Genomic DNA, 55883 nt, shown 5'->3' with positions numbered 1-55883 from the left:
TGAAGCCATGACCGACGGCGACGGCAACCCCTGCCGCCCCTTGCTGAATGGCAACGATGCGGGCCACTTGTTGCGCCTGGCGATGGCCGCGACCGACATGCTTGGCAATGACATTTCCCGCTTTCATGACTTCGCGCTGGGCTACACCGAGGCGTTGCAAGCGGGGACCGGGCAATGACGGGCCGCAAGCCTGCCGACCCGTGGGCCTCGATGGTGGGTGGCCTGGCTGGCAAACCGCAAGGCCGGGCCGGTGGCATCCAGTCCGAGGCGGACGCGGCCCAATGGCTGGCCCGCGCCGCCAAGATCATCCAGACCAGTGGAGAGCGGCCCCAGCTCAAGCTGAAGTGCGGGGCCACTTGGCTGATTGCCCACTTCCGCCTGCCTGGTGTGCTGACCCTCACGCCCGAGGGTGAAGCCGAGCCCATCGCCGCATCAAAGCCGGGCGAGCCGTCCACCGTGGCGACCTGGCGCGAGTGCCTGTAATCGGGTGGTGTGCAGGCGTCTGCATGAGCCGCACGCCACCCCATGCGAGATAGACCAATGCCAACAAACAACCGCACCCCTGCGGAGCGCGTCATCACGCCCGAGCTGATCCGCGATGCTCTGAGCTGGATTCCCCCTGACCTCGACCGTGAGGAATGGGTGCGCCTCGGGATGGCCGTTAAGGCTGAGTTGAGTGAAGCCGGGTTTGACCTCTGGGACGAATGGAGCAAAGGGGGCCAGAACTACACCGAGGCTTCAGCCCGTGAGGCCTGGCGCAGCATCAAGGCCGGGGGCCGCGTGAAGGTGGGAACCCTGTTTATGGTGGCAAAGGGCCACGGGTTCACCTTCCCCGCTGATGATGGCGTGCAGGCGTCTGCACCCGACCGGGCTAAGGCTGAAGCCGAACGCCTGCGCCTGGCTGAGAAGCGCAAGCAAGAACAAGCCGCCCAAGAGGCCGAATACAGGCGGCGGGCCGATGCAGCCGCACGCGAGGCCGTGAAGCTGTGGGCCAGCGCCAGCCCCCAAGGCGTGAGCCCCTACCTAGCCCGCAAGGGTGTTCAGGGCCACGGGGTGCGCTACCTGGCGGACGGCACGCTACTGGTGCCCGTGCGCAACGGTGCGGGCGAGCTGCTGAACGTGCAGCGCATCATGCCCAGGCAACCCACCGCCGATGAATACGCCAAGGGTGCCCGAGAAAAGCGCTTCCTGGCCGGTGGCCGAAAGTCTGGGCTGTGGCACACGGTGGGCGATGCGGCGGGCGCTGCGGTGGTGCTGCTGGCCGAAGGCTACGCCACCGCTGCAACGCTGCATGAGGCCACGGGCTACCCGGTGGCCGTGTGCTTTGATGCGGGCAACCTGGCAACCGTGGCCCGTGCGCTGCGTGAGCTGCTGCCCGCTGCCCTGATGCTGGTGTGTGGCGATGATGACCAAGACACCGAGGCCAAGACCGGCAAGAACCCAGGCCGGGAAAAAGCGGCCACGGCTTGCCGTGCGGTGGTGGTGGCCGATGCTGCTTTGTCTGGTGCAGTCTTCCCCGAGGGCTTGCCCGCTGGTGGCTCAGACTTCAACGACCTGGCCGCTCATGCGGGCCTGGATGCCGTGCGCGCCCTTGTGGCCGCTGCGGTGCAAGCCCCGCAAGTGCCAAAGCCCCGGCGAGCCGCAAAGCCGGGCCATGGAGACGATGAAACCGGGCCGGATGAGCCAGCGCATCAAGACGCGGGCCAGCGTGCCCCCAAGGCCCAAAAACCAGCGCCAGCGCCTGGCCGTGATGCTGCACCTGCTGGCGCTGGTGGTGGTGGCCGTGGTGGTGATGGCGATGGCCAAGCGGGCGACGATGACGACGACGACACCAAGCCCCAGGGCCGCAAGCCTGGCCGTGACCCCTTCGAGCTGACCCCCTCGGGCGTGTACTTCATCGCCCGCGATGCGGACGGCAACGAAAAGCCGCCCCTATGGCTGTGCGCTCCCCTGCGTGTCACGGCCCGCACCCGTGGCGACGATGCCAACGGCTGGGGCTGCCTGCTGGAGTTTGAAGACCTGGACGGCAACGCCAAACAGTGGGCCATGCCTTCTAGCCTGCTGAGTGGCGAGGGGGCCGAGTGGGCCGCCCGCCTGCGTGACATGGGCCTACAGATGGCCCCAGGCGTGAAGGCCCGCAATCTGGTAGGCCAGTACATCGACACCCGCAACCCCAAAGAGCGGGCGACCTGCACTGACCGCGTGGGCTGGCATGAAGGCGGGGTGTTTGTGCTGCCCTCGGGCTGCATTGGTGAGGCTGAAGAACGCCGGTATGTCTTCCAAAGCGAAAGCGGCATGGAGAACACGTTTTCAAGCCGGGGCGAGCTGGCCGACTGGCAGCACAAGGTGGGCGCACTGTGCGAGGGCAACACTCGCTTGTTGTTCGCCCTGGGCTGTGCCTTTGCCGGGCCGCTGCTGCGCCTGGCTGGCATGGAAAGCGGGGGCTTTCACTTCCGGGGGGATTCCAGCATGGGCAAGACCACCGCCCTGAAGGTGGCCGCCAGCGTGTGGGGCAAGCCCACCTATATGCAGCGCTGGCGCACCACGGACAACGCCCTAGAAGCGACCGCCGTGCAGCACTGTGACGGGCTGTTGATCCTGGATGAGATCGGGCAGGTTGACGGGCGCGTGGTGGGTGACTGTGCTTACCTGCTGGCGAACGAACAAGAGAAGGGCCGCAACACTCGGGGCGGGGTCAACCGCAAGCGCCGCACGTGGCGTCTGCTGTTCCTGTCCTCGGGCGAGATGAGCATGGCGCAGCACATGGCCGAGGCCGGTAAGCGGGTGATGGCGGGCCAAGAGGTGCGCATGGTTGACATTCCCCTTGACGCTGGCGCTGGCATGGGGGGCCTGGAGGTGCTGCACGGGCATGAAGGGCCGGGCGACTTGGCCGATGCTGTGACCATGGCCGGGGCTCGCCAGTACGGCACAGCGGGCCGCGCCTGGCTAGAGTGGCTGGCCCCAAGGTTTGCGGCCATGCCGGGCCGCATTGCCCCAATGCTGGAGCGGTACAAAGGGGCCATCGTGCCCGAGGCTGCGAGCGAGCAAGTGCGCCGCGTGGGTGCCCGCTTTGCGCTGGTGGCCGTGGCCGGTGAGCTGGCGATAGAGGCGGGCATTGCGCCCTGGCCAGCGGGCCACGCTGCGGACGCTGCCCGCCATTGCTTCAATGCTTGGCTTGGGGCGCGTGGGCACCTGGACAACGGGGAAGATGCGGCCATGTTGCGACAGGTGCGCGCCTGGCTGGAGAAGAACGGCGATGCGCTGTTCACCTGGATGCATAGGGGCATGGATGACCACCGCCCGAATACGGCCCTACGGGTGGGCTTCAAGCGCATGGTGGACAGTGAAGGCGAGCCGCTGAAGTTCGATTCAGCGACCGACTACATGGAGAAGACAGGCGGCGGCGACCGGGAGAAGCTAGAAGGCCTGGTTGAATTCCTGGTGCTGCCCGAGGCCTTCCGGCGTGATGCCTGCAAGGGCTTCGACCCCAAGGCCGTGGCCGAGCTGCTGCGCAAGCGTGGGCACCTCAAGCATGAGCGCGATAGGCTCATGAACAAGGTACGGTTGCCCGGCATGGGCATGACACCCTGTTATCACGTGAAGCCCTCGATCTTCTCTGATGAGCTGTAAGCGCTGGACAGGCATACAGCGCCAGCCCTGAAAGTTGATCCCGTCACCGAGTGGACGGGATCAACCCCCCAGCGTGTGACGGGATCAAGAAAACCTAGCATTCATGCGGGTTTGCGGGGAGTTGATCCCGTGATCCCGTTGATCCCGTCAAAAAAACAGCCGGGCCGAACATTTGCGCCGGGTGGTGGTCTTTTCGGTGTTGCGATTCGCATACGTCTGTGGATAAGTGACCCTGCGTAATGCGTGCAAGTAGAGCGCAAGTGCCCAATAAATGGGCAGATCAACGTAACCCATTGATTAAAGTAGATAAATCACGCTCATTTGTGTGCATAACTTCAGAATCCTACTTGCAACAACGGGCGTTATGTTAAATCGAAGTAGATAAAAAGCCGGTTTTTGATCTACTTTCATTCGTGTGCTACGCTGCGAGCAGCGTAGTGAACAGCCCCAAAGGTGCCCCATGCAAGAACCCCAAGCCATGACCCCCGACCAGCTCGACAGTGCCCTAGCCGCCCTGGAGTGGAAGGGCTCAGACTTTTGCCGCCGTGTCGGCCTGGTGCCTAACACCATCTGGCGCTGGCGTAAGGGGCTGGCCCCCGTGCCCCTGTGGGTTGGGGAGTACCTGCGCGCCATGCTGGCGCTGAAAGAGCTTGCAGACCGCTTCCTCAAGCCGCTGCCGACCTCGGGCGCACCAGTTGACCCGGAAGCGGCGGACTGAGCGCCAAGCCTTGGCCGCTGGCGCTGGTTTCGGGCCTGCTGGCCGGTAGGGCTGTGAGCCCGTCCTGCAAGAACTTTTGCAAGAACTCGACCGCTCAAACATGCGTTTTCATAGGTGAGTTCAAGTGACCCCGGCCCACCACCTGCGCAAACGCCCTGAAGGCTTCCGCCCTCAGGGCGTTTTCTTTATTGCACCCTCAACCCGACAACAGCCTGTGAACCAACTCCGGCGTTGTTGCGGCGCCGACCTTGCGCATCAAGCGCGCACGGTACACATCCACGGTGCGGGGGCTGATTTGCAGCTTTTTGCCGATCTGCTTGCTGGTGTCGCCTTCAATCAGCAGCGCGGCAATCTCGCGCTCGCGGGCGGTGAAGTCCACCTTCAGCACGCGGCGGGCCGAGAGGTCTTCAAAGCTCCAGATGCCGGCAGCGTGGGGGTCTTGGGCGTCGAGCGCGCGGCCCGAGACGTGGCACCAGAAGTGCTCACCGCTGCGGCGCTTCATCACGCGGTCGTCGGCATAGCGGCCGTCGGCGCCTAGGCTGCCGATGATGCGTGCGCCGGTGCGTTGGTACTCGTCAGAGCTTGGATAAAGCACTTCAAAGGACTGGCCAATGTGCTCATCTCGGGTGCCGCCAAACATAGCCAGGAACTGCTGATTGACGTCGACCATGAGCCGGTGACGGGAGAGCACCAGGCCAATGGGCGCCATGTCGAAGGCGGTACGGTAGTCGAGGTCGATCATTCAGGCAGACTCACAGCAGGGCATAAGTGGTGGTGGCTTGCATGGCGAGCTTGCCGTCTGGGAGACGGATATCTATGCTGCCAAACACGATTTGGCGCCCTGGGCGCAACACCGTGGCGATGACGTCCAAGTGCGTGGTTTGCCTAGGCACAGGCCTTAGAAAACTGCTGTTGAGCTGCACGGTCGTCATGGGCTGAAAGGCGCCGAGCTGGGCTGAGATGGCCAGCACCATGGCGGTGTCGGCGGCGGCCATCAAGGTCTGGCCGCAGACCACGCCACCGCCATGCACCATCTCGTGGCCTACAGGCAGGCGCAGGCAAACCTCCGACCCCTCGACGCTGCGAGCTTGCAGGCCCAAGGCCTGCACCCAGGGGGCAAACAGTTGATCCAGCATGCGCTGGGCGTCTTCAACCGTGGTCAAGGGCAAGGTGTCAGGGGGCATGGGTCGGGCCTTAGTCAAATCTACGTAGTGACTACGTAATGTGTTACGTAGTACCCTTCGTGCCCATCCGAACAAGCCCGGAGGCTTTCACCCATGAACAAGATTTACCCAAGCGCAGCGGCCGCGCTGGACGGCATCGTCCACGACGGCCAACTGCTTGCCGTTGGCGGCTTTGGCCTCTGCGGCATCCCTGAGGCCCTGATCGACGCCCTGCAAGCCAGCGGCAAAAAGGACCTGACCGTCATCTCCAACAACGCCGGTGTCGATGGTTTCGGCCTGGGCAAACTTTTGGCCACGCGGCAGATCAAGAAGATGATCTCCAGCTATGTGGGCGAAAACAAAGAGTTCGAGCGCCAATACTTGGCGGGCGAGTTGCAACTGGAGTTCACGCCCCAAGGCACTTTGGCTGAAAAGCTGCGTGCCGGTGGTGCTGGCATTCCGGCCTTCTTCACCAAGACCGGTGTGGGCACCATCGTGGCAGAAGGCAAAGAGTTGCGTGAGTTTGACGGCCACACCTATGTGATGGAGCGTTCATTGACGCCTGAGGTGTCGCTGGTCAAGGCCTTCCGCGCCGACAAGAGCGGCAATCTGCAGTTCCGCCGCACCGCGCGCAATTTCAACCCGAACGTGGCCATGGCCGGCAAGCTGACGGTGGTGGAGGTCGAAGAGATCGTCGAGACCGGCGCGATCGACCCGGATCAGGTCCACCTGCCTGGCATCTTCGTGCATCGGATCGTGCTGAACACCACGCCCGAGAAGCGCATCGAACAACGTACTGTCCGCAAGGCCTGAGGAGAAACACACCATGGCATGGACCCGCGATGAAATGGCCGCCCGCGCTGCAAAAGAGCTGCAGGACGGTTTTTATGTGAACCTGGGCATTGGTTTGCCCACCCTGGTGGCCAACCATGTGCCCGAGGGCATGGAAGTCTGGCTGCAAAGCGAGAACGGCCTGCTGGGCATTGGCCCCTTCCCGACCGAAGACCAAGTCGACCCCGACATGATCAATGCCGGCAAGCAGACGGTCACCACGCTGCCCGGCTCTTCGATCTTCAGCAGTGCAGACAGCTTCGGCATGATCCGTGGCGGCAAGATCAACCTGGCCATCTTGGGGGCCATGCAGGTCTCTGAGAAGGGCGACTTGGCCAATTGGATGATCCCTGGCAAGATGGTCAAGGGCATGGGCGGCGCCATGGACTTGGTGGCCGGCGTCGGCCGCGTCATTGTGCTGATGGAGCACGTGGCAACCAAGAAGGACGGCAGCACCGACATGAAGCTCTTGCCCCAATGCACCCTGCCTTTGACGGGCTTGGGCGTGGTGAACCGCATCATCACGGACCTGGCTGTGCTGGACGTGACCCCTGCAGGCTTGACTGTGGTGGAGCTGGCACCGGGCGTGACCCGGGAAGAGCTGCAAGCCAAGACCGGTGTGCCGCTGCACTGAGCGCTGCTCAGACAAAACAAAGGGAGCCACCGGCTCCCTTTTTTTGTGTGCACTCACCGATCAGTGGTCAGCGCAGCGAGTCGATCAACACCTCGCAGCGCACACCCCGTGGCTCGCGCTCTTGCCAATGCACGCTGCCGCCCAGCATCTTCACCCGCTTGCGAATGCCACCCAAGCCCAAACCGTGCGACCAGCGTTTGGGTTCGCGGCCGACACCGTCGTCGATCATGACGATACTGAAGTGGCCTTGCTCTAAGGTGCATTCAATGCTGACATGCTGAGCCTTGGAGTGGGCAATAGCGTTGCTGACCAGCTCGCGCAAGATGCGCGTTAAGGCCGACCATTGGACGACGCTGAGGGTCAGGTCTTGGTCGTAGCTGGCGCTCCATTCCAGTTCGCACTTCACGGCGGCCAAGCGCTGCGTGATGTCCGACTTCCATTCGGCAGCGGCGTGTGAGAGAGGGTGGCTCTGCGCGGCCAAGCCACGTGTGAGTGTTTTCAAATCCTGCAGGGTGTGGCGGACGTAATCCTCCATCTCCTTGCTGGGAGATTTGTACATCAGGGTCAGCAGGCGCGCACCAATGTCGTCATGCAGGTCTTGCGCAATGCGGGTGCGTTCTTCGCTGCGGCCGCGCTCGACAGCGCGGTCGTGGGCGAGTGCCCGCATCAATTGCTCCAAGATTCGGTCTGCAAGCCGCGCATCTTCAGGGGTGAAGAGCCGCTTGCCGCGCTCAGCAAACCGCAAAGCCACCATGCCGTCAGTGTCTGGGCCTTGCACCAAGTTGGGCATGGGCACCAGCAGCACGGCGCCGTTGCCTGAGATGCGACTGTGCCGGTCTGTGCCATGGGTGAAAACGGTCTCTAAGGGTTCGAACACATGGCGCAACAACTCGGCCATGCGGTCGCCCGCACGTTCGGGCCTCGCTTCAACCTCACGAGCGATGCGGTAGAGGTGCTCAAACATGCGCTCTGTGGTCAGCGTGCGGGCGCCCATCATTTGCTGAACAATCCAATGGCGAATGGCCGCGTAGGCCCCCAGGGCCAAGAACAGCGACAGCGTCAAGGAGGCGAACTGGCTGAACGAAAAAGCCGCCACGAACAGCAGGTCGACCGAGGTCGCCACGGTGCTGACGCCCGCCAGCATGGCGAACTCGCGCATCACGTTTTGCGAGCGGGCGATGAAGGGAATCAGCAAGACGATGGACGCAAAAAACACGCCCCAGATCACCGGTCCCGCCGCCGCGGCAGGTTGCACCTCCTGAGGCAGCATGGGCAGCATGGCCACCGCCAAGGTCAGCAAGGTGAGGGTGATGAGCGTCACGTCGCCAAAGCGCCGCATGACCAAGGCGAAAGGGTGTGGCGATATCTTGTATGACCAGTGCAGCAAGCCGATGGTCAGTGCACCTTCGCACAACAAAATACCTTGGGCCACCCACCAAGACCCCTGCGCTCCAGGTTGGGTAAAGACCAGGGCGTAGGCCACCACCAGCAACCACACTGCGACGGCCATGAAGCCGCCACCCGGTAGTCGACGAGGGTGGATGGTGATGGCATGCACCACGGCTGCGCCGGTGATCAGGTCTAGCAAGATGCGGATGATGGGATCGGCCAGCGTCAGACTGGGGGGCAAGGCCAAACCCTGCACCGAGCCCATGGCCGCCAATAGGAGCTGGGCGGCTTGTGCGTGGGCCATCAGGCCGTAAAGTGCATTCCTGAATTGGGGCTGTACCAGCGGGACAATCCACCCCACCAAATACAAAATCGTGGCGAAAGCACTCAGCAACCAGAACATGGCGCCCAAGCCCAAGTAGCCCCGGGCATGGGTCTTGAGGGTGATTTCGCGGCCTTCGCTGAACACCAAGGTGACTTGACCAGCCTCCAAGGCATAAGCCGCTTGCAAGCGCGCCTCAAGCTGAGCGTTACGCCGATGATCATCGGCAATCCAGCGTGCGGATTCGGAGGTGGCCAGAGATGTAGGGGCCGACAGCTGCCCATTGGGCATCTTGATGCCCTTCAGCTCAGCGCCCAGAAAAGGTGCCAACTGGGGCAGTGATGACGAGGCCAGCTCTAACTGGCCCCGCGCGCCATGTCGCCATTCCGCTGGAATGTGCGGCTGGTTCGCCAACCAGCGCGCCAGCAGGAAGACTGCCATGCAGCCCATGACAGCCACCAAGAGCAGCAAATGCCTGCGCCAGCCAATGCGGGCTGGCCCCAGCACTTTGATCGGCGTGGCGAGCTCGAGTGCCCCACTGTCCAGACTGTCTGGGCGAGAGCTAGGCCCAAAGAATCCGCTGGGTGCGTGTGTATCTGTCGGCTCTGGGCTCATGACTTCAAGCCCAATTCAATCAGACCAGCCCTTGCTTGCTGGCCAGCACGGCCGCCTCGGCACGGCTGGAGACGTTGAGCTTGCGATAGATGGACTTGATGTGGTCGTTGACGGTGAACCACTTGATGCCCATCAGGTTGGCGATTTCTTTGATGGTGAAGCCCTTGCTCAAGTAGGTCAGGACTTCGATCTCACGGGGGGTGAGATGCGGGAGTTCCATGGGCTTTTCGATCGGCACCGGCGGCTTGCTGGAGCCCGGCCCCGAAGACGCTGGTGCGCTGAAACTTGACGAGACCATCGGAGGCGTGCCTTCGGCGGCACCGCCGAGTCGAAAGTGGGTCAAGAGCCTCCGTGCAATGGCGGGTGACAGCGGCGGCTGCCCCAGCACAATCTTGCGCAGCTCTTCCACCAGCACTTCGAACCGGTCTTCCTTCAGCAGGTAACCATCAGCACCACACTGCAGGGCAGGGAAGAGGTGCTCGTCGTCCGAGTACAAGGTGGTGATCACCTTGGTGGCGGGGTACTGGCCCAACTCGGCCAATAGCTCCAGGCCATTGCCGTCCGGCAATTCCAGGTCGAGCAGCATCAGCTTGAACGGGTCGGCACCATGCAGGCCTTGGGGACCGGTCAGAGAAATCTGCTGACGAGCAGTTTCAATGTCTCCAGCTTCAGTGATGGAGATGGGGTCACTGAAGGCTTCACGCAGCACCCGCGACAAAAAGTCCCGGGCTACCGGGTTGTCTTCGAGGATCAGAACTTTGACGGTCATGCGGGTACCTCTCTACACAGCTTGTCGCCTCGGGGGCCGTGGCTGATGCGACGGCCTCAAAGGGGCTCGGTGAGCGCGGATCACGTCGCAGCCCACCCCTTCAGAGGCGGCATGCTAGCAGGCCTGAGCGGTGGATCGAGATTTTCAGGGTAGGGGGCGGCCGCCTTATTCAAGGGTCATGACCACCTTGCCTTTAACCTGCCGTCCGCCCAGGCGCGAATAGCCCGTGGCCAGCTCACTGATGGGCAGCAGAGCGTCAATCACCGGCTTGACCTGCCCTTCGCTGTACCAGCGCATCAACTGCGCCATGCTGGCCGCAAAAGCAGCGGGCTCGCGCTTGACGAATTCACCCCAGAAAACACCCACAATCGACGCGCCCTTGAGCAGTGCCAAGTTGAAGGGCAGGGCGGGAATGTCCCCGGCCGCAAAACCCACGACCAAATAGCGCCCGCGCCAAGCGATGGAGCGAAAGGCCGGTTCCGCCAAGGCGCCACCCACAGCGTCATAGACCACACCTGGGCCGTGGCCTCCGGTCAGCGCCTTCAGCGCGTCACGCAAGGACTCGGTGCTGGTATTGATGGTCGCGTCGGCGCCCATGGCTTTGCAGGCCGCGCACTTTTCATCGGTGGAGGCCGCGGCGATCACCTGGGCACCAGCCGCTTTGGCAATCTGGACAGCTGCGCTGCCCACACCGCCCGCAGCGCCGAGCACCAGCACGGTTTCGCCTGGCTGCAGCGCCGCGCGGTCCATCAGCGCATGGTGTGAGGTGCCATAGGTGAATGCAAAGGCTGCGGCATCGGTGAGCGGAAATCCCGGCGGCAGGGGTATGACCTGAGCGGCTGGCAGGCAGGCATGGGTGCCAAAGCCACCTGTGCCCGCAATCGCCGTCACAGCGTCACCGACTTTGAGGTGCTTGACCTCGCTCCCCACGGCATCAATGTGGCCAGAAAACTCCGCCCCTGGAACGAAGGGCAAGGGCGGGCGGAACTGGTACTTGCCATGCACGATCAGCAGGTCAGGGAAGTTCAGGCTGGCGGCGGCCACCTTGATACGGACCTCTTTAGGCCCGGGTTCAGGGGTCGGCGCTTCGCGCCAGACCAGGGCATCAGGGCCGTCGAGGCTGTCACAAAACCAAGCGTGCATGGTTGGGGCTCCGGGTAAGTCGAGCGAAAGAGTCCTGATGATAGACAGACCGCGTGCGGCGACCCGTCACCGAGGTGACGGCTGCCTACAATGCAGCATGCGCATCCTTATCGCCAACGACGACGGTTATCTCGCTCCCGGCATCGCCGCTCTGGTTCAAGCCTGTCAGGGTTTGGGCGAGATTGACGTGATTGCCCCAGAGCAGAACGCCAGCGGCACGTCCAACGCGCTCACCTTGAACCGGGCTTTGTCGGTGTTTCAGGCCAAGGGCGGACCAGTGGACGGCTTTCGATTCGTGAATGGCACGCCTTCCGACAGCGTGCATGTGGCCTTGACGGGCTTGTTGACCCATAAGCCCGATTTAGTGCTCACGGGCATCAACCAAGGGGCCAATATGGGGGACGACACGCTCTATTCCGGCACCGTGGCAGCGGCGATGGAGGGCTATTTGTTTGGTGTGCCGGCGATCGCGTTCTCGCAAGTGGAGAAGGGCTGGGTTGAATTGGACGCTGCCGCGCGCACCGTACGCCGCGTGGTGCAGTGGGCGCTTTCGCGTTGGCCTCAAGATGGCTCTCGCCCGGCGCCTTATCTGCTGAATGTCAACATTCCTAATCGCAGTGATGCCGACCAATTACCTTGGGCGGTGACACGTCTGGGCCGCCGCCATGCCAGCGAGCCTGTGGTGCGCCAGACCAGCCCGCGTGGCGAACCCGTTTACTGGATTGGACCGGCGGGCGACGCCCGTGAGGCAGGCGAAGGTACCGACTTCTATGCTGTGGCAAACGGCCAAGTCTCCATCACGCCGCTGCAAGTGGATTTGACCGATCATGCGGCGCTCGGTACCTGGCGCAACGCCTGCCCGTCTCAGCAGCCATGAGTGACACCCCGCGCAAGCCGCGTTTCCCGGCCAGTTTATCCACGCTGAGCCCGTCTGCCGCGAGCAGCAAGCCTCAAGTGACGCTGCGCCCACAGCGCCACTTGGCCGAGGCCGCTGCCGATGCCCGACGCCAGGTGCAGCCCTCCGGCATCGGCTTGGATGGTGCGGGCGTGCGCCAGCGCATGGTGGCCCGCCTGCGCTTGGAAGGCATCAATTGCGAGCCGGTGCTCAAGGCCATGGCCGAGGTGCCTCGTCACCGCTTTGTGGATTCGGCCCTGGCCATTCAAGCTTACGAAGACACCAGTTTGCCCATTGGCCTGGGCCAAACCATTTCCAAGCCCTCTGTCGTGGCACGCATGTTGGAATGGTTGTTCTTGGGCGAGCGCGCCAAGGCTGCTGGGCACCTGGGCCATGTGCTGGAGATTGGCACGGGCTGTGGTTACCAGACAGCGGTCTTGGCCACGATGTCACGGAAAATCGTTTCGATTGAACGGCTCCAAGCCCTGCACCAGCAGGCCCAACAGCACCTGGATCAACAGCAGATACGCGGCGTTCATCTCTTATGGGGGGATGGCATGCAGGGCCACGCTGCTTTGGGGCCCTATGACAGCATCATCTCCGCCGCCGGCGGCGAAGACATTCCTCAGGCTTGGCTGCAACAGTTGGCCGTCGGTGGGCGCTTGGTGGCGCCGGCACGAGCCAGCGACGGCCGTGGGCAGGTACTTGTGGTTGTCGATAGACTGGCCGACGGTTGGAGACGAATCAGCGGCGAGGCCGTGCAGTTCGTTCCCTTAAAATCCGGTACTGACTGAATCCCATGAAAAGACGGGTCAGGCTTGTCAACTGAACGAGCTTGAGGCCCGCTGACAGTGCAGAAGATTCGCCGGTCTGCGCGCCACCGGGTGCAGCACGCGTCTTCCACCCGCACCCCATCCAGCCTTTTTCTCAATCGATCGCTCACCATGATGGCTTTCTCTCCTCGTCGATGGCTTGCGCCTGTCAGTCTTGTTGCGATGGTGGTGTTGGCAGGGTGTCAAAGTACCAAGCCGCCCGCACCCGTCGAAGACCGCAAGCCCGTCACCACCCGGCCCTCGGTGACCCGCGTTACACCGCCCCCGGCGTCCAGCAATGCGCCGGCCACGCCCAAAGCAGAGCCCGGCACCTACATCGTGAAGCCCGGTGACACCCTGACGCGTATATCCCTTGAAACGGGCCAGGGCTGGCGCGATTTGGCGCGCTGGAACAACATCGAGAACCCGAACCTGATTGAGGTGGGGCAGGTCTTGCGCACAGGCCCGGCGCCCAGCGATACCGTGGCCACAGCACGCCCTGTTCCCGGCACCGTGGTGGAGCCCAAGCCCTTAGACACCAAGCCTGCGGCTACGGCCGCCAGTGCCACGGCACCAGCGGCGTCGGCCGCAACAGCACCGGCGGCTCGCGAGGCGTCCGAAGACGATATTCAGTGGGCATGGCCCGCCACCAATACGGTGATCGCCAACTTCGACGAGCCCAAGACCAAGGGCATGATTTTTGGCGGTAAGGCTGGCGACGCCGTTTTGGCGGCGGCAGACGGCCGGGTGATCTATGCCAATGCGGGCCTGCGGGGCTACGGCAACCTCATCATCATCAAACACAGCGCCAACTACTTGACGGCCTACGCCCACAATCAATCCCTGCTGGTCAAAGAAGATCAAGCGGTGCGGCGCGGGCAAAAGATTGCGGAGATGGGCTCGTCGGACGCCGAGCGAGTCCAATTGCACTTTGAAGTTCGCCGCCAAGGCAAACCCATTGACCCTGCTAAGGTCCTACCAGGCCGTTGACCCGATGACTGCACGTGACGAATGGTTGAGCGTCGAATCGCTCGACATGGATGCCCAAGGCGTGGCGCATAACGCTGAAGGCAAGGTGGTGTTCATCGAGGGGGCCTTGCCCGGCGAGCAAGTCTTGGTCGAGGTGGGTAAGCGCAAGAACCAGTGGGAGCAGGCCACCATGGTGGACATGCGCCAGGAAAGCCCCTTGCGCGTTCGCCCTCGCTGCCCCAACTTCGGCTTGCATGCTGGAGCCTGTGGCGGCTGCAAGATGCAGCATCTGGATGCATCCGCCCAGGTGGCGGTCAAGCAACGCGTCTTGGAAGACAACCTCGCCCACCTGGGCAAGGTGAAGCCTGAACGCATGCTGCGGCCCATTGAAGGCCCGACCTGGGGTTATCGGCTGCGGGCGCGCTTGTCGGTGCGTTACGTGCCGCGCAAAGAAAAGGTGCTGGTCGGCTTCCACGAGCGCAAGTCGCGCTATGTGGCGGACATGGAGCAATGCGAAGTGTTGCCGCGCACCGTCAGCGACATGTTGATGCCGCTGCGTGACTTGATCGGCAGCATGGAGGCGCGCGACCGCCTGCCGCAGATTGAGCTGGCTGCCAGTGAAGAAGTCACTGCCTTGGTGCTGCGGCATCTGGAGCCGCTTTCGGCGGCAGATGCCCAGCGCCTGCGCGAGTTCGCGAGCCAGCACGGCGTGCAATGGTGGCTGCAGCCCAAAGGCCCCGACACGGTGCACTTGCTCGACGACAACGGCCCCGAGTTGGCTTACCGCCTGCCTGAATTCGGCGTGCTCATGCCCTTCAAGCCCACTGACTTCACCCAGGTGAATCACCAGATCAACACCGTGCTGGTGGGTCGTGCGGTGCGCATGTTGGACCCACAGACTGATGAACGCGTCATTGACTGGTTTTGCGGCCTGGGCAACTTCACCTTGCCCCTGGCCACCAAAGCCCGCGAGGTGCTGGGCATTGAAGGCAGTGAGGCTTTGGTCGAACGCTCGCGCCAAAACGCGCTTCGCAATGGCCTGCAAGGCAAAACCAGTTTTGAGGCCCGCAATCTGTTTGAGCTGACGCCCGACGACTTGGTGGCGTTTGGCCAGGCCGACAAATGGCTGGTGGACCCACCTCGCGAGGGCGCTTTTGCCCTGGCCAAAGCCCTGGCTGACTTACACACCGAGCCGCGTGCAGGCTGGACACCGCCGAGCCGCATCGTCTACGTCAGCTGCAACCCGGCCACGCTGGCCCGTGATGCTGGCCTGCTGGTGAACGTGGCCGGCTACCGCTGCGTGTCAGCCGGTGCCGTCAACATGTTCCCGCACACCGCACACGTCGAAAGCATGGCGGTCTTTGAGCGCGGGTCAGCCAGCGCCTAGCCCAGCACCAAACGCTTTAATCCGCGCCACGAAAGCAGTGACCCTGGTGCGCGGCGCTCCGCCAGGATGTCAGCCAAGCGGCTGATGATGCGCGGGCTCTGCTGGGCGCGCCAGATCAAGAGATTCAGCAGCCAGGGGTGCTGATTGACGCTGGCCGCCTTTCGGTAAAGATTGAATTGAGGGCGCAGCGCGTCCAGGCTGGCTTGGTAGCGCGCTTGAACTTCTGCGTCGCGGCCTTCAGGGGTGCTTGCGCTGAGAATGGCCTCAGCCGCCGCCATGCCCGTTTCCATGGCCTTGCCAATGCCTTCGCCACTGAAGCCGTAGGTCGCGCCAATCGCATCGCCCACGGCCACAAGGCCAGGCGCACTCCATTGGGCACCATTGAGGTCACAACGCAAGGGTGCTCCTTTGAGGTCGCCCAGCATTTCACCTTCGCGCACCAGCTTGGCTGCCACAGGGTCGGCGGCCGCAAAGTCGGCGAACATAGCGCGCAAGTTCCTGGGCTTTGGGGAGGGGCCGACGGGGTCGGCGTCCAAAGACTTGAGCACACCAGTGCCGATGTTGTAGGTGTGGTCGGGCCCGGGGAAGATCCAGCCGTAGCCTTCTTTGAGCGTGGGGTGCCAGAAGAAGCGCAGGCCAGGGATCTCTTGGGCCATGCCTGGGTGTCGCACATAGCCTCGGATCGCCATGCCTGTGGGGGTGCGTCGCTGGCACAGGCCGGAGGCCTCCAAGGGTTTGAGCGATGCGCCGGTGGCCAAGACGACCCACCCGGCGTGGACTTCATGCAAGCCGTCTGCGCTGCTGAGTTGTGCGCCGATGACCCGGCCGTGCGCGTCATGCAGGGGCGCTTCAAAGCGCGCTGGGGCGACCATGTGAGCACCAGCTTTGATGGCGGCCTGACACAGCAGCGCGTCCAATTGGCGTCTCGGTAAAGCGGCCAATTCACCCGGCACATCGATGAAGCGTCCGCTGGGTGCCACGCAGCGCGCCGCGGGTGAGGGACGGGCCTGTGCCAACACTGCATCGAGAACACATAAGCGACGCAATGCCGCGTGGGTGTCGGGCACCAGGCCGTCGCCACAGGTTTTGTCGCGGGGGAAGCGCTGCGTGTCCACCAGCACCACCTGCCGACCCGCCTCTGCCAGCAGCTTGGCGCAAGCAGAGCCCGCTGGGCCCGCGCCAAGCACCAGCACGTCACAGCGGGGAGGAAGGGTGTTCGGGGCTTGGTTCACAGACACGCTCAAAGAATGAAGTGGACGTGGTGTAGAAACGATAACGCCCCCATGAAGGGGGCGTTTGGGGCATCAGGCGCGAGGCCTGAATCACGTTCAGTCGTCGCTGCCGCCGAAGATGCCCAACAGGCTCAGCAGGCTTTGGAAGACGTTGTAGATATCGAGGTAAAGGGCCAAGGTGGCGCTGATGTAGTTGGTTTCACCGCCGTCGATGATGCGCTTGATGTCATAGACCATGAAGGCCGAGAACAAGCCGATGCACATGACTGACAGGGTCAACATCAAGGCGCTGGATTGCACAAACACATTGATGATGCCAGCGGCAAAAATGACCAGCGCGCCGATCATGAGAGTCTTGCCCATGCCCGACAGGTCACGCTTGATCACGCTGGCCAAGGTGGCCATGGCAGCGAAGACCAGGGCGGTGCCGCCAAACGCCGTCATGATCAGCGAGGCGCCATTGCCCTTGGTCAGCACAAAGGCCAACAGGCGCGACAGCATGACGCCCATGAAGAAGGTGAAGGCCAAGAGGACTGGCACGCCGGCGCCAGAATTTTTAGTGCGCTCAATGGCGAACATGAAGCCAAAGGCACCGCCTAAGAACACCAACATGCTGACGATGGGGCTCAGGCCGGTGACGATGCCGGTGCTGACGCCCACCCAAGCGCCCAAAACGGTGGGCACCATGGACAAGGCCAGCAGCCAATAGGTGTTGCGCAGCACGCGGTTGCGTTGCTGAGTCATGGAGCCCGACAGGCCAAAGGTTTGCAGGCTTTCGTTCATAGAGATGGTTCTCCAGTGGTTGTTCAAATCATGCTGAGGTGAGCCGGGTTCGGCCATCGCCAGCAAGACGGCCGCATTCTAGAGTGACATGCTCGGCCGCTGGATGACAAGTTGGGGACACATTAGGGTTTTGCAAGAGCCTAGGACTTCACCGAGTGCTCGGCACAGGCTATAATCAGCGGGTTTACCCCAAATCAAAAGCCGCCCAGCGAAACTTCGTTTCCAAACCACCTGCCGACCTTATCGCTGACGCTTTTTTGAAGCGGTGGCACGGGGTTAAAACGGCATAAGGGCTGGGCGTGCGAACACCGGAGTTCCCCCTTGCTGCCCGTCCTGCCCCCCGCAATCCTTGCACTCGCAGACGGCACGGTCTTTTTGGGCACCTCGATCGGCGCAGCCGGTCACACCGTCGGCGAAGTGGTATTCAACACCGCACTCACCGGCTACCAAGAAATCCTCACCGACCCGAGCTACTGCCAGCAGATCGTCACCCTGACGTACCCGCACATTGGCAACTACGGTGTCAACCCCGAGGATGTCGAGGCGCGTAAAGTCCATGCCGCAGGCCTGATCATCAAAGATCTGCCCGTTCGAGTCTCGAACTTCCGCCAAACCCAGACCCTGTCTGAGTACCTCGTGGCCGAAGGCACGGTGGCGATTGCCGACATCGACACCCGTCGCCTGACTCGCGTTTTGCGCACCAGTGGCGCCCAGAACGGCTGCATCGTTTCGTTTGCTGCGGGGCATCAGGTGACTGAGGCCGACAAGGCCGACGCTGTGGCCAAAGCCAAAGCGGCTCCCAATATGGCGGGGCAAGATTTGGCTCAGGTGGTCACCTCAAGCCAGTCTTACGAATGGACTGAAACCGAGTGGAAGCTGGCCCACGAAGACGGCACCCCCGGCTTTGGCACCCAGAGCGCACCGCTGTACCACGTGGTGGCCTATGACTTTGGCGTCAAGCGCAACATCCTTCGCATGTTGGCCGAGCGCGGCTGCCGTGTGACGGTGGTGCCAGCCAAGACCCCGGCGGCCGAGGTGCTCAAGCACCAGCCTGATGGCATTTTCCTGTCCAACGGCCCGGGCGATCCCCAGCCCTGTGACTACGCCATCGAAGCCGCCAAGACCCTGATCGAGACCGGCATCCCCACCTTCGGCATCTGCCTGGGGCACCAGATCATGGCCTTGGCCAGCGGAGCGCAGACCTTCAAGATGAAGTTCGGTCACCACGGCGCCAACCACCCTGTCAAAGACCTGGACTCTGGTCGTGTCTCCATCACCAGCCAGAACCACGGTTTTGCGGTCGATGAGAAGACCCTGCCCGCCAACCTGCGCGCCACCCACATCAGCTTGTTTGATGGCACGATGAAAGGCTTGGCCCGCACCGACAAGCCGGCTTTCTGCTTCCAGGGACACCCGGAAGCCTCACCCGGCCCGCACGATATCGCCTACCTGTTTGACCGCTTCACCGCCCTGATGGCGGCGGCCAAGCGATAGGCCGAGCCGCACCATGTTCGGCATCACCGACCTGTCCACCTACGTCCTGGGCACGATTGCCATCGTGCTCTTGCCGGGTCCCAACTCCATGTTTGTGCTGTCTGTGGCGGCACGGCGGGGTGTGAAGGCCGGCTATGCCGGAGCGTGTGGAGTGTTTGTCGGCGATGCCGTGCTGATGCTGCTGGCCGCCTTGGGGGCGGCATCGGTGCTGAAGGCGCTGCCGGCGCTCTTTATCGTCATCAAGATGGTGGGCGCGGCCTACCTGACCTGGATCGGCCTGCAGTTGCTCATCGGTGCCGTGCGCCGCTGGCGGGGTGAGGTGAGCGCTGAGCCTACGGAGTCGGCTGACTTGAGCCAGCCCTTTCGCAAGGCCTTGGTGATTAGTCTGCTGAACCCCAAGGCCATTCTGTTCTTCGTGTCCTTCTTCATTCAGTTTGTCGACCCCACCTATGCCTGGCCGGGCCTGACCTTTCTGGCCTTGGGGGCCATCGCCCAAGTTTGCAGCGCGGTTTACCTCTCGGTGCTGATTTTTGCGGGCGCGCGTCTGGCCCAAGCCTTTGCGGCGCGGCGCCGTGCGGCCAGCGTGGCGGCCTCCGGTGTGGGTGCACTCTTTCTCGGTTTTGGTGCCAAGCTGGCCACTGCCAGCTTGGGCTAAGTCCGCATCAGCCTTGGCCTACAACAATATTCACAAGACTCTCGATCATGCCTAAGCGTTCAGACCTTCAAAGCATTCTCATCATCGGCGCTGGCCCGATCATCATTGGCCAGGCCTGTGAGTTCGATTACTCTGGCGCCCAGGCCTGCAAGGCCTTGCGTGAAGAGGGCTATCGCGTGGTGTTGGTGAACTCCAACCCGGCGACGATCATGACCGACCCCAACACGGCCGATGCGACCTACATCGAGCCCATCACCTGGCAGGTGGTCGAGCGCATCATCGCCAAAGAGCGCGCTGCGCACCCCGACGAGAAAATGGCCGTGCTGCCCACCATGGGTGGCCAGACCGCGCTGAACTGCGCCCTCGACCTACACCGCCATGGTGTGCTGGCCAAGTATGGCGTCGAGATGATCGGTGCCAACGAGCACGCGATTGAGAAGGCCGAAGACCGCCTGAAGTTCAAAGATGCGATGACCAAGATTGGTCTGGGCTCGGCCAAGTCGGGCATTGCACATTCGATGGAGGATGCTTGGGCGGTGCAAAAAAGCATCTTGGCCGAGATCGGTGGTGCGGGCTTCCCCATGGTCATCCGCCCCAGCTTCACGCTAGGTGGCACGGGCGGCGGCATTGCCTACAACCCTGAAGAGTTTGAAGAGATTTGCAAGCGAGGACTGGACCTCTCCCCCACCAAAGAGCTGCTGATTGAAGAGTCGCTGATTGGCTGGAAAGAGTACGAGATGGAGGTCGTGCGCGACAAGGCCGACAACTGCATCATCGTTTGCTCCATCGAGAACTTGGACCCCATGGGCATCCACACCGGTGACTCCATCACCGTGGCCCCAGCCCAAACGCTGACCGATCGCGAATACCAACTGCTGCGCAACGCCTCCATCGCCATCTTGCGCGAGATCGGTGTGGACACCGGTGGCTCCAACGTGCAGTTCTCGATCAACCCACGTGATGGCCGGATGGTGGTGATCGAGATGAACCCGCGCGTCTCGCGCTCCTCGGCGCTGGCCTCCAAGGCCACCGGCTTCCCCATCGCCAAGATCGCCGCCAAGCTGGCCGTGGGCTACACGCTGGACGAGCTGAAGAATGACATCACTGGTGGCATCACCCCGGCTTCTTTCGAGCCCAGCATCGACTACGTGGTCACCAAGATCCCACGTTTCGCCTTTGAAAAATTCCCGGCCGCCGATGCCCACTTGACCACTCAGATGAAGTCCGTGGGTGAGGTGATGGCCATGGGCCGCACCTTCCAAGAGTCTTTCCAGAAGGCCTTGCGTGGGCTGGAGACGGGCATTGATGGTCTGACCGAGCGCAGCACAGACCGCGAAGAAATCATCGAAGAAATCGGCGAAGCTGGCCCCGAGCGCATCCTCTTTGTGGGCGACGCCTTCCGCATTGGCATGAGCCTCGAAGAGATCTTCGAAGAGACCGCCATCGACCCCTGGTTCTTGGCCCAGATCGAGCAGATCATCCAAGCCGAGCAGGCTTTGTCTGGCCGCACGCTGGAGAGCCTGAGCCGCGACGAGATCTACTTCCTGAAGCGCAAGGGCTTCTCCGACCGCCGCTTGGCCAAGTTGCTGGGCACCAACCAGCACGAAGTGCGCGCGAAGCGCCACGCGCTGAATGTGCGTCCGGTCTACAAGCGCGTGGACACCTGTGCGGCTGAGTTCGCCACACAAACGGCCTACCTCTACTCGACCTACGATGAAGAGTGCGAAGCCGAGCCCACCAACAAGAAGAAGATCATGGTGCTGGGCGGTGGCCCCAACCGCATCGGCCAAGGCATCGAGTTTGATTACTGCTGCGTCCATGCCGCACTCGCCATGCGCGAAGACGGCTACGAGACCATCATGGTCAACTGCAACCCAGAGACCGTCTCCACCGATTACGACACCTCGGATCGTCTCTACTTCGAGCCGGTGACCCTGGAAGACGTGTTGGAGATCGTCGCCAAGGAGCAGCCCGTCGGCGTGATCGTGCAGTACGGCGGCCAGACCCCGCTGAAGCTGGCGCTGGACCTGGAGCGCGCTGGTGTGCCCATCATCGGCACCACACCCGACAGCATTGACGTGGCCGAAGACCGCGAGCGCTTCCAGCAACTGCTGCACACCCTGGGCCTGAAGCAGCCGCCCAATCGCACGGCCCGCACCGAAGAAGCCGCACTCAAGCTGGCGCAAGAGATTGGCTACCCGCTGGTGGTTCGCCCCTCCTATGTGCTGGGCGGCCGCGCGATGGAAATCGTGCATGGCGACAAGGACCTGGAGCGCTATATGCGCGAAGCGGTGCGTGTCTCTGAGAAGTCACCCGTCCTGCTGGACCGCTTCTTGGACGACGCCATTGAAGTCGACGTGGACTGCATTGCCGACGCCTCGGGCGCGGTGATGATTGGCGGCATCATGGAGCACATCGAGCAAGCCGGGGTGCACTCCGGCGACTCGGCCTGCTCGCTGCCACCGTACTCGCTGCCCGCCGCCTTGCAAGACGAATTGCGTCGCCAAACCGCCGAGATGGCCAAGGCCCTGAAGGTCGTCGGACTGATGAACGTGCAGTTCGCCATCCAAGGCGAGGGCGCCGACGCTATCGTCTATGTGCTGGAAGTGAACCCCCGCGCTTCGCGCACCGTGCCCTTTGTCTCCAAGGCCACTGGCCAGCCCCTGGCCAAGATTGCCGCACGCTGCATGGCCGGCCAATTGCTGAAAGACCAAGTTGGCATGGGCGGCAAGGCGCCGCACGAGGTGATCCCGCCCTACTACAGCGTGAAGGAGGCCGTGTTCCCCTTCAACAAGTTCCCGGGCGTGGACCCGATCCTGGGCCCTGAGATGCGCTCCACCGGCGAAGTCATGGGTGTGGCCATGACCTTTGGTGAGGCCATGCTCAAGAGCCAGTTGGGGGCCGGCAGCCGCCTGCCCACCAAGGGCACCGTGGTCATCACCGTCAAGAACAACGACAAGGACCGCGCTGTCAAGATCGCTTCCGAGTTGGTGGACTTGGGCTTCGATGTGGTGGCCACCAAGGGCACGGCAGCGGCCATCGCAGCGGCCGGTGTGCCGGTCAAGGTGGTCAACAAGGTCAAGGACGGTCGTCCTCACATTGCCGACCTGATCAAGGCCGGTGAGATCCAGTTGGTGTTCACCACCGTGGACGAAACCCGCACGGCCATTGCCGACAGCCGCTACATCCGTACGGCCGCCCTGGCCAACCGCGTGACCTACTACACCACCATGGCCGGCTGCGAAGCTGCCACCGAGGCGCTGAAGCATCAAGACGACCTGAACGTGGTGTCTCTGCAAGAGTTGCACCTGTCCCTGGTTTAAGTGGGGCGGGCGCAAGCCCGATCTGCCGTACACTGCGCGCCATTGCCGCCGCCCTCACACCCTTTAGGGATTCAGAGGCGGCGGTTTTCATTCACATAAGACTTTTGCTGACATGAGCACCATCCCCCTGACCAAACGCGGCGCTGAGAAGATCAAGGCCGAGTTGCATCAACTCAAGTCTGTGGAGCGCCACGCGGTCATCCAGGCCATTGCCGAGGCGCGTGCCCAGGGTGACCTGTCTGAAAACGCTGAGTACGACGCCGCCAAGGACAAGCAGGGCTTCATCGAAGGCCGCATCCTGGAGATCGAAGGCAAGCTGGCGGCGGCACAGATCATCGACCCCGCCACACTTGATGCCGGCGGTCGCATTGTGTTTGGCACCACGGTCGACCTGGAAGACGAAGAGAGCGGCGACGCTGTCACCTACCAAATCGTCGGCGACGACGAAGCCGACCTGAAGCAGGGCATGATCTCCATCAGCTCCCCGATCGCCCGTGCTTTGATCGGCAAGGAAGTGGGCGATGTGGCCGAGGTCAGGGCTCCGGGCGGCGTGCGCAGCTACGAAGTCATCGCCGTTCGCTACATCTAAGCCTCATGCGTCTGGACGCCTGGGCTGAACTGTTGAGGCGCTTGCTGCCCGGTTTATGGGCCGGGTTGTTGCTGTGTGTGGCGCTGCTGGCCACGCCCGCACCGTTTGCCGTGCTCAGTGCCGCCGAGGCCGGCCGAGTGGTCGGGCACATTTTTGCCCGGGAGGCCGCCGTGGCGGTGCTCTTGGGGGCCGTGCTGCTGGTCTTGGAGCGCCGCAGGGCCGCACAAATCAAGCCCGAAGGCAGCCAGTTCAGCGTGGAGATGGGCTTGGCCTTGCTGGCCATATTCTGCACGGTGCTGGGCTATTACGCCCTGCAGCCCGAAATGGCGGCCGCCAAAGCCGGGCAAGGGCGTTTGAGCTTTGGCCAACTCCACGCCATCAGCTTGGGGCTGTTTGGCGTGAAGATTTTGGCGGTGCTGGCGCTGGCTTGGCGTGCTGCCCAAACGCCCCAGCGTTGAGCAGTCTCGCTCTGCAGCTTACTTGCTGTTGAGCGCCTTTTTCTTGGCGCTGATGACGCGAGCCTTGGCGCGCTTGATCTGGCCGCCTGCGGTGATCCGCTCGTTGCCCAAGACCTGGACTTTCTTGATCTCTGGCCGCGAATGGCCTGACTTGGAATACGTCACCAAGCGTACGGTGCGCGGTGCAGCACCACCTCTGGTACCGCCATCATGGGCCGGCTCTGCGGCGCTGTCCGGCAGCGGGCGCCACAGCACCAGCAACTTGCCGATGTGTTGAACCGGGGCTGCACTGAGCTTGTCGGCCAGCTCGTCGAGCATGGCGCCTCGTGCTTCGCGGTCGTCAGAGAACACGCGCACCTTGATCAGGCCGTGGGCCTTCAGGGCAGCGTCGCATTCTTTGACGATGGCAGGTGTCAGGCCATCATTGCCGATCATGACGACCGGGTTGAGATGGTGGGCTTGGCCGCGCTTGTCCTTGCGGTCGGCGGGCGTGAGTTGAATCGCAGGCATTCCCGTATTATCCCTTCCTTCATGAAAACCCAAACCAAAAGCAAAAAGCTCAACAAGGCCTGGTTGCACGACCATGTCACCGACACCTATGTGAGGCTGGCCCAAAAAGAGGGCTATCGGGCCCGCGCTGCCTACAAACTGAAGGAAATTGACGAGACCTTCCACCTCTTCAGGCCTGGTCAAGTGGTGGTGGATCTGGGCTCCGCCCCCGGCGCTTGGAGCCAATACCTGCGGCGGCGCTTTGCCCCCAAAACCGCGGGCGTGGGCGGGGCGGCCACCGGGGAGCTGGATGGCACCATCATTGCGCTGGACTTGCTGGAAATGGAGCCCATCGACGGCGTGCAGTTCATTCAAGGTGACTTTTGCGAAGAGGCCGTGCTGGGCCAATTGGAGGCGTTGTTGGCGGGCCGCCCGGTGGATGTGGTGGTGTCTGACATGGCGCCCAACCTCTCCGGTGTGGCGGTGACGGATGGGGCACGGGTCGCCAATTTGATTGAATTGGCCATCGATTTCTCGCAAAACCACCTCAAACCCCAAGGTGCGCTGGTGGCCAAGGTGTTTCACGGCAGCGGCTACACCCAGCTCGTGGATTTGTTCAAGGCGCACTTCAAGGTGGTCAAGCCGCTGAAGCCCAAGTCCTCCAGAGACAAGTCCGCCGAAACCTTTCTGATCGGTATCGGCCTCAAGAAGGCTTGAAACTGGCGCTAACAGCCCAAAATAGCGAACTCATCTCCCCTGAAAAGGGTGAGGTTGCTCTGATTTACTTCAGGGCTAGCGGGGATTGACTCGTCTAGAATCACCCCCACTTGGTGTGCTGCGAGCCGTCTTTGCCTGAAGATTGGACGCATCCCACGCTTTCGATGAAGGAACCTCGGTGAACAATCAGTGGCTCTCAAAGGTCGCACTCTCGCTGGTCATAGCATTCGTGCTTTTCACTGTCTTCAAACAGTTCGAGAAGCCGCGTGTCAACGAGCAGGTGACCTACACCCAGTTCCTTGAAGACGCTCGACAGGGCAAGATCAAGCGGGTTGAAGTTCAAGGGCGTACCCTCAAAGTAACCCCTGCGGACGGTGGCCAGAACTTCACGCTGACCAGCCCAGGCGATCTGTGGATGGTTAACGACCTGATGAAGTACGGTGTTCAAGTCACCGCCAAGCCTGAAGAAGAGCAATCCCTGCTCACCAGCCTGCTGCTCTCTTGGGGCCCCATGCTGCTGTTGATCGGCGTTTGGGTCTACTTCATGCGCCAAATGCAAGGCGGCGGCAAAGGCGGTGCCTTCAGCTTTGGCAAGTCCAAAGCCCGCATGCTGGACGAGGCCAACAATGCCACCACGTTCGCCGATGTGGCAGGCTGCGATGAGGCCAAGGAAGAGGTCAAAGAGCTGGTCGACTTCCTGAAAGACCCGCAAAAGTTCCAAAAGCTGGGTGGTCGCATCCCGCGCGGCGTGTTGCTGGTCGGCCCTCCCGGCACCGGCAAGACCCTGTTGGCCAAGGCCATTGCGGGCGAGGCCAAAGTGCCTTTCTTCACCATCTCCGGCTCTGACTTCGTTGAAATGTTCGTCGGCGTGGGCGCTGCCCGCGTGCGCGACATGTTCGAGCAGGCCAAGAAGAGCGCACCTTGCATCATCTTCATCGACGAAATCGACGCTGTGGGTCGCCACCGTGGCGCGGGTCTTGGGGGCGGTAATGACGAGCGCGAGCAGACCCTCAACCAGATGCTGGTTGAGATGGACGGCTTCGAAACCAACCTCGGCGTGATTGTGATGGCGGCCACCAACCGCCCGGACATCCTGGACCCCGCCTTGCTGCGCCCAGGCCGATTCGACCGTCAGGTCTATGTCACGCTGCCGGACATCCGTGGTCGCGAGCAGATCCTCAACGTCCACATGCGTAAAGTGCCGGTGGGCACCGACGTCAAGGCCGATGTGCTGGCCCGTGGCACCCCCGGTTTCTCGGGCGCGGATTTGGCCAACTTGGTCAATGAGGCGGCCTTGTTTGCGGCCCGCCGCAATGGCCGTGTGGTCGAAATGATCGACTTCGAGCGTGCCAAAGACAAAATCATCATGGGCACCGAGCGCAAGTCCATGGTCATGGACGAAGAAGAGCGCAAGAACACGGCCTACCACGAGGCGGGTCACGCCCTGATCGGCCGTTTGCTGCCCAAGATGGACCCGGTGCACAAGGTCACCATCATCCCGCGCGGTGGCGCCTTGGGGGTGACGGTGTCTTTGCCTGAGAAAGACCGTTACAGCACCGATAAGGTTCGGATGCTCAGCATGATCTCCATGCTCTTCGGCGGCCGCATTGCTGAAGAAGTGTTCATGAACCAAATGACCACCGGCGCCAGCAACGACTTCGAGCGTGCCACGCACATTGCCCGTGACATGGTGATGCGCTACGGCATGTCCGATTCTTTGGGCCCCGTGGTCTATGCCGAGAACGAAGGCGAAGTCTTCTTGGGCCGCTCAGTGACCAAGACCACCAATGTCTCAGAAGAGACCATGCGCAAGGTCGACGCTGAGGTGCGCCGCATCATTGATGTGCAGTACGGCATTGCTCGCAAGCTCATCGAAGAGCATGCCGACAAAATGCACGCCATGGCCAAGGCCTTGCTGGACTGGGAAACCATTGACGCCGACCAGATCGACGACATCATGCACGACAAGCCACCGCGTCCGCCCAAGGATTGGACCTCCTCGTCCAATGGCTCGGGCACAGGCCCCACGCCACCGGTCAACCCGGACAGCGCGCCTGCGGCGGCCTGAGCCCTAGAGGCTTGAGACACCCACGGGGCCTTCGGGCCCCGTTCTTCATTTCCAGAGAGCTGCGCTGATGTGGTGGCAAACCCGACGTTTTCGCATTGACCTGAGCCGCCCCCAGGTGATGGGCATCGTCAATGTCACGCCCGACTCCTTCTCGGACGGCGGGCAACATGCCAGCAGCGCAGCCGCCATGGCGCACTGCGAGCAACTGCTGCAAGAGGGTGCGGACATTCTCGACATCGGGGGGGAGTCCACCCGCCCAGGCGCGCAGACGCCCACCGTCCAGGAAGAGCTATCACGGGTGCTGTCGGTGGTGCGGCATGCGGTGACCCTCGGCGTGCCCGTATCGGTGGACACCAGCCGGGCCGAGGTGATGGCCGCTGTGCTGGAGGCCGGCGCCGACATCATCAACGACGTGCGCGCGCTGCAAAGCCCAGGCAGCTTGGCGCTAGTGGCAGCGCACCCCGGTGTGGGGGCGTGTCTCATGCATATGCAGGGCGACCCGCACTCCATGCAGCAAGCGCCGCACTACAGCGATGTGGTGGCCGAGGTGCAGCAGTTTCTGGCCGCGCGGCTGGCCGCAGCCCTGCAGGCCGGTGTGCCCGAAGACTGCATCATGTTGGATCCGGGCTATGGATTTGGCAAAACCGCAACACACAACCTCGACTTGCTGCGCGGCCAGGCCACGCTGTCAGTCCTGGGGAGGCCACTGCTAATAGGCTGGTCGCGCAAGCGCACATTGGGCGAGATCACCGGCAAGCCGGTGCATGAACGGCAGGCTGCATCGGTGGCCGCTGCGTTGGCTGGTATTCAGCGCGGCGCGCGTATTGTGCGGGTGCACGATGTTGCAGCAACGGTCGACGCCGTCAAGGTGTGGGCCGCCGCTGGGCTGATTGACAATATTCAATAGAGACAAAACGAGGCGGGGTCAGGCAGCAGCCAGCCACCGACCATCCAGCTGCCCGGCATCACAGGAGTAGATATGACACGCCAGTATTTCGGCACCGACGGTATTCGCGGCACAGTGGGGCAGGGCGCCATCACCGCAGACTTTGCGCTGCGTTTGGGCCATGCCGTAGGCCGTGTGTTGCGGCAATCAGCGGGCGAGGGCAAGCATCCCACCGTGCTGATCGGAAAAGACACCCGCATCTCGGGCTATATGCTGGAGTCTGCCCTAGAGGCTGGTTTTGCGTCCGCTGGCGTCAATGTCCTGCTCACCGGCCCGCTGCCCACCCCAGGCGTGGCCTACCTGACCCACGCGCTCCGCCTGGATTTGGGCGTGGTCATCAGCGCTTCGCACAATGCCTACCCGGACAACGGCATCAAGTTTTTCTCGGCCAAGGGCACCAAGCTGCCCGATGCCTGGGAGTTGGCTGTTGAAGCCGCCTTGAACGAGCCGCCGCAATGGGCGGATTCAGCCAGCCTGGGCAAGGCCAAGCGACTGGAAGACGCCGCCGGCCGCTACATCGAGTTTTGCAAAGCCAGCGTCAGCGGCGAGCTCTCGCTGAAGGGCATGCACCTCGTGGTCGATGGCGCCCACGGGGCGGCCTACCACGTCGCCCCGGCGGTGTTCCATGAGTTGGGGGCCAAGGTCACCGCCATTGGCGTCTCACCCAACGGCACCAACATCAACGACCAGGTGGGCGCCACCGCCCCGCAAGCCCTGGTCGAGGCCGTCAAGCAACACAACGCAGACTTCGGCATTGCGCTGGACGGCGACGCCGACCGCCTGCAACTGGTGGACCGCGAAGGTCGCCTCTTCAATGGCGATGAGCTGCTCTATGTGATGGTGCAAGACCGCGTGGCCCAGGGCGAAAAAGTTCCCGGTGTCGTGGGCACGCTCATGACCAATATGGCCATCGAAGTGGCCTTGTCCGCGCAAGATGTGGAGTTGGTGCGCGCTAAGGTGGGTGACCGCTATGTGCTGGAAGCCCTGATCGAGCGCGGTTGGCTCCTGGGCGGCGAAAGCTCCGGCCACCTGCTGGCGCTGGACCGACACAGCACGGGCGACGGCATCGTCAGCGCGCTGCAGGTGCTGCAAGCCGTGCAGCGCAGCGGCAAGACGGTGGCGCAGTTGCTCGAAGGCGTGTCGCTGTTCCCGCAGACCATGATCAATGTCCGCCTGCAAGCCGGTGCCGATTGGACCCGCAACGCCGCATTGCAGGCCGACATCGAAGCCGTCAAGGCCGAACTCGGGCAGAAGGGCCGTGTGCTCATTCGCCCCTCGGGCACCGAGCCGGTGCTGCGCGTGATGGTCGAGGCCCAAGATGCGGCGGTGGCTAAAGCGCAAGCTCAGCGCCTCGCCGATCTCGCCTCAAAAAGCTAAGCGCTATACAGCGCGGCTGAAGCGGCGGCGATACGCCTCGGGCAAGTCGGCCAGCGTCAGCATGATGGGCAGGTCGGCCATGCCGAAGTCGGGGTCCCAAGCCGGTGGCCCCAGCACTTTGCCGCCGCACTTCAAGTAGCCCTTGATCAGCGGCGGTGCTGCGACGGGCAAGTCTGCACGCAGATGGTCCAGAGGCAAGGCCAAGCGGGGTATGGCCACCACACCCTCAGGGTGCAAGTGACTCTGGCTCAACTGCTGCCACAGGCTGGATGCACCATGCCCGCCATCTTGCATGGGCACACTGGCGCAACCCAGCGTGGCCTTGAGCCTATTGCGCAACATGAAGTCGGCTAAAGCTCCCCACAGCATCAAGATCACACCCCCACTGCGCCACGCTGGCGCCGTGCAGGAGCGGCCCAGCTCCACCACCTGCGGCCGCAGTGCGTCCAGGCGGCTGAGGTCAAACTCCTGGTCGCTGTAAAGCCCCCCGGCGCGGCGGGCCGCTGCGGGTGTCAGCACGCGGTAGGTGCCCACCACTTCAGCGGGGGCGTGTGCGCTCTCGCGTGTCCGCACCAAAAGGTGCTCGCAATGCGCATCAAAGGCGTCCACATCGAGGCCAGCAGGCGTGCCCGGCGGGCAGCTCAGCTTGGCCCCCATTTCTTCCGCAAAGACTTGGTAGCGCAGGCGCTGGGCCTGGCGCACCTCGTCCTCATGGCGGGCCCAGCAAACCTCCAGTACAGGAGCTTCTGAGCGCCCCCAAACCTGCCGCTGCGCGTCAGGCCCCCCGAGGGGGTCAAGGGAACTTGGGAGCGGCCCGGCGTTTCCTCGAGAGGCCGGTGCCACCAAGTGAGGGGCGGGCTGTGCTGGATGCAGCGCAGGGCTGGAAGACGGCGCGGTGAAGTGCGGTGTGTTCATGAGCCGTCATGCTCGCGCTGGGCCATGACCAGCGCGTGAAGCCTGCATGTCAATGCGATGACCGTCATCGCCCTCGACCAGCAAGACGCCTCCGTCACGCGTGCAAAAAAAATGGGCAGCCCAGCGGCTGCCCAAAGACGAAAGAAATGCGAAGAAGAAAAGGCGCAGGATCAGAAGTTATGCCGGATACCGAAGTCGTAGCCGGTCTTCTCACGATTGCTCGGGAAGGCGTCGCGATTCTCGGTGGTCAGGTCGGCATAGACCGTGGTGCGCTTGGACAGTGCGTAGTGGTAGCCCAGGCTCAACTGCTTGTCGGCCACCACGTTGGTGGTGGTGTTCTTCAGTTGGCCGTAGCTCAGGCGGGCTTCACCCGCGCCGATCATGGCCTTGGCACTCAGCATCCAAGCTTGGTGCTTCTGGGCCGAGGTGTTCTTGCCCGAGCCAAAGAAAGCACCGGCCTTGAACATACCGAAGTTGTACTCACCGTTCACCGTGGTCCAGCTATCGTCCTTGTCAGTGGGGTTCTCGTAGCCCAGGCCCACCACAAAGGTCTTGTCCTTGTAGGCCGCACCCAAGCTGAAGGGGCGCTTCTCGCCACCGATGTTTTCGGCCATCTGAGCGCCCACGCTGAAGGCGCCCATGTCATAGCGGTAGTTCACCGAGTTGCTGTAGCGCGTGCTGCCAATGCGGCCTGCCACGATGCTGCCGTTGCTGGCCACCGTGTCGGTGCCCCAGGGGTCGGCCGGGCCTTGGCTGAAGGTGTAGGCGGGGTTCTCTTCGCGGCCCAGCGTTACGCGGCCAAAATCGCCTTGAATGCCAACGATGGACTTGCCTTCCCAGAAGCGGGTCGTGTTGGCCACACTGCCATCTTGAGCATTGAAGCGGTGCTCAATGTGGAAGACAGCCTTCAGGCCACCGCCCAAATCTTCGGTGCCCCGAAAGCCCAAGCGGCTGCCGGAGCCATTGCGCACTTCCAGGTTCTTGACGGCGTCCACTTGCTGCGCGATGGATAGATCCACGCGGCCATACACGGTGACGTTGGATTGCGCCTGTGCGCTGACGGCAGCCGTGGCGGCCAAGGCCAGCACGGCGAGAGGGAGGGTGTGTTGCTTCATGAGTACTCCTAGCGGTTAAAACACAATCGCGGCCCAAGATGCATGCTTGCGTCGCGTCGACCGTCGTCACTCTAGGCAGCCTCACCGCATGTTTTCGTGACAGTCCGCAATGCCGGGTGTGCCCGGCGGGGCATTGACGGCTGTCATGCTTGCGTCACAAGTCGGTGGCAATGGCAGAGCATGGTGGCGCTTTGCACGTGGGGTGCGTGTGATTCACAGCCATGTCATGTCTGTCTTTCATCATGGCCCTCCATGCACAGGAGACAAGGCATGGACGACGTGGCCGACAACCCGACACAACGGGTCCGCACCGTGTGGATCTCCGATCTGCACCTGGGTACACCGGGCTGCCAGGCCGAGGCATTGCTGACCTTTTTGAAAAATGTCGAATGCGACACGCTCTACTTGGTGGGCGACATCATTGACGGCTGGCAGTTGCGCCGAAGCTGGTACTGGCCGCAGGCCCACAACGACGTGGTGCAAAAGATACTGCGCAAGGCCCGTAAAGGGACCAAGGTGATCTTCGTGCCGGGCAACCACGACGAGTTTGCGCGCCGCTATGTGGCGCATAACTTTGGGGGTGTCGATGTGGTGGAAGACTGCATTCACCACACCGCCGATGGCCGCACCTTGTGGGTCACCCACGGCGACTTGTTCGACGGCGTCATCCAATGCGCCAAGTGGTTGGCCTATGTGGGCGACATGGCCTACGAGACCACGCTCAAGGTCAACCGCTGGCTCAACCGGGCGCGTGGGCGCTTGGGCCTGCCCTATTGGAGCCTGTCGCGCTACCTCAAGCTCAAGGTGAAGCGGGCGGTCAGCTATGTCAGCGACTTTGAAGCCGCTGTCGCCCGCGAGGCCCGCAAGCGCGGGGTGGACGGCGTCGTCTGCGGTCACATCCACCATGCTGAGATCCGCACCATCGACGGCATCCTCTACTGCAATGACGGCGACTGGGTGGAGAGCCTCACCGCCTTGGTCGAACATGCGGACGGTCGGCTGGAGATCCTCGACTATGGGCAGCCCGCGCCACAAGACACTCCGGTGAAGATCCCGCCACCCACGCTGGGCTTGAGGGGCTAAGCCTCGGGCAGCAGGGGCGCCTCCTGATCGACACATCTCCTGTGTTCTGGACGCTGGCGCACAGATGGCAGCGGAGACATCGCTCAAGCTGTCCGTTGAGGCTGTGGCGCAGCGCACTCCGCGTACCTGGAGGCACACCGTGAAGGGCGTTCCGATTCAAGGCGGCCACCCCAGTCGCCGCCGACACGCTCAAACGGGAACAGCTGCAAGCCAAAGACGAGCTGCGCATGTTGCTCAGCACAGCCTGCGCCGAGGACATTCACTCCAACAGGTTTTCAACCGTTCCAGGAGGGCCCATGGCCACCATGATGAAAGCAGCCGTCTTTGTCGACAAGCATCGCATCGAGGTGGTGGACAAACCCATCCCCGATGTCGGCCCTAACGACGCTTTGATGCGCATCACCACCACGACCATCTGTGGCACCGATGTACACATTCTCAAAGGTGAATACCCAGTCGCCAAAGGCCTGACCATCGGCCACGAACCGGTGGGCGTGATCGAGAAGCTCGGCAGCGCCGTGCAGGGCTACACCGAAGGCCAGCGCGTCATTGCGGGGGCCATCTGCCCCAACTTCAACTCCTATGCAGCGCAAGATGGCGTAGCTTCGCAAGACGGTAGCTACCTGATTCCCCAGGGCTTGTGCGGCTGTCACGGCTACAAAGCCACGGCGGGCTGGCGCTTCGGCAACCTGATTGACGGCACCCAGGCCGAATACGTTCTGGTGCCCGACGCCCAAGGCAACCTCGCACCCATTCCCGATGGACTGACCGACGAACAAGTGCTGATGTGCCCTGACATCATGTCCACCGGCTTCAAGGGTGCCGAGAACGCCGGCATTCGCATGGGCGACACCGTGGTCGTGTTCGCGCAAGGCCCCATCGGCCTGTGCGCCACAGCAGGTGCGCGCTTGAGGGGCGCGTCCACCATCATCGCGGTGGACGGCAATGATCACCGCCTGGACATCGCCAAGAAAATGGGCGCCGACCTCACGCTGAACTTTAAGAACTGCGACGTGGTTGACGAGATCATGAAGATCACCGGCGGGCGTGGCGTGGATGCATCCATCGAGGCCTTGGGCACGCAGACCACGTTTGAAGCGGCGCTGCGCGTGCTCAAACCCGGCGGCACCTTGTCTAGCCTGGGCGTGTACTCCAGCGACCTCAGCATTCCCCTGAACGCCTTGGCCGCCGGCCTGGGTGACCACCGCATCATCACCGCACTGTGCCCCGGCGGCAAAGAGCGCATGCGCCGATTGATGAACGTGGTGGCCTCCGGCCGCATCGACCTGAGCGTGATGGTCACGCATCGGTTCGCGCTGGACGACATCGTGGCTGCCTACGAGCTGTTTGCGAACCAAAGCGATGGCGTGCTGAAGGTGGCGATCAAGCCTTGAGGCAGGCCGGGGTGCTGGCCCTCAAGCAGCCCGCGCCAATTCACCCTGCTGGAGCGCCACGGTCGTCGGGGCCGTGCCTCGCCCTATGCCTTGGTATTCAAAGCCCATCTGCGCCAGCAGCTCAGGGTCATACAAATTGCGGCCATCAAACACGATGGGGGTGGCCATGCACTCACGCAGGGCGTCAAAGTCGGGGCTGCGGAACTCGCGCCATTCAGTGACCAACAACAAGGCGTGGGCGCCTTGAGCGGCGTCCTCAGGGCGGGGCACCAGCGTCAGTCCAGGGCGCTCGGGCCACAGTGCGGCCACACCGGGCATGGCCACGGGGTCAAAGGCTTGCAGGGTGGCGCCGTGGCGCAAGAGCTCGTCCATGATCACCAGGCTGGGCGCCTCGCGCAAATCGTCGGTGCCGGGCTTGAAGGACAAGCCCCAGACGCCAATCACCACGCCGGTCAAGTCAGCACCGAAGCGTGCCAGCACGCGCTCGGCCAAAAGCCGCCGCTGCGTGTGGTTGATGCGCTCTGCGGCCTGCACCATGCTCATCTCCAGGCCCTGGGCTTCACCCATATGGCGCAGCGCCCGCACATCCTTGGGGAAGCAGGAGCCGCCCCAGCCGCAACCGGCATAGAGAAAGTGCGTGCCAATGCGTGCATCGGCGCCAATGCCCAAGCGCACTTGTTCAATGTCGGCTCCCAGCCCTTCGGCCAGGCCGGCCATTTCATTCATGAAGCTGATGCGGGTGGCCAGCATGGCATTGGCCACGTACTTGGTCAGCTCAGCGCTGCGGATGTCCATCACCATCAGGCGGTCACGGTTGCGCAAAAAGGGCGCGTAGAGCGCGCGCATCAAGAGCGTGGCTTGTTCGTCCTCGGCGCCCACAATCACCCGGTCAGGCCGCATGAAGTCGTCGATGGCGGCGCCTTCTTTGAGGAACTCGGGGTTGGAGACCACGGCAAAGGGCAGCACCGTGCTGCGCTCACGCAAGGTTTGGTTCACCACCTCACGCACGCGGTCGGCCGTGCCCACCGGCACCGTGCTTTTGTTGACCACCACTTTGTAGTCCAGCATGTGTTGGCCCACACTGCGCGCGGCCGCCAGCACGTGCATCAGGTCGGCGCTGCCGTCTTCTTGGGGTGGCGTGCCCACCGCAATGAAGATCAGGGTGCCGTGGTTCACGGCCATCGCCGCATCGGTGCTGAACTTCAAGCGCCCGCTGGCGGCGTTGCGTTGCATCAACTCGGCCAAGCCGGGTTCATGGATGGGCGACTCGCCGTGCTGCAAGCGCGTCACCCGCTCGGCGTCAATGTCCAAGCAGACCACGCTGTTACCCATGTCGGCCAAGCAGGCCGCCGTGACCAAGCCCACATAGCCCGCCCCGATCACACAGACTTTCATTGCTCGCTCCTTGGCCGCCCGACAAGGCGGCTCGGGTCCGATGCTGAAGTGCCTCTGTGACGCGGGCGTGATGGGTCGGCGTCAGGCGTGTGACGGCAGATGCATCAGTGCTTGACCCATGCGAATGGTTGTGCCCGTTTGGATCGCTGCCGCCAATGTAAAGCCCGGCGGGGCGAACACGATGATGGTCGAGCCATGCTCAAACCAGCCCAGCTCTTGGCCCTTGCTGACCGCCTCTTGGCAGGGCCACTCATGGGGGCCGCGGTGCCGCAGGTGCAAGAGCACATTGAGCCAGTGCAAGCGGATGCTGGCCACCAAGATCGCAGCCACGGGCACCAAGGCCAGCGGGTGCCCGCCCTGGCGGGTGCGCAGGCGGATGACGGCGCGCTCATTGCGGCAGAACAAGCGTTCTATGCGCTGCAGCGCAATCGGGTTCACGTTCCAGGTGTCGCCGCTCAGGTAGCTGACATGCTCGATGCGGGCATCGGTGGGGGCATGAAAGCGGTGGTACATGGCCGAGGTCAGGCGAAGGGTGATGAAGCTGCCGCCTTCAAAAGCCGAGGCGTCTTGGCTTGGGCCAAACAACTCGGCGGTGGAGTAAGGAAAGCCCTTGGCCTGAAACACCTGGCCGGCCTGCACGGGTCCGCAGGCGCCCACGATGGCATCGCAAGGGCTGCAGAGGACCTGCGGGTCGGGGTCGATGCGCCGTGCGCCGGGCTTGAGCTCGCGTGTGAAGCATTCGTGCAGGCTATTGAAGTGCTGCTGCCGGGCTTCGCTCAAGTCCAGGTCGGTGAAGCAGCGCCAGACGGCGATGGAGACGCGGGTGAGCATCGGGCTGCGCAGCCGGCTGTACCAGCCCATGAACAGGGTCAGGGCACGCCGGGGCACGCGGTTGGTGAGCAGAAAGTTCAAGTCTTCTTGCATCAAAAGCCGACGGAAGCTGAAAGGGTTCATGGGCTTGTCACTCACAACAGGTAAATCTCGGGGCTGTCACTGAAAGGACGGAACATGGAAGAAACAATGGCCTTGAGTGCCGCCTTGGCGGCGGGTGGTTTGGCCTGGTTGGCGCCCAAGGCGTGGCGCCGCTTGCAGCTCTCTCGCGCCAAGCACCGCTCTCTGGCGGGCCACTCGCGCATGGCCAAGCGCTTGGCCACCTGGCTGCCGGGCTATGCCTACGACGAGCAGCATTTCTTCAACTGCGACGGCGCAGCGCTGCCGGTGGTGCGCCAGCGCGAAGCCGCGTTCAAGGCGTTGTGCGCTGACTTCGCCAAGCGCTATGCGGCCAGCATCGCCATGACCGCCGAGGCGCGTGAGGGCCTGTCTGACTTGCAGTTCACCGGCAGCTACCGCGTGCCTTTCCAGTTCAGCCCTTACTTGCGAGAACGCCTGAAGCTGGGCGCCTTCTTCAACGCGGCCGATGGTGTGATGCTGGAAGACCTGGACGGCAATCGCTTCTATGACCTCACCGGCTCTTACGGCGTCAATGTGCTGGGTGTCGATGCCTACAAAGCCTGCATCGCCCAAGCCGTGAAGGACGCCGAAGCGTTGGGCCCGGTGCTGGGCGGCTTGCACCCGGCGGTGCTGCGCAATGTGCAGCGGCTCAAGGCCATCTCGGGTTTGGATGAAGTGTCCTTCCACATGTCCGGCACCGAGGCGGTGATGCAGGCCGTGCGCCTGGCCCGCTATCACACGGGGCGCAGCCACTTGGTGCGCTTTTGTGGGGCCTACCACGGCTGGTGGGAAGACGTGCAGCCCGGCCCGGGCAACCCGCTGCCGCCGCGCGAGACCTACACCCTCAAAGACATGGACGCCAAGAGCCTCGCCGTACTGCGCAGCCGCAAAGATGTGGCCTGCGTGTTGGTCAACCCGCTGCAGGCCTTGCACCCCAACCGGCCCGCCCCCGGTGATTCTTCCCTCTTGGACAGCGGGCGCACTGCGGGCTTTGACCGCTCGGCCTACACCCAGTGGTTGAAGGACCTGCGCCAGGTGTGCACCGAGCGCGGCATCGTGCTGATCTTTGACGAGGTCTTTCTGGGCTTTCGCCTGGCGCAGGGCGGCGCTCAGGCCTACTTTGGCGTGCAGGCCGATATGGTGACCTACGGCAAGACCTTGGGCGGCGGCCTGCCGGTGGGCGTGGTCTGTGGCCGAGCGGCGCTGATGAAGCGCTTTCGTGAGGAGCGGCCAGCCGACATCTGCTTTGCCCGTGGCACTTTCAACGCCCATCCTTATGTCATGACGGCCATGTCGGCCTTCTTGGACCGGCTGGAGACGCCCGACGTTCAGGCGCTCTACGAGGGCTTGGATGAGCGCTGGAGTGAGCGCTTCAAGGCGTGGAATGCGTCGCTCGCCGAACAGGGTCTGCCGGTGCAGATCGCGCACCTCTCGACCGTGGCCACCGTCTTGTTCACCCGCCCGTCGCGCTACAACTGGATGCTGCAGTTCTATCTGCGCGCCGAGGGCCTGGCCCTGAGTTGGGTGGGCAGCGGCCGCATGATCTTCAGCCTGAACTACACCGACGATGAGTTGGCGCATGTGCGGGCCAAGTTTGCCGCTGCCTGCCAAGCCATGCTGCGGGATGGCTGGTGGCTGCCGGCGGCAGAGCAAAGCAATCAACAGATTCGACGCCGCGTGCTGGGTGAGGTGCTGCGCACGCGGCTGGGTTGGCGCTGAGCGATCAGCGATGCCGCACATGCGGCATCGGGTCCAGCAGCTCGCCGCGCAGCAGGGCCAGCGGAGCTTTGTGGTACAGCACAATGTCATGCACGGGGTCGGTGATGATCTTGATGGCCCAGGCCAGTGCCTCGATCGGCCCTTGGGTCCAGATCAGTTGCCCCACCCGAAACAGTACCCCGGCCACGCCCAGTGCCAGCCAGGCGATGCCCACGTCGTGCAAGAACTCAGCGTTGTTGCCTGCGGGTGTGATGAGGCCAAACACCGAGGGCTGCAGCCACAGCACCACGGGAATGCCGGCCCACACCGACAGCAGAATCACTTTGCGGTGGATGTTGTAGCCCACCTTGACGGCTTCTTTGTGCGCGTCGCTGACCTGGTTGACATGGTCATAGCCACGCGGCTCGAAGAAGAAGTGACCGGCCTGACGCGTCACCATCGAGAAGCCCCAAGCGATCAGGGCCGCGGTGGCGGGGTCTACGAACAGCATGGCATAGGCCACCAAGAAACCGATGGCACTGACAAAGTGCAGGCTCTGGTTGATGCGGCTCTGGTGATAGAAGCGGTGGTCGTCCCAGCGTTGGGTGGCCAAGGTATCGAAGAAGTTCGTCATGGTGCTCCTCATGGGCGAAGGTGACGCCGCAGCCTGCGGCAGCCGAGATGTTGCGCGGCTTGCATGAAACTAGCGTGACGGAAGGGTGGCGGGGCTTTTGTCATCGAACTGTTGCAAGCGGTGGGCAGCATGGCGGCATGAACACACCCACGCTTTTGATGTCGACCCCCGCTGTCTTGGCGGGGCCTGGCTTGCGCATTGCCGTGGTCACCGAGACCTACCCGCCCGAGGTCAATGGGGTGGCCATGACCTTGTCGCGGGTGGTGGAGGGGCTGCTGGCTCGCCACCATCAGGTGCAGCTGATCCGGCCCCGTCAAGCGGTGGTGGCGCCTGCTGCGCCGGCGGGCTTGAGCGAAGTGTTGGTGCGGGGCTGCCCCATCCCCGGCTACTCGCACCTGCGCATGGGCCTGCCCGCAACGGCTACCTTGCTCAAGCTCTGGCGCGCACAGCGGCCCGATGTGGTGCACATCGCCACCGAAGGGCCGCTGGGCTGGTCTGCGCTGCAGGCGGCCACCCAGTTGGGCTTACCCACCACCAGCGACTTTCGAACCAACTTCCAGGCCTATTCCAAGCACTACGGCCTGGGTTTGCTGAAGCGCAGCATCCTGGCTTACCTGCGCCGCTTTCACAACCGCTCGGGCCTGACCATGGTGCCTACAGCGGCACTGCAAACTGAGCTGCAGGCGCAAGGCTTTGAGCGCCTGCAGGTGGTGGCGCGCGGCGTGGACACGCAGCTCTTTTCACCCGCCCGCCGTCGAGCCGCGCTGCGCCTGCAGTGGGGTGTCGCACAGGACGATGTGGTGGTGGCCTGCGTGGGGCGTCTGGCGCAAGAGAAGAACTTGCTGCTCCTGGGTCGCGCCTTTGACGCCATACATGCGCGCCAGCCGCGCGCCAAGCTCTTGCTGGTGGGCGAAGGGCCCCAGCGGGCCGCCCTGCAAGCCCTTTGGCCAAAGGCGATTTTTGTGGGCCAGCAGCGCGGCGTGGACTTGGCCGCGCACTATGCCAGTGCTGATCTCTTCCTCTTTCCCAGCCAAACCGAAACCTTCGGCAACGTCATCACCGAAGCCATGGCCAGTGGCCTGCCCATCGTGGCTTTTGAGCATGCGGCGGCAGGTCAGCTCTTCAAGGCCCATGGCTGTGGGCTGTTGGCAGCCCTTGGGGACGACACCGGATTTGTGGCTGCTGCCGTGGCCCTGGCTGGTGATGCACCTCAGCGGCGCGCGCTGGGTGTGGCGGCGCGCCTGGTGGCAGAGTCTCTGGATTGGCCCGGTGTGGTGGCCCAGTTCGACGCCATGTTGCACCAGGCGCTGGGTGGGCAAACCAGCCTTAGAGCTGTAGCCCCGCTGTGGGCGCAGGCCTGAGGCGAGCCTTGCTCAGGGCCAACAGCCGCCCTGTAGCGAAGGCCACCACAGCGGCGGTGGCCGTGAGCACCGTGCCCATGCTCGGTGCCCACGCCAGCAGGCCCATATAGAGCCCCAGCGCCACCAAGACTCTGGCGTTCTGAAAGAAGCCCTGAACGGCAATGGCCGCGCCCGCCCCCAAGAGCTGGTGGCCGCGTCGGTGCAGCAGCGCATTCAAGGGCACGACCATCAGCCCGCCGGCGGCGCCTGCCAAGGTCAGGATCAGGGCGGCCGCCTGCCAATGGGGTGCCCAGGGTAGAAGGGCCATCAGCGCTGCCATGCCTAAGCCCGCCCATAACAGGTGGGGCGCATGCTCCAGGCGCACCCAGCGGCCAGCTGCCAAGGCGCCGGCCATCACCCCCAGCGCGACGCTGGCCTGCAAATAGGTGGCTTCATGCATGGCCAAGCCCAAAGACTCGCGTGCCCAGCGCAACACGGCGAACTGCAGCACCGCCCCCACACCCCAAAACAACATGGTCGCGAGCAGCGCCAAGCGGGCCGTGGCGTCTTGCCACAGCACCGGCACATCGGCGGCGAAGCGAGCCAAAAGGCGTTGAGCACTGGTGCTGCAAGGCATGCGCGGTGTGCCGCTTTCGCGGACCGCGGCATTGCACAGCATGGCCCCCAAGTACAGGAGCATCAATACACACAGAGAACCCGTCAGTGCCTCCGCTTGGCTGAGCCGCAAGGCTTCGAGTGTTTCTTGCAAGCCTTGAGCCAGGCCACTCTGCATCCAGACCGGGCTGACCAGCCAACCCCCAAAAGCCGTGCCCATGAGCACAGCGCACACCAAGCTGGCCTTGAGCCAACCATTGGCGCCAACCAGATGCGGGCCGGCCACGGTCTCGGTCATCCAACCCAGCTTGGCAGGCGCGTAGGCCGAGGTGGCCATGCCCATCAGCATCAAAGCCAACAAGGGGTTGATGCCTAAGAGCACCGCCAAGGCACCAAGCGCCTTGATGCCGTTGAGCACCGTCATCCAAGCGGCCTTGGGCCAAGCGTCTGCCAGTGCGCCTACAAAAGGAGCCAGCAACACGAAGGAGAGGTTGAAACCCACCTTGAGCAAGGGGGCGGCCCAAGCGGGGTAGCCGTGCAGGTCTAACCAGACCATGGACACGATCAGCAGGGCGTTGTCGGCCAAGGCTGCCGCAAACTGAGCCACCACCATCCAGGAGAAGCTTGAGGGGTAGCGGGGTGGGGTGGGCAGCATGGTGGCGATGATTCGCCACCATGATCAAGCCGCTGTGCGACGGCTTGATGACAGGTTCAGTGGCCCTTCTTGGGGCGGCCGGTCTTGATCGGCAACAAGGCCTCCAGCACATTGCGCAGCACCTCAGTGGGCAGGGCGTTCAGCGCATGCAAGCCAGCGCGCAGCAGCTCGCTCTTCTTGGCCGAGACCCGATCTGACAGTAGGCGCTTCTTCAGCACATCAATCAGGTTGAAGTCGAGTTGCGGCATGGTGAAGCTGTCGCGCACCAGCTTGCGAGCAGCTTTATCGGCCACCGACTTGTCGGCCTCGGGGCTCTTGGCCGGCTTTGAAGGCTTAGCAGGCTTGGTGGGCTTAGCCGCCTTGACAGGCTTGGCGGGCAGCGCCTTGGCAGGCTTGCTGGGCTTGGCCGCAGGGGCTAGCTTGGCCACCTTGGCCGGCTTGGCGGCGACTGCAGACTTTGCGGTTGCTGCGGGCTTTGCGGCTTTGATCGGCTTGGTAGCCGCGGCCGGCTTGGCCTTGGCGGGGCTCTTGGCGGCGGGCGCTGCAGAGCGCTTGGCCGGGGCAGCGCTGGGCTTGCTGGCAGCCTTGGCAGCGGGCTTGGCGGCAGCTTTGGGAGCAGCTTTGGCGGCGGGCTTGACTGCAGGCTTGGCCGAGGCGGACGCTTTGGCCGCTGGCTTCGCTTTGGCAGGGGCCGCAGCTTTGGGGGCAGCCTTCTTCACCGGCTTGGCGGCTGTCTCCGCCTTGGCGGGGGAGGGGCTGTTGGCCGCCTGCGCTGCAGGGGCGCTTGCCGGTGCTGGGCTGGCCGTAGGGGCTGCTGCCGTGTCTGGTGTGGCCGCAGTGGCGCTGGAAAGGTTTGCCATGAAAGGTACTCCACTGAAAATAGTATAAATAGTTTATATGCTTTCTATTCCGGCCAGCAAGTGGACTGACACATCCGCCCGTTACCATCCAAGGGTTTTTGCACCCACCTTTGCCTGATATGACTGCCTCAACGACGGCGACTCTGGCCAATCCCTCTTATGGCACCGATGAGCATGGGCTGATCTGCGGCTACTGGTTTCAGCCCGGTGCTTCGGTCGTGACGCTGGCCGACGCAGCCACCGCCCTGGGCCTGCTGGCCTCGGATCAAGCAGGCTTTGTGTGGTTGCATTTCAACCTTAGCCACGCCCAGGCGGAGCCGTGGCTGCGATCAGCCGCCAAGCTCGGCGAGAACTTCTTTGAAGCGCTGCACGATGGCTCGCGCTCCACCCGCATCGAGCGCGACGCCGAGGCACTGTTTGCCGTGATCAACGACGTGACCTTTGACTTCAGCCTGGATGCCGGTGATGTGTCGACCCTGTGGGTCAACGTCACCGAGCGGCTGGTGGTCACGGCGCGGCGCCAGCCGCTGCGCTCGATTGACCGGCTGCGCATGTCGGTGAAGCGCGGCGAGGTGCTGGGGTCTTCGGTGGCGCTGCTGAACCACTTGCTGGGCGATCAGGCGGATGAGTTGCAGCGCATTGTGCGCATGGCGGCCGAGCGGGTTGACGATGTCGAAGACGCCGTCTTGGCTGGTCAGCATGAACGCCACACGGCGGAACTGGCCCGCTTGCGGCGCTTGATGGTGCGCTTGCAGCGGCTGCTGGCGCCAGAGCCCAGCGCCTTGCTGCGCACACTCTCCAACCCGCCGTCCTGGGTGCAGGCTGAAGACCGTCAGCGCATGCACCATGCCAGCGAGGAGTTTGCACTGGTGCTGCGCGACATCACCGCGCTGCAAGAGCGCATCAAGCTGATGCAAGATGAAGCCGCCACCCGGGTGGCGGAGGAGAACAACCGCAGCCTCTTCATGCTGACCATGGTGACGGTGTTGGCTCTGCCTATCAACCTGATCTCGGGCTTGTTTGGCATGAATGTGGGCGGCACGCCCATGGGCGCCCACCCTGCAGGCTTCTGGATCGTGGCGGGTTTCATCACCACCTTGACGGTGGTGATTGGGGTGTTGACGGTGCGCGGCGTGCGGCGTCGGCGCTGAGTGCGGGTCACCGTCCCAGGCGCATTCAGACCGGCCTGGGCCGCTCACCTCGGGTCAGGCGAAGCTCGATGTCGTCCAGCACGGGCAGCAGGTCTGCCACCGTGTCGATGGTGTAGTCGGGCTGCATGGCCGCCAGGCGGTCGTGGGCCACGGCCACCAAGCGTTGCTGCTCTTGAATCGAGATGCGTTGCCATGCTTCTAGGCTCAGGCCGACTTCATTACCGCTGGCGGTGATGGCCACGGTCCAGCAGCCGGCTTGACGGCCTTCGCTCAAGCCGGGCAGGGTGTCGTCCACCTTCACCACCCGATAGGCCGGGCCGACTTCCAAGTCGAGGAAGCACTGGTACATGGCCATGGGGCTGGGGCGGCCCAGCGGCACATCCCCGGCGCACACCAGGTTGTCGGGTGCAATGCCTTGGGCGGCCAGCAGCGGCTGCACCACCTCCATGATGGGTCGGTTGTAGCCGGTGGTCGAGCCTACTTTGAGGCCGCGCTGGCGCAGCGTGGCCAGCAACTCAGCCGCCCCCGGAATGGCCTGGGCATGTTGGCGCACCGACAGGGCATTCATGGGCGTGAACTCCTCGTACAGCGCACCCACATCGGCCACATCAAAGGCACGCCCATGGGCGGCGGCCCAGGCGGCCGCGATGCGCGGCTGGGTGCCCAAGGTCTGAATATGGTCCCACTTGGGCAGGCCCATAGGCACACGGGCTTCATCAATGCTGATCTCGACCCCATGCCGGGCGAAGAGCTCTACAAAGGCGCCCATCGGCGCCTGGCTGCCAAAGTCAAATAGGGTGCCCGCCCAGTCGAACACGACGGCGGCAAGAGAGGAAGAAGAACTCATGGCTGCGGGCTCACCATTGGTTGAACACATCTTCGGCAATGCCGAAGGCGGTGCTGGCCCCGGTGCCGCTGGTCACCAGCACCAGGCGTTGCGAAGGGGAGGGTCGCACCACCAAGCAGTCCTCATGGTGGCCGACAGGGTAGACACCCACCCAGCGCTCCACCACGCGGCATTGGCCCAGGTCCAGGGTTTCGTAGAGGTGCTGCAAGATCAGCTCATCGACGGCCTCGCTGGCAAAGGGCAGGGGGCTGTCGGCGGCATGGTGAGAATCGCCCACCACCAAGCTGCCATCGGCGCTTTGCACGGCGATCAAGTGGATGCCGTGGGCCAAGCTGTGCGGCACTTCGTGGCTGAGTTGCTGCTGCAGGGCTGCTGCTTGGGGCAGTGCCGCATAGCCGGCATAGCGCACCAAGCTCAGGTCCGACATCACCGCCGCCCCCAGCCTGAAGCCAGCCTCGGGCTGGACGCGCAGCATTTGCAGGCGGGTCAGCTGCAGTCCGTGGTCTTTGAGCAAGGCACCGGCCACGCCCGTCAGCTCCGTGCCGGGGCACAGCACGATGCGCTCTGCCTGCAGGCTGCGCTGTGCCGTGTGGACTTCGCCATCACTCACGCTCAGCACCGCTTCCCCGAAGAAGAACTCAACGCCATGCTCTTGGCTCAGCCAGTGGGTGAGCCGAGGAATGGCGTCGCGCGACTCCACCCGCAACTCATGCGGTGAATACAAAGCGGCGGTGGCGTGCTCGGTGCGCAGGGCGGGCATGTGCTGGCCCGCCTCGCGGGCGCTGTGAAGCTCGCAGCGCTCGCCCATCTCTGTTTGCATGAAGGCGTGCAGCACCTCAGCCGCCGCCGGACGTTGGGCCAGCACCCACAGGCCGCGATGCTCAATGCGGATGCCTGCCTGAGGTGCGACTTCCGCCCAGACATCGCGGCTGCGCCTTGCCCGCCGCCAGGTGTCGCCCGCGCGTTGGCCCGTCACGGTCACAAAACCAAAGTTGCGGATAGAGGCGCCCACCGCGCGGTGGTCTCGCTCGACCACCGCCACCGACAAGCCACGCCGCCGGGCTTCATACGCATGGGCGAGGCCCACAATGCCTGCGCCCACCACGATCACATCAAAGGTCATACCGCCTCTCATTGAGTTCGCCAAGCCTGGGTGCGGCGGCGCGACCATGCTGCTGCAGCGCCCAGCAGTCCACGGCCTGCAGCGGCAGTCAGGAAGATCAGCATGGCCATGGCCGCTGCGGGCGCCATGTCGCCTGCGTCATCCATGTTGAGCACAGCCACCGAGGCCAGGCCGGTGTCAGGGCCGTACAAAAAGACCACCGCAGACACGGTGGTCAGTGCGTTCACGAAGAAGAAGCCCGCCACCTCAAAGAGCGATGGCCCGCAAGCCGGCAAATGCACGGCCCAAGCGGTCTGCAGGGGGGACACCCCCAGCGACTCGCCCACCCACTCGTACTCCGCATCCAGCTGACGCAGCGCGGTCAACAAGGTGAGGTGCGCCACAGAAAAATAGTGCGCCACCGTGCACAACACCAAAATCGCCATGCCGCCATAGAGCCCGCGCAGCGGCTGCCATGGTGGGTTGAAAAACAAGATGTAGCCCAGGCCCAAGGCCAGGCCCGGTATGGCCAAGGGCAGCATGGCCATCACGTTGAGGGTTTGGCGTGCCGCCACAAAACCCCGGGGTTTGGCCACCAACCAGGCCGTCATGAAGGCGCAGGCCGTGCCGATGAGCGCGGTCCAGGTGGCCAGTCGGAGCGAGTTGACAAACGTCGCCCAGCCGCCGCCGTCGGTGTTGTCGAAGTCGAAGTGCCGCAGACTCAAGCTCAAGTCATAGGGCCAGTAAGTGGCCAGGGCCGCCAGGGCAGCGGCCAGTAAGGTGCCCACCAGCAGCGTGCAGACCAAGGCACAGTAAATCCAGAGTGCACCGTCCCGCCAGGCCACGGGCTTGGGGTGATGGGGCGTGGCGCGCAGCGTCAGCGCAGCCCCTTGGCGGCGGCGCAAGTGGGCCTCGACGGCGCTGGCCACCACAGCAGGCAGCAGCAAGAGCACGGCCACCACCGCACCGAGGCGGAAGTTCTGTTGCCCAATGACCTGCTTATAGAGTTCCGTCGCCAACACTGCATCTTGGCCGCCCAGCACCTTAGGCACGCCAAAGTCGGTCAGCACCAGCACAAAGACCACCATCCAGGCCAGCATCAGGCCGTAGCGGCTGGCCGGCAAGGTGATGGTCCAGAACTGCCGTGCAGGGGAAGCGCCTAAGGTCTGTGCGGCCTCAAAGAGTCGGCCATCCATCTGGCTCAGGGTGGTAGAGAGCATCATCAGCGCATGTGGAAAGGTCCACAGCACGGCGCCCAACAACATGCCGGCCTCGCCGTAGAACGGGGTGTCGCCCAAGACGGCCTGCCACAGGTCGCGCAGCAGACCCTGGTTGCCGAACAGCACCACCAAGCTCAAGGCCATCAACAGCGAAGGTGCCATCAGGGGCAGCAAGGCCAAGCCCTTGAACAGCGCCTTGCCGGGCATGGCACTGAGGCTCAGTGCGTAGGCGAAACCGTAGGCCAAGGCCACGGACAAGGTGGCAGCAGCAGCGGCCAAGCCCACGCTGCGCAGGATGAGCGCGCCCACATGGGCTTGTGCAAAAAAGGCGCGATAGTGGCCAAGGCCCACGGTTTGCCCGTCGGTCTCCCAGGCGCTCTGCATCAGCAGTGCTGTCATGGGCAGCACAATGCCCAGCAGCAGCAAGCCGGTCATCAGCAGCAAGAGCACTGGTGGCAGGCGTGCCAACAGCCGCTGCAACAGGGGCTCGCTCCCGGTGCCGCTGGCAATAGCAGGCGCTGTGAGCACAGTGCTCACGGGGCCTCCACGGGCAGCAGGCTGAGGGCTTTGGGGGGGAGGTAGAGGCCGACCTGCTCACCGCGTTGCCAGGGTACCTGGCCACCGATGGGGGTGGGCATGCTGCTCTCTAGCGTCTGGCCCAGCGCCTCTACCTGCCACTGGAGTTGGACGTGAGCACCGCAGAAGGTCCAGTCACTCAAGGTGGCCTCAACAGTGTTGGTGGGCAGCCAGTCTTCGGGGCCTAAGCCCACGGCGGCCGCGCGGCGGCGTGACAGCTCCAAGGGGCGCACCTCAATAGTCTCTGGCCGAATCCCGACCCAGGTGGCTTGGCCGGCATCATCGGGGGACTTGGGTTGGTGCTGGTGCCGCAAGTGAACCGCACCCACACGCACTTCATCTGAGGCCACGACACGCGCTGGCCACAGGTTCATGCGGCCCACAAACTGTGCGCTGAAGCGATTGCTGGGTTGGGCGTAGAGCGCCCAAGGCGCGGCGTCCTGCGCAATTCGGCCGCCCTCCATCAAGACCACGCGGTCTGCCATGGCCAAGGCTTCATCTTGGTCGTGGGTGACCATGATGGTGGACATGCGCAAGCTGCGCTGGAGCTGGCGGATCTCGCTGCGCATGGCGGCACGCACCTGGGCGTCCAAGGCGGACAGCGGTTCATCCAGAAGCAGCAATCGGGGCTGGGGGGCCAAGGCCCGGGCCAGGGCCACGCGCTGCTGCTGGCCGCCAGAGAGCTGGGCAGGGAACTTGCGTGCGTGCGCAGTCAGCCCCACCATGTCCAGCATCTCGGCCGCGCGCTGCAAAACCCGCTCTCGCGGCAGGCCGCGCAGACCATAGGCCACGTTGTCTAGGGCGCTCAGGTTGGGAAACAGCGCATAGGACTGAAACACCACCCCGAAGTGGCGCGCCGCCGGCGCCAGCGCCGTGATGTCTTGGCCATGCAGATGCACGCTCCCAGCGTCCACCGTCTCGATGCCGCACAAGATGCGCAACAAGGTGGTTTTGCCGCAGCCTGAAGGCCCCAGCAAGCACACCAACTCACCCTCTTGCACGGCGAGATCCAAGTCACGCAAGATGGGCGTTGCGCCAAAGGCCTTGCTCACGCCTTGCAGCGTCAAGAAGGGCTGGGCACTTGGTGCTGAAGCCGATCCCTGCGCCGTCAAGGTTTGCTGCGGCTTGGCTTCCTCGAGACGGTGAGCCATCAACATGATTCAGCGCTTCTCAGCCTTGCCCTCATAGCGGCGGCTCCACTCGGCCAGCACGCGCTCGCGTTGGGCGGCGGCCCAGGCAAAGTCGTTCTTAATCAGTTGCTTCTCAATGTCACCATCAATGTGCTGCAGCTTCTCCTGCACACCGGGCAAGGCCAGCACCGCGAAGTTGCGGGCATACAGCTCGCTGGCGGTGCGCGAAGCTGCAAAGTCCGCCAAGGCTTTGGCCGCCTCAGCCTTGGACGTGGTGCGCAGGATGGCCATGGCCTCCATGTCCCAGCCCAGGCCCTCGCGCGGCAGCACGATGTCGATGGGCGCGCCTTCGCGCTTGGTCTTGTCGGCGCGGTACTCAAAGCTCAGGCCCACGGCGTACTCCCCCGTGGCGGCTTGCCTGCAGGGCTTGGAGCCGCTGTGGGTGTAGCTGCCGATGTTCTGGTGCAAGGCGTCCATGAAGGCCCAGCCTTGGGTTTCGCCCATCATCTGCAACCAGGCCGACACCATCAAGTAGCCCGTGCCTGAGGAGGCCGGGTGCGGCATGGTGATCTGGCCCTTGTAGGCGGGCTGGGTCAGGTCGGCCCAACTGTTGGGCTTGGGCAGGCCCTTCTTGCTGGCCTCCACCGTGTTGAAGCACATGGCCGAGGACCAGACATTCATGCCGACCCAGGTCGGGTTGGCGCGCGGGTCCCGCATATTGGGCTTGATGCTGGCCAGGCCTTTGGGCGCATAGGGCATGAGCATGCCTTCCTTGTCCAGCAGCATCAGCGAGGTGGCAGCCAGGCCCCACACCACATCGGCTTGAGGCGCGGCCTTCTCGGCCAGCAGCTTGGCGGTGACGATGCCGGTGGAGTCGCGCACAAACTTCAGCTCGACTTGCGGCTGAGCTTGTTCAAAGGCGGCCTTGTAGGCCTTGATCTGATCGGCCTCCAGGGCGGTGTAGACCGTCAAGACAGTCTTGTCTTGGGCCTGTGCCCACAGTGGCAGGGCCAGCAGGCCGGCCAGGGTCAGGGCGCAGCGGCGCGCGTTCAACGTCGTCATGGACTTCACTCCTTGTGTCATGGCCAGGACATTGTTCAGAGGCACGATGACATCGTTGTGACGCCTGATGGAGTCTTGAAGCATGAAGTCCTTGAAGGAGTTGGCGGATGTTCGGCGCCTGCTGGTGTCGCGTGGGCAAGAGCGCTATGACGGTGAGCCCGTCAGCCACCTCAATCACGCTTGCCAAGCGGCCACCATGGCCCAGCGGTCTGGGGCCGGGGATGCCCTGATCGCCGCAGCGCTTCTGCATGACATTGGCCATTTGGTGACGGGTCTCTCGGGCACGCCGTCTGCCGAAGGCGTCAACGACAAACATGAGGTGATTGCGGCGCACCTGCTAGCCAACTGGTTGCCGCCGAGCTGCGTGGTGCCTATTGCTCAGCATGTGCAGGCCAAGCGCTATTTGGCGGTGAATCCCAACTATCTGAGAGCCTTGTCAGAGGACTCGCGCCGCAGCCTTGCCTTGCAAGGAGGCCCCATGACCGAAGCCGAGCGCGTGGCCTTCCTCAGGCAGGCCTTCGCCCGCGACAGCTTGCGCCTGCGGCATTGGGATGAGGCAGCCAAGTTGCCCAACTACCCCACCTTGCCCTTTGCGCAACTGTGGGCCAGCGTAGAGCATTGCGCACGCATGCTGCAGACGTAAAAAGAGCCTGCTGGCGCTCCTCCAGCAGGCTCATCAAAACCAGACGCTCAAGCTCATGAAAGCGCCGGGCCGCCCCAAGCTTTCTTGCTCCCCCTCGGGGGGCGGGGCGGGCAGAGCCCGACCCTGGGGGCCATCTGAAAGCGTTGGTTGAGGGGGCCCGGGAGGGCCCTTTCGGTTTATGGGAGGGTGGCCCCCGCCTTGGTGATGACAGTCTGGTGCGAATACTCCGCACGTGCTGGCCTGGCCACCGTGCCCTTCAGCGTCACCCAATCTGCAAAGGTCTGGGTGTAGAGCAGGTAGGTGTTGACGAAGCGGCCTGCCGTGTAGGCCGTGCCCAGCGCGGTGTAGCCGTCTTTGCCCGACGCAATGAAGTCATTGGTGGCCAGCACATAGGTCTTGCTCAGGTCGATGGCTGACCATGCGCCGGTGGCTTTGTCGCGCACCTGCACATTGCTGAAGCGGCTGCCTTTGGCCTTGCTCATGTCCAAGTTCCAACGCAAGCCTGCGGCATAAGGGTGGGAGCCGCTGGACTGCAAAGCATCGAGGTGGTTGGCGACAGCATCTTCCAAGGCGTTGACCACTTCCTGCCCGCTCAGGTCCATCTCAACGATCACGTTGGTGAAGGGCAGAACGGTGAAGGCGGTGTTCATGGACAGCGGGCCAGCCGCAATGGGTACCCGCACGCCGCCAGCGTTTTGCAGCGCGAAGCTGGCGCGCTTGCTGGAGGCCAAAAAGGACTCGGCCACCACCTGGGCAGCATCGCTGCCCTGGGCCAGGGTATTGGCGGTTTCGCAACCGGCCACACCCGCGCTGCGGTTGGTGCTCTCGCCGGGCACGCGCACCAAGCACAGCGACTGTGAAGCGGTGCCGATGACTTTGGCCTTCTCCAAGGCAATGCGGTCGGTGTAGCTCTTGAGCACAGCGGCGGCGGCGGTGTCTGGGGTGGTGACCTTGACAGCGGGCTGGCTGGCCAAGGCGGTGACCAAGGCGCTCTTGTCGGCGTCGGCCAAGGTCTGCCAGGCTCCTGCAGCGTCTTTGCGCTTGAAGTTGTCGCCAATCACCAAGGAAGCTTGGCCACTGCAGCTATCCACCGTACCTTGGGCGTTGAACTTCACGTTCATCATGCCGAAGGCCTTGGCGTATTCCCAGGCTTGGCCAACGCACACTGTATGGCCGTCTTTGTTCTTCAATACCGTGGGGTAGGCACCGGAGCTGGTCAAGCCTTGGGTGCTGAAGTCGCCCAGCAAGCTGTGCGAGTCGCCGCCGATGATCACATCCACATCGGTGAGTTGCGCGGCCATGGCCTTGTCGCGCTCAAAGCCTTGGTGGGTCACCAGCACAATGTGGCGCACGCCTTGGGCGGTCTTCAGGTTGTTGATGGTGGCCTGCGCGGTGCTCAGTTCATCGCTGAAAGTGGTGCTGTCCAGCGGACGCGAGGAGTTGACGGTTTTGTCTTTGATGTCAATGCCAATCATCGCCACCTTGACGCCTTCGATGGTCTTGATCGAGTAGGGAAGCAGATAGTCATTGACCGTGCGAGGGGCTAGCGGCGTGCCCAGCTTGGGTGCCACATTGGCAGCCAACACCGGCGTTTTGCAGGGGCCGGTGATCAGGGTGTCCAAGAAGTTGGCCAGCACGGCGTCGCCATCATCAAACTCATGATTGCCCAAGGCAAAGGCGTCAAAGCAGATGGTGTTCATCATCTTGGCATCCGCTTCACCCTTGTAGAAGGTGTAGTAGAGCGTGCCGGTCACCGCATCACCGGCATGGATCTTCAGCAGGTTCTTCTTTTCCGCTTCGGCCTTTTTGAACAAGGCTGTTTGGCGCGCAAAGCTGCCCAGGTCTACCTGGGTGGCCACACCATTGAGCGTCAACTCTTGCAGCGCAAAGGGCTCGAGTTGAGAGTGGTGGTCATTGATGTGGGCGATGTTCAGCTCAATGGCTGCAAAGCTGGGCTCGCTGCTGCTGTCGTCGCTGCCGCCGCAGGCCGTCAGCGCGGTGGCACACAGCGTGGCCCACGCGATGGTCTTCAGGGTGATGAGGTGCTTCATTCCAGACTCGAATGTGATCAAGGTTCAAAGGCGCAAAGTCTGAAGGGGCTGGATGTCAAGGCGATGACACCCAGCCCCCAACTGCGGCGGTCAGCGGCTGCGGCGGGTGCGCGCAATCTCTGCGTTAAGGGCGGGGGTGCTGGTGATCAAGTCGCGGCTGGGCACGATGCTGGCTGCAGCCACATCGCGCAGCACAGCCACAGTCACCCAACGGCTGGCGCTGCCGCGTCCATCCGCATCAAACTGCACCTGCGCGCCGTTCGACTTATCGACAAACCGAATCACCCGGTCAGCCACCGGGTCGTTGCCGGTGTAGCCTGCGGCTTCCAAGAGCGAGCGCACATCCAGACGGTCAGTGGCCGGCACGAAGTCATTGATGGTGTCGATGCCACTGTCGCCGGCCGTCAGCACAAAGATGTCGGCGCCTGGGCCGCCAATCAGCGTGTCTTTGCCACTGCCGCCACTCAAGGTGTCGTCACCGGCCAGGCCACTGAGACGGTCATCACCGGCGGTGCCTGTGAGGTTGTCGTTGCCACGGGTGCCCTTGAGGCTCTTCAGCAGAGACAGGCCTACCAGCACGGGGTCGTGGTCAGACGAGCGGTAGGCTGTCGGGGTGTACAGGTCTTGTGGCTTGAATTCGGTGTTGTAGTCGATCACCGAGGGCTCGTCTGCATTGATGTGCCACACCTGAGCGCCCAACACATTGGGGCTCAGCGCGGTACTGGCCAAGGCATGGTCCAGCGAGCCGGATGCGCCATCGAACACATAGGAATAGCTGTTGGGGTTGAAGCGGGTCGCCTCGTTGATGAAGCCATTGTTGGTCAATTCAGCCACGGGGTCTTCCTGGGCATAAGCGTTCAGGTCACCCATCAGCAGCAGGTTCGGCGTCGCCGTCAGCGTGCCGGCCCAAGCGCGCAGGCGCTGGGCCTGTTGCAGCCGCGTGCTGTTGTAGCAGCCTTGGCCATCGCCTTGATCGGCATCGGCGCCTGTCGCTCCGTCGCAGCTTTTGGACTTGAAGTGGCTGACCACCAGGGTCACTCTCTCACCGTTGCTGAGGGCAAAGGTTTGAGCCACGGGTGGGCGGTTGTGGATGGCGTCCACATCGCTGTTGGCTGCACCAGCCAGACTGAGTTTGGCGGGCTTGTAGATGATGCCGACCTTGATGGCATCGGTGCCGGTGCCTGAGAGCGGATCCGCCACGGCGGCAAAGGTGCCTGCGCCTACGCGCGCATTCAGCGCATCCACCAGATTGGCAATGGCTGTGCGGCCGTTGTTCTGTAGCTCGATCAAGCCCACGGCATCAGCATTCATGCTGGCCAGGGCTTCGACCGTCTTGGCGCGTTGGCGCTCAAACTCCGCCAGATTGCTGGCGCCTCGGCAGTTGCTGGCTGCCACATTGCCACCAAGGCTGCAGCCTTGGCCGGTTTGGCCGCTGGCGGTGGTGCCGTCGGTGAAGGTGGTGAAGTAGTTCAGCACGTTGAAGCTGGCCAGCTTGACGTTGCCCTGCAGTGCGGCGGGGGCGGATGTGCGAGCGTTGCTTCGGGTGAAGGTGACCGGCAGCGTGGGGTGGACTTTGTAGTCTGCCAAGCCCGCGCTGCTGGAGGTGGCCAAGCCAAAGTCAATCACGCCGGTGATGCTGGCCACGGTGTCGCCCGCGCGCAGGGTGTTGTCTTGCCCGATGTAGGGAATGGGATTGGGGTTTTGCAGCGAGCTGCCGTCATCCAGCACGATGCGGCGGCGCGCATTGGCGTTTGCCAAAGCCACCGCATCAGGCCCGGGGCGGTGCATCTGGGTGGGCACCATCATGCGCCCGCCCACGGCCAGGGTCACTTGGCCGTAGCGCCCTTGGAAGAAGTTTTGAGTTGCGGTGAGCGGGCCACTCAAAGTGACCAGCATGCCTTCATAGCGTTCCAAGTCGCCTTCCACGGCCTCGGGTAGCGTGACCAGCGTGGGGGTGACGCTGTAGCCCGAGCCCGTCACGGTGATGTTGGACACCCCCGTCAACTCGGTCACGGGGTTGCTGTTGCTCCAGGGGTTGGTGGCCGCGCCGGTGTTGTACTCGGTGACGGTGCCCGTCAGCTCAATGAGCTGGCCCACGGCCACGGTGGGGGCACTGCCGGTGAAGGCCAAGATGCCGTCCGAGGTGTTGGCATCGCCATCACCGCTCAGGTCTTGCACAAAGAAGCCGTTGTTGGTGAGGCGGGTGACGACGCCGGAGGTCCGCACTTGCTTGCCGACATGCGCTGAGGTGCTTGCGCTGCCTTGGATCTGCGGAATGCTCAGCACCACTGGCCCGACGGGCTGGCAGCTGGCGGCGGCCGAGGCGGTGTTGCGTGGGTTGGGCGTGCCGGCCTGGAAGTCGACGCTGTTTTGGTCGGTGTCGGTGCAAGTGCCACGCAGCAAGGCGCTGCTGCTGCTGAGCAAGGGGGCGGCTGCGCTGCCTTCAAAGTAGTTGGCAAGCCCGTAACCCACCAGGTCGACCACACGGGCCAAGTCGGTGCTGCTGCAGGGCAAGTTAGAGCCATTGCAGGCCAAGCCCGAACTGTCGCTGACCAGCACCACCTTGCCGGAGGACGAGGACAGGTTGGGTGAGGTGGCCGTCGCGTCTGGGGTGGGCAGGCCCGCGCCCGTGGTGCTGGAGGCGAGTGCGACCAAGAAGTACTGACCGGGCTGCAGGGTGACGGCCGGGAGTGCTGCGATGCCATTGGCGCTGAAGGCGCCGGTGCCAGTGGAGGAGGCGTACTGAATCGACCAGCCGCCCACACTGACCGGGCTGCTGGAGGTGTTGAGCAGCTCTACATAGTCGCGGCTGTAGGTGCTGCCGTTGCCGCCATAGACCTGGCTGATGACGATGCCGGTGGCGGAAGCAGCCCAGACGGACTGCGTTAGCGTCCCCGCGACGAGCATCAGGCTGAGTGCGGGTTTGAAAAAAATGTGTCCCATGACGGAGGCTCCAAACATTCGGTGGGCCCAACTCAATGGTTGGGGTCTTGAACGTTCAGCTTGCCTGCGGACTAAGACCTAACGATGACAGTGAGCTTATGATTTAGGGGGTCAGTACACCTCTGGGACGATCAGCTCTTTGGGCGCCGGTCTGCGCTCATAGTCTTCATTGCGCTGGCGTTCGGGCAGTTCAATGACCGGGTGCGGCACCTCTTCGTAGGGCATCTGGCTCAAGAGGTGGTGGATGCAGTTGAGGCGTGCCTTCTTTTTGTTGTCGGCCTGCACAATCCACCAAGGTGCTTCTTCAATGTGGGTGCGCTCCAGCATCACTTCCTTGGCCTTGGTGTAGTCCTCCCAGCGACGCCGTGACTCCAAGTCCATGGGGCTGAGCTTCCATTGCTTGAGGGGGTCGTGAATGCGGCCCAAGAAGCGAATGCGCTGCTCTTCGTCAGAGATGGAGAACCAATACTTGATGACTTGGATGCCGGAGCGCACCAGCATGCGTTCGAACTCGGGGGTGGAGCGGAAGAACTCTTCGTACTGGTCATCGCTGCAAAAGCCCATCACGCGCTCAACGCCAGCGCGGTTGTACCAACTGCGGTCAAACAGCACGATCTCGCCGCCGGCCGGTAGGTGGCTGATGTAGCGCTGGAAGTACCACTGGGTGCGCTCGCGGTCATTGGGGGCAGGCAGGGCGGCTACGCGGCAGACGCGGGGGTTCAGGCGCTGGGTAATGCGCTTGATCACGCCACCTTTGCCAGCGGCATCGCGGCCTTCAAAGACGATCACCACCTTGTGCTTGGTCGCCACCACCCAGTCTTGCAGCTTGACCAACTCGGCTTGCAGGCGGAACAGCTCTCCGAAATAAATTTGCCGCTCAGAGGGCGAGCTGTTGAAGTTCCGCCCTTCGATCTCGCTGGCAATGCGGTCGACACTGCGGTCTTCGAACTCCAACTCCAACTCTTCGTCCAGATCATCACGCAGGTCTTGATGGATGCGTTTGATCAGGGATTCGTCAATCTCGGGCATGGCTCATCCTCGGCTGTCATAGTGCGATGTTTTATGACGGTAGCGTTGTCATATTTCAGGCATGTG

49 protein-coding genes (1 of these 49 running past the window's edge) are annotated in these 55883 nt (G+C 63.3%); 26 read left to right on the top strand and 23 right to left on the bottom strand.

All coding sequences use genetic code 11. The features are described 5' to 3' along the window. The 4 genes from ACIQ3Q_RS07985 to ACIQ3Q_RS07970 form a co-directional block, all read left to right on the top strand. A protein-coding gene (locus ACIQ3Q_RS07985; RefSeq protein WP_396268514.1) for a hypothetical protein crosses the window boundary here: on the top strand, positions 1-178 show its 3' portion. The gene continues 254 nt to the left of window position 1, outside the view; only the last 178 of its 432 coding nucleotides appear in the window; its start codon lies off the left edge, out of view; it ends in the stop codon at positions 176-178. Continuing rightward, entirely contained in the window at positions 175-483 is a 309-nt protein-coding gene (locus tag ACIQ3Q_RS07980) for a hypothetical protein (RefSeq protein ID WP_396268513.1), read from the top strand. Before ACIQ3Q_RS07985 ends, ACIQ3Q_RS07980 begins: the two co-directional genes overlap by 4 nt. Positions 484-540: 57 nt before the next feature. Further along, positions 541-3630: a DUF927 domain-containing protein gene (locus tag ACIQ3Q_RS07975; RefSeq protein WP_396268512.1), complete on the top strand. Its 3090-nt coding sequence runs from the start codon at positions 541-543 to the stop codon at positions 3628-3630. A gap of 460 nt (positions 3631-4090) precedes the next feature. Further along, positions 4091-4348 carry a hypothetical protein gene (locus ACIQ3Q_RS07970; protein ID WP_396268511.1) on the top strand — a complete coding sequence of 86 codons (258 nt, stop codon included), beginning with the start codon at positions 4091-4093 and terminating at the stop codon, positions 4346-4348. Positions 4349-4544: 196 nt separating this feature from the next. Here ACIQ3Q_RS07970 and ACIQ3Q_RS07965 read toward each other — a convergent pair whose 3' ends face one another. Both ACIQ3Q_RS07965 and ACIQ3Q_RS07960 read right to left on the bottom strand, forming a co-directional pair. Then, positions 4545-5090, bottom strand: a complete 546-nt coding sequence (locus ACIQ3Q_RS07965) for a LuxR C-terminal-related transcriptional regulator (protein WP_396268510.1) — start codon at positions 5088-5090, stop codon at positions 4545-4547. A 10-nt stretch (positions 5091-5100) separates the two neighbouring features. Continuing rightward, positions 5101-5532 carry a PaaI family thioesterase gene (locus ACIQ3Q_RS07960; RefSeq protein WP_396268508.1) on the bottom strand — a complete coding sequence of 144 codons (432 nt, stop codon included), beginning with the start codon at positions 5530-5532 and terminating at the stop codon, positions 5101-5103. 93 nt (positions 5533-5625) lie between these two features. On the opposite strand from ACIQ3Q_RS07960, the gene ACIQ3Q_RS07955 reads away from it, so the two are divergent. Both ACIQ3Q_RS07955 and ACIQ3Q_RS07950 read left to right on the top strand, forming a co-directional pair. Continuing rightward, on the top strand, positions 5626-6324 hold the full coding sequence (locus tag ACIQ3Q_RS07955; RefSeq protein ID WP_396268506.1) for a CoA transferase subunit A: 699 nt from the start codon (positions 5626-5628) through the stop codon (positions 6322-6324). 13 nt (positions 6325-6337) lie between these two features. Continuing rightward, positions 6338-6976: a CoA transferase subunit B gene (locus ACIQ3Q_RS07950; protein ID WP_396268505.1), complete on the top strand. Its 639-nt coding sequence runs from the start codon at positions 6338-6340 to the stop codon at positions 6974-6976. A 67-nt stretch (positions 6977-7043) separates the two neighbouring features. Here ACIQ3Q_RS07950 and ACIQ3Q_RS07945 read toward each other — a convergent pair whose 3' ends face one another. The 3 genes from ACIQ3Q_RS07945 to ACIQ3Q_RS07935 all read right to left on the bottom strand — a co-directional run bounded on the left by ACIQ3Q_RS07945 (position 7044) and on the right by ACIQ3Q_RS07935 (position 11214). Next, positions 7044-9128 carry a sensor histidine kinase gene (locus ACIQ3Q_RS07945; RefSeq protein WP_396268503.1) on the bottom strand — a complete coding sequence of 695 codons (2085 nt, stop codon included), beginning with the start codon at positions 9126-9128 and terminating at the stop codon, positions 7044-7046. A gap of 193 nt (positions 9129-9321) precedes the next feature. Then, positions 9322-10071 (bottom strand): response regulator transcription factor, encoded by a 750-nt coding sequence (locus ACIQ3Q_RS07940; protein WP_210807776.1) that lies wholly within the window; start codon positions 10069-10071, stop codon positions 9322-9324. Between the two features lie 165 nt (positions 10072-10236). Then, the gene (locus ACIQ3Q_RS07935; protein ID WP_396268502.1) at positions 10237-11214 is read right to left on the bottom strand and encodes an NADPH:quinone oxidoreductase family protein; all 978 of its coding nucleotides are present in this window, start codon (positions 11212-11214) and stop codon (positions 10237-10239) included. A gap of 97 nt (positions 11215-11311) precedes the next feature. Between ACIQ3Q_RS07935 and surE the strand changes: the two genes are divergently transcribed. From surE to rlmD, 4 genes are all read left to right on the top strand, one after another. Then, the gene (surE, locus tag ACIQ3Q_RS07930; RefSeq protein WP_396268500.1) at positions 11312-12091 is read left to right on the top strand and encodes a 5'/3'-nucleotidase SurE; all 780 of its coding nucleotides are present in this window, start codon (positions 11312-11314) and stop codon (positions 12089-12091) included. Further along, positions 12088-12903, top strand: a complete 816-nt coding sequence (locus ACIQ3Q_RS07925) for a protein-L-isoaspartate(D-aspartate) O-methyltransferase (RefSeq protein ID WP_396268498.1) — start codon at positions 12088-12090, stop codon at positions 12901-12903. The genes surE and ACIQ3Q_RS07925 overlap by 4 nt, the downstream gene beginning before the upstream one ends. Positions 12904-13053: 150 nt before the next feature. After that, positions 13054-13911 (top strand): peptidoglycan DD-metalloendopeptidase family protein, encoded by an 858-nt coding sequence (locus tag ACIQ3Q_RS07920; protein ID WP_396268497.1) that lies wholly within the window; start codon positions 13054-13056, stop codon positions 13909-13911. 4 nt (positions 13912-13915) lie between these two features. Continuing rightward, on the top strand, positions 13916-15277 hold the full coding sequence (gene rlmD / locus ACIQ3Q_RS07915) for a 23S rRNA (uracil(1939)-C(5))-methyltransferase RlmD (protein WP_396268496.1): 1362 nt from the start codon (positions 13916-13918) through the stop codon (positions 15275-15277). Here rlmD and ACIQ3Q_RS07910 read toward each other — a convergent pair. Further along, positions 15274-16509, bottom strand: a complete 1236-nt coding sequence (locus tag ACIQ3Q_RS07910) for an NAD(P)/FAD-dependent oxidoreductase (protein WP_396268495.1) — start codon at positions 16507-16509, stop codon at positions 15274-15276. The genes rlmD and ACIQ3Q_RS07910 overlap by 4 nt on opposite strands. Positions 16510-16605: 96 nt before the next feature. Next, positions 16606-17292, bottom strand: coding sequence for a Bax inhibitor-1/YccA family protein (locus ACIQ3Q_RS07905; RefSeq protein ID WP_396268494.1), 687 nt, complete (start codon positions 17290-17292; stop codon positions 16606-16608). A 321-nt stretch (positions 17293-17613) separates the two neighbouring features. Here ACIQ3Q_RS07905 and carA point away from each other — a divergent pair, with 321 nt between their 5' ends. The 5 genes from carA to ACIQ3Q_RS07880 all read left to right on the top strand — a co-directional run bounded on the left by carA (position 17614) and on the right by ACIQ3Q_RS07880 (position 23811). After that, a complete protein-coding gene (gene carA, locus ACIQ3Q_RS07900; RefSeq protein ID WP_396268493.1) occupies positions 17614-18786 on the top strand; it encodes a glutamine-hydrolyzing carbamoyl-phosphate synthase small subunit in 1173 nt (390 codons plus the stop codon). A 13-nt stretch (positions 18787-18799) separates the two neighbouring features. After that, on the top strand, positions 18800-19441 hold the full coding sequence (leuE, locus tag ACIQ3Q_RS07895; RefSeq protein ID WP_396268492.1) for a leucine efflux protein LeuE: 642 nt from the start codon (positions 18800-18802) through the stop codon (positions 19439-19441). 47 nt (positions 19442-19488) lie between these two features. Further along, positions 19489-22764, top strand: a complete 3276-nt coding sequence (carB, locus tag ACIQ3Q_RS07890) for a carbamoyl-phosphate synthase large subunit (protein ID WP_396268491.1) — start codon at positions 19489-19491, stop codon at positions 22762-22764. A 112-nt stretch (positions 22765-22876) separates the two neighbouring features. Then, the gene (greA, locus tag ACIQ3Q_RS07885) at positions 22877-23353 is read left to right on the top strand and encodes a transcription elongation factor GreA (protein WP_396268490.1); all 477 of its coding nucleotides are present in this window, start codon (positions 22877-22879) and stop codon (positions 23351-23353) included. 5 nt (positions 23354-23358) lie between these two features. Further along, the gene (locus tag ACIQ3Q_RS07880; protein WP_396268489.1) at positions 23359-23811 is read left to right on the top strand and encodes a DUF4149 domain-containing protein; all 453 of its coding nucleotides are present in this window, start codon (positions 23359-23361) and stop codon (positions 23809-23811) included. Positions 23812-23829: 18 nt separating this feature from the next. On the opposite strand, the gene ACIQ3Q_RS07875 is transcribed toward ACIQ3Q_RS07880, so the two are convergent. Beyond that, positions 23830-24321, bottom strand: a complete 492-nt coding sequence (locus ACIQ3Q_RS07875; protein ID WP_396268488.1) for a YhbY family RNA-binding protein — start codon at positions 24319-24321, stop codon at positions 23830-23832. Positions 24322-24342: 21 nt separating this feature from the next. Here ACIQ3Q_RS07875 and ACIQ3Q_RS07870 point away from each other — a divergent pair, with 21 nt between their 5' ends. The 4 genes from ACIQ3Q_RS07870 (at position 24343) to glmM (ending at position 29408) form a co-directional block, all read left to right on the top strand. Further along, on the top strand, positions 24343-25017 hold the full coding sequence (locus ACIQ3Q_RS07870; protein ID WP_396268487.1) for an RlmE family RNA methyltransferase: 675 nt from the start codon (positions 24343-24345) through the stop codon (positions 25015-25017). A 178-nt stretch (positions 25018-25195) separates the two neighbouring features. Then, complete coding sequence (gene ftsH, locus ACIQ3Q_RS07865) at positions 25196-27085, top strand: ATP-dependent zinc metalloprotease FtsH (protein WP_396268486.1); 1890 nt, start codon at positions 25196-25198, stop codon at positions 27083-27085. Positions 27086-27152: 67 nt separating this feature from the next. Continuing rightward, on the top strand, positions 27153-27992 hold the full coding sequence (gene folP / locus ACIQ3Q_RS07860; protein ID WP_396268485.1) for a dihydropteroate synthase: 840 nt from the start codon (positions 27153-27155) through the stop codon (positions 27990-27992). A gap of 72 nt (positions 27993-28064) precedes the next feature. Then, positions 28065-29408, top strand: coding sequence for a phosphoglucosamine mutase (gene glmM, locus ACIQ3Q_RS07855; protein WP_396268484.1), 1344 nt, complete (start codon positions 28065-28067; stop codon positions 29406-29408). Between the two features lie 3 nt (positions 29409-29411). On the opposite strand, the gene ACIQ3Q_RS07850 is transcribed toward glmM, so the two are convergent. Then, the gene (locus ACIQ3Q_RS07850; RefSeq protein ID WP_396268483.1) at positions 29412-30323 is read right to left on the bottom strand and encodes a GNAT family N-acetyltransferase; all 912 of its coding nucleotides are present in this window, start codon (positions 30321-30323) and stop codon (positions 29412-29414) included. 170 nt (positions 30324-30493) lie between these two features. Continuing rightward, positions 30494-31438, bottom strand: coding sequence for a porin (locus ACIQ3Q_RS07845; protein WP_396268482.1), 945 nt, complete (start codon positions 31436-31438; stop codon positions 30494-30496). 270 nt (positions 31439-31708) lie between these two features. Between ACIQ3Q_RS07845 and ACIQ3Q_RS07840 the strand changes: the two genes are divergently transcribed. Both ACIQ3Q_RS07840 and ACIQ3Q_RS07835 read left to right on the top strand, forming a co-directional pair. Beyond that, on the top strand, positions 31709-32521 hold the full coding sequence (locus ACIQ3Q_RS07840; RefSeq protein WP_396268480.1) for a UDP-2,3-diacylglucosamine diphosphatase: 813 nt from the start codon (positions 31709-31711) through the stop codon (positions 32519-32521). Positions 32522-32817: 296 nt separating this feature from the next. Next, positions 32818-33915 carry an NAD(P)-dependent alcohol dehydrogenase gene (locus ACIQ3Q_RS07835; RefSeq protein WP_396268478.1) on the top strand — a complete coding sequence of 366 codons (1098 nt, stop codon included), beginning with the start codon at positions 32818-32820 and terminating at the stop codon, positions 33913-33915. Positions 33916-33936: 21 nt separating this feature from the next. On the opposite strand, the gene ACIQ3Q_RS07830 is transcribed toward ACIQ3Q_RS07835, so the two are convergent. Continuing rightward, a complete protein-coding gene (locus tag ACIQ3Q_RS07830; RefSeq protein WP_396268477.1) occupies positions 33937-35310 on the bottom strand; it encodes a UDP-glucose dehydrogenase family protein in 1374 nt (457 codons plus the stop codon). A gap of 81 nt (positions 35311-35391) precedes the next feature. After that, positions 35392-36264 (bottom strand): archaetidylserine decarboxylase, encoded by an 873-nt coding sequence (asd, locus tag ACIQ3Q_RS07825; RefSeq protein WP_396268476.1) that lies wholly within the window; start codon positions 36262-36264, stop codon positions 35392-35394. Positions 36265-36318: 54 nt separating this feature from the next. Between asd and ACIQ3Q_RS07820 the strand changes: the two genes are divergently transcribed. Then, the gene (locus tag ACIQ3Q_RS07820) at positions 36319-37980 is read left to right on the top strand and encodes an aminotransferase class III-fold pyridoxal phosphate-dependent enzyme (protein ID WP_396268475.1); all 1662 of its coding nucleotides are present in this window, start codon (positions 36319-36321) and stop codon (positions 37978-37980) included. Between the two features lie 4 nt (positions 37981-37984). Here the strand turns inward: ACIQ3Q_RS07820 and ACIQ3Q_RS07815 are convergent, their stop codons facing one another. Next, positions 37985-38593 carry a hypothetical protein gene (locus ACIQ3Q_RS07815; RefSeq protein ID WP_396268474.1) on the bottom strand — a complete coding sequence of 203 codons (609 nt, stop codon included), beginning with the start codon at positions 38591-38593 and terminating at the stop codon, positions 37985-37987. Positions 38594-38730: 137 nt separating this feature from the next. Between ACIQ3Q_RS07815 and ACIQ3Q_RS07810 the strand changes: the two genes are divergently transcribed. Continuing rightward, entirely contained in the window at positions 38731-39954 is a 1224-nt protein-coding gene (locus tag ACIQ3Q_RS07810) for a glycosyltransferase family 4 protein (RefSeq protein WP_396268473.1), read from the top strand. Here ACIQ3Q_RS07810 and lplT read toward each other — a convergent pair. Continuing rightward, a complete protein-coding gene (gene lplT / locus ACIQ3Q_RS07805) occupies positions 39920-41203 on the bottom strand; it encodes a lysophospholipid transporter LplT (RefSeq protein ID WP_396268472.1) in 1284 nt (427 codons plus the stop codon). The genes ACIQ3Q_RS07810 and lplT overlap by 35 nt on opposite strands. A 56-nt stretch (positions 41204-41259) precedes the next feature. Then, entirely contained in the window at positions 41260-41451 is a 192-nt protein-coding gene (locus ACIQ3Q_RS07800) for a hypothetical protein (RefSeq protein ID WP_396268471.1), read from the bottom strand. On the opposite strand from ACIQ3Q_RS07800, the gene ACIQ3Q_RS07795 reads away from it, so the two are divergent. Both ACIQ3Q_RS07795 and ACIQ3Q_RS07790 read left to right on the top strand, forming a co-directional pair. Then, complete coding sequence (locus ACIQ3Q_RS07795) at positions 41450-42091, top strand: hypothetical protein (protein WP_396268470.1); 642 nt, start codon at positions 41450-41452, stop codon at positions 42089-42091. The genes ACIQ3Q_RS07800 and ACIQ3Q_RS07795 overlap by 2 nt on opposite strands. Before the next feature lie 91 nt (positions 42092-42182). Further along, complete coding sequence (locus ACIQ3Q_RS07790) at positions 42183-43214, top strand: transporter (RefSeq protein WP_396268469.1); 1032 nt, start codon at positions 42183-42185, stop codon at positions 43212-43214. Between the two features lie 25 nt (positions 43215-43239). Here ACIQ3Q_RS07790 and phnX read toward each other — a convergent pair whose 3' ends face one another. The 5 genes from phnX to ACIQ3Q_RS07765 are packed head-to-tail and all read right to left on the bottom strand — an operon-like array spanning position 43240 to position 49151. After that, the gene (gene phnX, locus ACIQ3Q_RS07785) at positions 43240-44061 is read right to left on the bottom strand and encodes a phosphonoacetaldehyde hydrolase (RefSeq protein WP_396268468.1); all 822 of its coding nucleotides are present in this window, start codon (positions 44059-44061) and stop codon (positions 43240-43242) included. A gap of 10 nt (positions 44062-44071) precedes the next feature. Continuing rightward, complete coding sequence (locus ACIQ3Q_RS07780) at positions 44072-45184, bottom strand: TIGR03364 family FAD-dependent oxidoreductase (protein WP_396268467.1); 1113 nt, start codon at positions 45182-45184, stop codon at positions 44072-44074. An 8-nt stretch (positions 45185-45192) separates the two neighbouring features. After that, positions 45193-46920, bottom strand: coding sequence for a putative 2-aminoethylphosphonate ABC transporter permease subunit (locus ACIQ3Q_RS07775; RefSeq protein ID WP_396268466.1), 1728 nt, complete (start codon positions 46918-46920; stop codon positions 45193-45195). Further along, positions 46917-48110 (bottom strand): ABC transporter ATP-binding protein, encoded by a 1194-nt coding sequence (locus ACIQ3Q_RS07770; protein ID WP_396268464.1) that lies wholly within the window; start codon positions 48108-48110, stop codon positions 46917-46919. The genes ACIQ3Q_RS07775 and ACIQ3Q_RS07770 overlap by 4 nt, the downstream gene beginning before the upstream one ends. Positions 48111-48119: 9 nt before the next feature. Then, on the bottom strand, positions 48120-49151 hold the full coding sequence (locus tag ACIQ3Q_RS07765; protein ID WP_396268463.1) for a putative 2-aminoethylphosphonate ABC transporter substrate-binding protein: 1032 nt from the start codon (positions 49149-49151) through the stop codon (positions 48120-48122). 82 nt (positions 49152-49233) lie between these two features. Here ACIQ3Q_RS07765 and ACIQ3Q_RS07760 point away from each other — a divergent pair, with 82 nt between their 5' ends. Continuing rightward, the gene (locus ACIQ3Q_RS07760; RefSeq protein WP_396268462.1) at positions 49234-49794 is read left to right on the top strand and encodes an HD domain-containing protein; all 561 of its coding nucleotides are present in this window, start codon (positions 49234-49236) and stop codon (positions 49792-49794) included. Between the two features lie 176 nt (positions 49795-49970). Here ACIQ3Q_RS07760 and ACIQ3Q_RS07755 read toward each other — a convergent pair whose 3' ends face one another. The 3 genes from ACIQ3Q_RS07755 to ppk2 all read right to left on the bottom strand — a co-directional run bounded on the left by ACIQ3Q_RS07755 (position 49971) and on the right by ppk2 (position 55817). After that, complete coding sequence (locus ACIQ3Q_RS07755; RefSeq protein ID WP_396268460.1) at positions 49971-51845, bottom strand: 5'-nucleotidase C-terminal domain-containing protein; 1875 nt, start codon at positions 51843-51845, stop codon at positions 49971-49973. 90 nt (positions 51846-51935) lie between these two features. Continuing rightward, on the bottom strand, positions 51936-54788 hold the full coding sequence (locus ACIQ3Q_RS07750) for an ExeM/NucH family extracellular endonuclease (RefSeq protein ID WP_396268458.1): 2853 nt from the start codon (positions 54786-54788) through the stop codon (positions 51936-51938). Between the two features lie 111 nt (positions 54789-54899). Beyond that, on the bottom strand, positions 54900-55817 hold the full coding sequence (ppk2, locus tag ACIQ3Q_RS07745) for a polyphosphate kinase 2 (protein ID WP_396268457.1): 918 nt from the start codon (positions 55815-55817) through the stop codon (positions 54900-54902). Positions 55818-55883 lie beyond the last annotated feature (66 nt).

The organism is Ideonella sp., from assembly GCF_044358605.1.
Taxonomy (GTDB): Bacteria; Pseudomonadota; Gammaproteobacteria; order Burkholderiales; family Burkholderiaceae_C; genus Ideonella.
The sequence above is the reverse complement of the archived record's forward strand: the minus strand, read 5'-3'. Positions and strand labels throughout refer to the sequence as shown.

Excerpts from the sequence above, each read along its gene's own strand:
- ACIQ3Q_RS07770 (WP_396268464.1), bottom strand. The coding sequence starts at position 48,110 with ATGGCTCACCGTCTCGAGGAAGCCAAGCCGCAGCAAACCTTGACGGCG.
- phnX (WP_396268468.1), bottom strand. The coding sequence starts at position 44,061 with ATGAGTTCTTCTTCCTCTCTTGCCGCCGTCGTGTTCGACTGGGCGGGC.
- leuE (WP_396268492.1), top strand. The coding sequence starts at position 18,800 with ATGTTCGGCATCACCGACCTGTCCACCTACGTCCTGGGCACGATTGCC.
- ACIQ3Q_RS07925 (WP_396268498.1), top strand. The coding sequence starts at position 12,088 with ATGAGTGACACCCCGCGCAAGCCGCGTTTCCCGGCCAGTTTATCCACG.
- ACIQ3Q_RS07850 (WP_396268483.1), bottom strand. The coding sequence starts at position 30,323 with ATGAACACACCGCACTTCACCGCGCCGTCTTCCAGCCCTGCGCTGCAT.
- ppk2 (WP_396268457.1), bottom strand. The coding sequence starts at position 55,817 with ATGCCCGAGATTGACGAATCCCTGATCAAACGCATCCATCAAGACCTG.
- ACIQ3Q_RS07780 (WP_396268467.1), bottom strand. The coding sequence starts at position 45,184 with ATGACCTTTGATGTGATCGTGGTGGGCGCAGGCATTGTGGGCCTCGCC.
- ACIQ3Q_RS07880 (WP_396268489.1), top strand. The coding sequence starts at position 23,359 with ATGCGTCTGGACGCCTGGGCTGAACTGTTGAGGCGCTTGCTGCCCGGT.
- ACIQ3Q_RS07830 (WP_396268477.1), bottom strand. The coding sequence starts at position 35,310 with ATGAAAGTCTGTGTGATCGGGGCGGGCTATGTGGGCTTGGTCACGGCG.
- ACIQ3Q_RS07750 (WP_396268458.1), bottom strand. The coding sequence starts at position 54,788 with ATGGGACACATTTTTTTCAAACCCGCACTCAGCCTGATGCTCGTCGCG.
- surE (WP_396268500.1), top strand. The coding sequence starts at position 11,312 with ATGCGCATCCTTATCGCCAACGACGACGGTTATCTCGCTCCCGGCATC.
- asd (WP_396268476.1), bottom strand. The coding sequence starts at position 36,264 with ATGAACCCTTTCAGCTTCCGTCGGCTTTTGATGCAAGAAGACTTGAAC.
- ACIQ3Q_RS07940 (WP_210807776.1), bottom strand. The coding sequence starts at position 10,071 with ATGACCGTCAAAGTTCTGATCCTCGAAGACAACCCGGTAGCCCGGGAC.
- greA (WP_396268490.1), top strand. The coding sequence starts at position 22,877 with ATGAGCACCATCCCCCTGACCAAACGCGGCGCTGAGAAGATCAAGGCC.
- ACIQ3Q_RS07920 (WP_396268497.1), top strand. The coding sequence starts at position 13,054 with ATGATGGCTTTCTCTCCTCGTCGATGGCTTGCGCCTGTCAGTCTTGTT.
- ACIQ3Q_RS07955 (WP_396268506.1), top strand. The coding sequence starts at position 5,626 with ATGAACAAGATTTACCCAAGCGCAGCGGCCGCGCTGGACGGCATCGTC.
- ACIQ3Q_RS07875 (WP_396268488.1), bottom strand. The coding sequence starts at position 24,321 with ATGCCTGCGATTCAACTCACGCCCGCCGACCGCAAGGACAAGCGCGGC.
- ACIQ3Q_RS07760 (WP_396268462.1), top strand. The coding sequence starts at position 49,234 with ATGAAGTCCTTGAAGGAGTTGGCGGATGTTCGGCGCCTGCTGGTGTCG.
- ACIQ3Q_RS07870 (WP_396268487.1), top strand. The coding sequence starts at position 24,343 with ATGAAAACCCAAACCAAAAGCAAAAAGCTCAACAAGGCCTGGTTGCAC.
- ACIQ3Q_RS07980 (WP_396268513.1), top strand. The coding sequence starts at position 175 with ATGACGGGCCGCAAGCCTGCCGACCCGTGGGCCTCGATGGTGGGTGGC.
- ACIQ3Q_RS07835 (WP_396268478.1), top strand. The coding sequence starts at position 32,818 with ATGGCCACCATGATGAAAGCAGCCGTCTTTGTCGACAAGCATCGCATC.
- ACIQ3Q_RS07975 (WP_396268512.1), top strand. The coding sequence starts at position 541 with ATGCCAACAAACAACCGCACCCCTGCGGAGCGCGTCATCACGCCCGAG.
- ACIQ3Q_RS07815 (WP_396268474.1), bottom strand. The coding sequence starts at position 38,593 with ATGACGAACTTCTTCGATACCTTGGCCACCCAACGCTGGGACGACCAC.
- rlmD (WP_396268496.1), top strand. The coding sequence starts at position 13,916 with ATGACTGCACGTGACGAATGGTTGAGCGTCGAATCGCTCGACATGGAT.
- ACIQ3Q_RS07800 (WP_396268471.1), bottom strand. The coding sequence starts at position 41,451 with ATGCCGCAACTCGACTTCAACCTGATTGATGTGCTGAAGAAGCGCCTA.
- folP (WP_396268485.1), top strand. The coding sequence starts at position 27,153 with ATGTGGTGGCAAACCCGACGTTTTCGCATTGACCTGAGCCGCCCCCAG.
- ACIQ3Q_RS07820 (WP_396268475.1), top strand. The coding sequence starts at position 36,319 with ATGGAAGAAACAATGGCCTTGAGTGCCGCCTTGGCGGCGGGTGGTTTG.
- ACIQ3Q_RS07935 (WP_396268502.1), bottom strand. The coding sequence starts at position 11,214 with ATGCACGCTTGGTTTTGTGACAGCCTCGACGGCCCTGATGCCCTGGTC.
- carB (WP_396268491.1), top strand. The coding sequence starts at position 19,489 with ATGCCTAAGCGTTCAGACCTTCAAAGCATTCTCATCATCGGCGCTGGC.
- lplT (WP_396268472.1), bottom strand. The coding sequence starts at position 41,203 with ATGCTGCCCACCCCACCCCGCTACCCCTCAAGCTTCTCCTGGATGGTG.
- ACIQ3Q_RS07970 (WP_396268511.1), top strand. The coding sequence starts at position 4,091 with ATGCAAGAACCCCAAGCCATGACCCCCGACCAGCTCGACAGTGCCCTA.
- ACIQ3Q_RS07945 (WP_396268503.1), bottom strand. The coding sequence starts at position 9,128 with ATGGCAGTCTTCCTGCTGGCGCGCTGGTTGGCGAACCAGCCGCACATT.
- ACIQ3Q_RS07810 (WP_396268473.1), top strand. The coding sequence starts at position 38,731 with ATGAACACACCCACGCTTTTGATGTCGACCCCCGCTGTCTTGGCGGGG.
- ACIQ3Q_RS07765 (WP_396268463.1), bottom strand. The coding sequence starts at position 49,151 with ATGACGACGTTGAACGCGCGCCGCTGCGCCCTGACCCTGGCCGGCCTG.
- ACIQ3Q_RS07960 (WP_396268508.1), bottom strand. The coding sequence starts at position 5,532 with ATGCCCCCTGACACCTTGCCCTTGACCACGGTTGAAGACGCCCAGCGC.
- ACIQ3Q_RS07845 (WP_396268482.1), bottom strand. The coding sequence starts at position 31,438 with ATGAAGCAACACACCCTCCCTCTCGCCGTGCTGGCCTTGGCCGCCACG.
- ACIQ3Q_RS07950 (WP_396268505.1), top strand. The coding sequence starts at position 6,338 with ATGGCATGGACCCGCGATGAAATGGCCGCCCGCGCTGCAAAAGAGCTG.
- ACIQ3Q_RS07755 (WP_396268460.1), bottom strand. The coding sequence starts at position 51,845 with ATGAAGCACCTCATCACCCTGAAGACCATCGCGTGGGCCACGCTGTGT.
- ACIQ3Q_RS07965 (WP_396268510.1), bottom strand. The coding sequence starts at position 5,090 with ATGATCGACCTCGACTACCGTACCGCCTTCGACATGGCGCCCATTGGC.
- ACIQ3Q_RS07840 (WP_396268480.1), top strand. The coding sequence starts at position 31,709 with ATGGACGACGTGGCCGACAACCCGACACAACGGGTCCGCACCGTGTGG.
- ACIQ3Q_RS07790 (WP_396268469.1), top strand. The coding sequence starts at position 42,183 with ATGACTGCCTCAACGACGGCGACTCTGGCCAATCCCTCTTATGGCACC.
- glmM (WP_396268484.1), top strand. The coding sequence starts at position 28,065 with ATGACACGCCAGTATTTCGGCACCGACGGTATTCGCGGCACAGTGGGG.
- ACIQ3Q_RS07905 (WP_396268494.1), bottom strand. The coding sequence starts at position 17,292 with ATGAACGAAAGCCTGCAAACCTTTGGCCTGTCGGGCTCCATGACTCAG.
- ACIQ3Q_RS07795 (WP_396268470.1), top strand. The coding sequence starts at position 41,450 with ATGGTGAAGCTGTCGCGCACCAGCTTGCGAGCAGCTTTATCGGCCACC.